39 protein-coding genes and 2 tRNA genes are annotated in these 44,977 nt (G+C 46.4%); 23 read left to right on the top strand and 18 right to left on the bottom strand.

Features of this window, described 5'->3' with window-relative positions; all coding sequences use genetic code 11:
- Positions 1–2 precede the first annotated feature (2 nt).
- The 14 genes from rpmG to bamA all read left to right on the top strand — a co-directional run bounded on the left by rpmG (position 3) and on the right by bamA (position 20,789).
- Entirely contained in the window at positions 3–155 is a 153-nt protein-coding gene (rpmG, locus tag ACYQZ0_RS07835; RefSeq protein WP_010881260.1) for a 50S ribosomal protein L33, read from the top strand.
- Positions 156–168: 13 nt separating this feature from the next.
- Positions 169–244, top strand: a tRNA-Trp gene (locus ACYQZ0_RS07840).
- A gap of 29 nt (positions 245–273) precedes the next feature.
- Entirely contained in the window at positions 274–471 is a 198-nt protein-coding gene (gene secE, locus ACYQZ0_RS07845; RefSeq protein WP_459776041.1) for a preprotein translocase subunit SecE, read from the top strand.
- Positions 468–1,217 carry a transcription termination/antitermination protein NusG gene (gene nusG, locus ACYQZ0_RS07850; RefSeq protein WP_459776042.1) on the top strand — a complete coding sequence of 250 codons (750 nt, stop codon included), beginning with the start codon at positions 468–470 and terminating at the stop codon, positions 1,215–1,217. The genes secE and nusG overlap by 4 nt, the downstream gene beginning before the upstream one ends.
- A 12-nt stretch (positions 1,218–1,229) precedes the next feature.
- The gene (gene rplK, locus ACYQZ0_RS07855) at positions 1,230–1,667 is read left to right on the top strand and encodes a 50S ribosomal protein L11 (RefSeq protein ID WP_010881263.1); all 438 of its coding nucleotides are present in this window, start codon (positions 1,230–1,232) and stop codon (positions 1,665–1,667) included.
- A 4-nt stretch (positions 1,668–1,671) separates the two neighbouring features.
- Complete coding sequence (gene rplA / locus ACYQZ0_RS07860; RefSeq protein WP_459776043.1) at positions 1,672–2,400, top strand: 50S ribosomal protein L1; 729 nt, start codon at positions 1,672–1,674, stop codon at positions 2,398–2,400.
- A gap of 14 nt (positions 2,401–2,414) precedes the next feature.
- Positions 2,415–3,014, top strand: a complete 600-nt coding sequence (gene rplJ, locus ACYQZ0_RS07865; RefSeq protein ID WP_459776044.1) for a 50S ribosomal protein L10 — start codon at positions 2,415–2,417, stop codon at positions 3,012–3,014.
- A gap of 1 nt (position 3,015) precedes the next feature.
- Complete coding sequence (gene rplL / locus ACYQZ0_RS07870) at positions 3,016–3,402, top strand: 50S ribosomal protein L7/L12 (protein WP_010881266.1); 387 nt, start codon at positions 3,016–3,018, stop codon at positions 3,400–3,402.
- Between the two features lie 200 nt (positions 3,403–3,602).
- Complete coding sequence (gene rpoB, locus ACYQZ0_RS07875) at positions 3,603–8,012, top strand: DNA-directed RNA polymerase subunit beta (RefSeq protein ID WP_459776045.1); 4,410 nt, start codon at positions 3,603–3,605, stop codon at positions 8,010–8,012.
- The gene (gene rpoC / locus ACYQZ0_RS07880) at positions 8,009–12,739 is read left to right on the top strand and encodes a DNA-directed RNA polymerase subunit beta' (protein WP_459776046.1); all 4,731 of its coding nucleotides are present in this window, start codon (positions 8,009–8,011) and stop codon (positions 12,737–12,739) included. Before rpoB ends, rpoC begins: the two co-directional genes overlap by 4 nt.
- 62 nt (positions 12,740–12,801) lie before the next feature.
- On the top strand, positions 12,802–15,417 hold the full coding sequence (gene alaS, locus ACYQZ0_RS07885) for an alanine--tRNA ligase (protein ID WP_459776047.1): 2,616 nt from the start codon (positions 12,802–12,804) through the stop codon (positions 15,415–15,417).
- A complete protein-coding gene (locus tag ACYQZ0_RS07890; RefSeq protein WP_459776048.1) occupies positions 15,414–15,881 on the top strand; it encodes a hypothetical protein in 468 nt (155 codons plus the stop codon). The genes alaS and ACYQZ0_RS07890 overlap by 4 nt, the downstream gene beginning before the upstream one ends.
- Before the next feature lie 103 nt (positions 15,882–15,984).
- Positions 15,985–18,417, top strand: coding sequence for an ATP-dependent Clp protease ATP-binding subunit (locus tag ACYQZ0_RS07895; protein WP_459776049.1), 2,433 nt, complete (start codon positions 15,985–15,987; stop codon positions 18,415–18,417).
- Between the two features lie 35 nt (positions 18,418–18,452).
- On the top strand, positions 18,453–20,789 hold the full coding sequence (gene bamA, locus ACYQZ0_RS07900; RefSeq protein ID WP_459776050.1) for an outer membrane protein assembly factor BamA: 2,337 nt from the start codon (positions 18,453–18,455) through the stop codon (positions 20,787–20,789).
- Here the strand turns inward: bamA and trpB are convergent.
- From trpB to ACYQZ0_RS07920, 4 genes are read right to left on the bottom strand one after another with little or no spacing between them, the layout of a single operon-like run.
- Complete coding sequence (gene trpB / locus ACYQZ0_RS07905) at positions 20,772–21,965, bottom strand: tryptophan synthase subunit beta (RefSeq protein ID WP_459776051.1); 1,194 nt, start codon at positions 21,963–21,965, stop codon at positions 20,772–20,774. The two genes, bamA and trpB, sit on opposite strands and share 18 nt — an antisense overlap.
- A gap of 5 nt (positions 21,966–21,970) precedes the next feature.
- Positions 21,971–22,450: a DUF2227 family putative metal-binding protein gene (locus tag ACYQZ0_RS07910; RefSeq protein WP_459776052.1), complete on the bottom strand. Its 480-nt coding sequence runs from the start codon at positions 22,448–22,450 to the stop codon at positions 21,971–21,973.
- The gene (recJ, locus tag ACYQZ0_RS07915; RefSeq protein WP_459776053.1) at positions 22,437–24,050 is read right to left on the bottom strand and encodes a single-stranded-DNA-specific exonuclease RecJ; all 1,614 of its coding nucleotides are present in this window, start codon (positions 24,048–24,050) and stop codon (positions 22,437–22,439) included. The genes ACYQZ0_RS07910 and recJ overlap by 14 nt, the downstream gene beginning before the upstream one ends.
- Positions 24,051–24,062: 12 nt before the next feature.
- Positions 24,063–24,938: a hypothetical protein gene (locus ACYQZ0_RS07920; protein WP_459776054.1), complete on the bottom strand. Its 876-nt coding sequence runs from the start codon at positions 24,936–24,938 to the stop codon at positions 24,063–24,065.
- Between the two features lie 40 nt (positions 24,939–24,978).
- Here ACYQZ0_RS07920 and bioA point away from each other — a divergent pair, with 40 nt between their 5' ends.
- Genes bioA through ACYQZ0_RS07935 form a run of 3 tightly spaced genes read left to right on the top strand, consistent with a single transcriptional unit; the run spans position 24,979 to position 28,183 of the window.
- On the top strand, positions 24,979–26,343 hold the full coding sequence (gene bioA / locus ACYQZ0_RS07925) for an adenosylmethionine--8-amino-7-oxononanoate transaminase (RefSeq protein ID WP_459776055.1): 1,365 nt from the start codon (positions 24,979–24,981) through the stop codon (positions 26,341–26,343).
- Complete coding sequence (gene rsgA / locus ACYQZ0_RS07930) at positions 26,343–27,248, top strand: ribosome small subunit-dependent GTPase A (protein WP_459776056.1); 906 nt, start codon at positions 26,343–26,345, stop codon at positions 27,246–27,248. Before bioA ends, rsgA begins: the two co-directional genes overlap by 1 nt.
- A 2-nt stretch (positions 27,249–27,250) precedes the next feature.
- Positions 27,251–28,183: a Ppx/GppA phosphatase family protein gene (locus tag ACYQZ0_RS07935; RefSeq protein ID WP_459776057.1), complete on the top strand. Its 933-nt coding sequence runs from the start codon at positions 27,251–27,253 to the stop codon at positions 28,181–28,183.
- On the opposite strand, the gene amrB is transcribed toward ACYQZ0_RS07935, so the two are convergent.
- From amrB to ACYQZ0_RS08000, 13 genes are all read right to left on the bottom strand, one after another.
- Complete coding sequence (gene amrB / locus ACYQZ0_RS07940) at positions 28,145–28,948, bottom strand: AmmeMemoRadiSam system protein B (protein ID WP_459776058.1); 804 nt, start codon at positions 28,946–28,948, stop codon at positions 28,145–28,147. The two genes, ACYQZ0_RS07935 and amrB, sit on opposite strands and share 39 nt — an antisense overlap.
- Before the next feature lie 31 nt (positions 28,949–28,979).
- Positions 28,980–29,417: a DUF2267 domain-containing protein gene (locus tag ACYQZ0_RS07945; protein ID WP_459776059.1), complete on the bottom strand. Its 438-nt coding sequence runs from the start codon at positions 29,415–29,417 to the stop codon at positions 28,980–28,982.
- A 69-nt stretch (positions 29,418–29,486) separates the two neighbouring features.
- Positions 29,487–31,583, bottom strand: a complete 2,097-nt coding sequence (locus tag ACYQZ0_RS07950; RefSeq protein ID WP_459776060.1) for a xanthine dehydrogenase family protein molybdopterin-binding subunit — start codon at positions 31,581–31,583, stop codon at positions 29,487–29,489.
- On the bottom strand, positions 31,580–32,035 hold the full coding sequence (locus ACYQZ0_RS07955; RefSeq protein WP_459776061.1) for a (2Fe-2S)-binding protein: 456 nt from the start codon (positions 32,033–32,035) through the stop codon (positions 31,580–31,582). The genes ACYQZ0_RS07950 and ACYQZ0_RS07955 overlap by 4 nt, the downstream gene beginning before the upstream one ends.
- Positions 32,036–32,062: 27 nt before the next feature.
- Positions 32,063–33,040: an MBL fold metallo-hydrolase gene (locus tag ACYQZ0_RS07960; RefSeq protein ID WP_459776062.1), complete on the bottom strand. Its 978-nt coding sequence runs from the start codon at positions 33,038–33,040 to the stop codon at positions 32,063–32,065.
- A complete protein-coding gene (locus ACYQZ0_RS07965) occupies positions 33,037–33,474 on the bottom strand; it encodes a DUF302 domain-containing protein (protein WP_459776063.1) in 438 nt (145 codons plus the stop codon). Before ACYQZ0_RS07965 ends, ACYQZ0_RS07960 begins: the two co-directional genes overlap by 4 nt.
- A complete protein-coding gene (locus ACYQZ0_RS07970) occupies positions 33,471–33,959 on the bottom strand; it encodes a DUF302 domain-containing protein (RefSeq protein WP_459776064.1) in 489 nt (162 codons plus the stop codon). Before ACYQZ0_RS07970 ends, ACYQZ0_RS07965 begins: the two co-directional genes overlap by 4 nt.
- Positions 33,956–35,734, bottom strand: a complete 1,779-nt coding sequence (gene soxB / locus ACYQZ0_RS07975) for a thiosulfohydrolase SoxB (protein ID WP_459776065.1) — start codon at positions 35,732–35,734, stop codon at positions 33,956–33,958. Before soxB ends, ACYQZ0_RS07970 begins: the two co-directional genes overlap by 4 nt.
- A 43-nt stretch (positions 35,735–35,777) precedes the next feature.
- Positions 35,778–36,401 carry a sulfur oxidation c-type cytochrome SoxX gene (soxX, locus tag ACYQZ0_RS07980; protein WP_459776066.1) on the bottom strand — a complete coding sequence of 208 codons (624 nt, stop codon included), beginning with the start codon at positions 36,399–36,401 and terminating at the stop codon, positions 35,778–35,780.
- Between the two features lie 14 nt (positions 36,402–36,415).
- A complete protein-coding gene (soxA, locus tag ACYQZ0_RS07985) occupies positions 36,416–37,216 on the bottom strand; it encodes a sulfur oxidation c-type cytochrome SoxA (RefSeq protein ID WP_459776067.1) in 801 nt (266 codons plus the stop codon).
- A gap of 2 nt (positions 37,217–37,218) precedes the next feature.
- A complete protein-coding gene (gene soxZ / locus ACYQZ0_RS07990; RefSeq protein WP_459776068.1) occupies positions 37,219–37,554 on the bottom strand; it encodes a thiosulfate oxidation carrier complex protein SoxZ in 336 nt (111 codons plus the stop codon).
- 21 nt (positions 37,555–37,575) lie between these two features.
- Positions 37,576–38,028 carry a thiosulfate oxidation carrier protein SoxY gene (gene soxY, locus ACYQZ0_RS07995; protein WP_459776069.1) on the bottom strand — a complete coding sequence of 151 codons (453 nt, stop codon included), beginning with the start codon at positions 38,026–38,028 and terminating at the stop codon, positions 37,576–37,578.
- Between the two features lie 2 nt (positions 38,029–38,030).
- Positions 38,031–38,438 carry a thioredoxin family protein gene (locus tag ACYQZ0_RS08000; RefSeq protein ID WP_459776070.1) on the bottom strand — a complete coding sequence of 136 codons (408 nt, stop codon included), beginning with the start codon at positions 38,436–38,438 and terminating at the stop codon, positions 38,031–38,033.
- A gap of 145 nt (positions 38,439–38,583) precedes the next feature.
- Here ACYQZ0_RS08000 and trpE point away from each other — a divergent pair, with 145 nt between their 5' ends.
- From trpE to ACYQZ0_RS08015, 3 genes are all read left to right on the top strand, one after another.
- Positions 38,584–40,071 carry an anthranilate synthase component I gene (gene trpE / locus ACYQZ0_RS08005; protein ID WP_459776071.1) on the top strand — a complete coding sequence of 496 codons (1,488 nt, stop codon included), beginning with the start codon at positions 38,584–38,586 and terminating at the stop codon, positions 40,069–40,071.
- Positions 40,072–40,113: 42 nt separating this feature from the next.
- Positions 40,114–40,189: transfer RNA gene (locus ACYQZ0_RS08010), tRNA-Gln, on the top strand.
- Positions 40,190–40,199: 10 nt separating this feature from the next.
- Complete coding sequence (locus ACYQZ0_RS08015; protein ID WP_459776072.1) at positions 40,200–41,135, top strand: ribose-phosphate diphosphokinase; 936 nt, start codon at positions 40,200–40,202, stop codon at positions 41,133–41,135.
- Positions 41,136–41,264: 129 nt separating this feature from the next.
- Here ACYQZ0_RS08015 and ACYQZ0_RS08020 read toward each other — a convergent pair whose 3' ends face one another.
- A complete protein-coding gene (locus ACYQZ0_RS08020) occupies positions 41,265–42,230 on the bottom strand; it encodes an NAD(P)H-dependent glycerol-3-phosphate dehydrogenase (protein WP_459776073.1) in 966 nt (321 codons plus the stop codon).
- Between the two features lie 122 nt (positions 42,231–42,352).
- Between ACYQZ0_RS08020 and ACYQZ0_RS08025 the strand changes: the two genes are divergently transcribed.
- From ACYQZ0_RS08025 to ACYQZ0_RS08035, 3 genes are all read left to right on the top strand, one after another.
- Positions 42,353–43,477 (top strand): KamA family radical SAM protein, encoded by a 1,125-nt coding sequence (locus ACYQZ0_RS08025; protein ID WP_459776074.1) that lies wholly within the window; start codon positions 42,353–42,355, stop codon positions 43,475–43,477.
- 49 nt (positions 43,478–43,526) lie between these two features.
- Positions 43,527–44,018 carry a hypothetical protein gene (locus ACYQZ0_RS08030; protein WP_459776075.1) on the top strand — a complete coding sequence of 164 codons (492 nt, stop codon included), beginning with the start codon at positions 43,527–43,529 and terminating at the stop codon, positions 44,016–44,018.
- A 71-nt stretch (positions 44,019–44,089) separates the two neighbouring features.
- Positions 44,090–44,977 (top strand): DHH family phosphoesterase (locus ACYQZ0_RS08035; protein WP_459776076.1); only part of this gene is annotated, 888 nt, incomplete at its 3' end.

Below are 44,977 nucleotides of genomic sequence, written 5' to 3' on the forward strand. Positions count from 1 at the left end.
AGATGGCAAGGGAAATAATAACGCTCGCTTGCACGGAGTGCAAAAGAAGGAACTACACAACTACGAAGAATAAACAGAAACACCCCGAGAGGCTTGAGCTCAGGAAGTACTGCAAGTGGTGCAGGAAACACACCATCCACAGGGAAGTGAAATAAATTTTTCCTCTGTGGGGCTGTAGCTCAATTGGCAGAGCGCGGGACTCCAAATCCCGTGGGTGGGGGTTCGAGTCCTCCCAGCCCCGCCACTTACTTAACTTTTCCGGGGTAAAAGAAAATGGATAAACTCAGGGAGTTCCTGACGGGAGTAAGGGAAGAACTAAAAAGGGTTGTATGGCCGAAAAGGGAAACGGTTATAAAGGCAACAATAAGTGTTATAATATTCTCCCTTGTGGTGGGAGTTTACCTTTGGATTTTAGACCTCGGCTTTACTAAAATTATATCCTTCATACTTTCCTTGAGAGGGAGCCTATGAACGCGGAGAAGCAGGAACAGCAGCTTGAGAAGAAGTGGTATGCCCTTCAGGTTGAACCCGGAAAGGAAAACGAGGCAAAGGAGAACCTCCTTAAGGTTCTTGAGATTGAGGGTTTAAGGGACCTCGTTGATGAAGTTATAGTCCCGGCTGAAGAGAAGGTGGTTATAAGAGCCCAGGGAAAGGAGAAGTACAGGCTCTCTCTCAAGGGAAATGCGAGGGATATTCCCGTTCTCGGGAAAAAGGGAGTAACGACCTTCAGGATAGAGAACGGGGAGGTTAGGGTTGTTGAGAGCGTTGACGGGGATACCTGCGTAAACGCACCTCCCATATCAAAGCCGGGCCAAAAGATAACCTGTAAGGAAAACAAAACGGAGGCAAAGATAGTTCTTGATAACAAGATATTTCCCGGATACATACTCGTAAAAGCCCACATGAACGATAAACTCTTAATGGCCATAGAGAAGACGCCTCACGTTTTCAGACCGGTAATGGTAGGAGGAAAACCCGTTCCCCTCAAGGACGAAGAAGTTGAAAGAATACTTAATCAGATAAGGAAGGGTGCTAAGCCCACTAAAGTTGAGTTTGAAAAGGGAGACCAGGTAAGGGTTATAGAAGGTCCCTTTATGAACTTTACGGGAACCGTTGAGGAAGTTCATCCCGAAAAGCGGAAACTTACTGTTATGATAAGTATATTCGGAAGGATGACACCCGTAGAGCTTGACTTTGACCAGGTGGAAAAGATTTGAAGGAGGATTGAAATGGCTAAGAAGGTGGTAGCCACTATAGAGCTTATGCTTCCGGCTCAACAGGCGTCCCCGGCACCACCCGTAGGACCTGCGTTAGGTCAGCACGGCGTAAACATAATGGAGTTCGTTAAGCAGTTCAACGCGGCAAGCAGGGACTACGAACCGGGAACAATACTTCCCGTAGTTATAACCGTATATCAGGACAGAAGCTTCACATTCATAATGAAAACGCCCCCCGTATCCTACCTCCTTAAGAAGGCTGCGGGGGTGGAAAAAGGTTCTTCGGATCCAAAAAGGGTAAAGGTTGGAAAGATAACGGTGAAACAGCTTGAAGAGATAGCGAAGATGAAGATGAAGGATATGAACACGAGAGACCTGAAGGCTGCAATGAGAACCGTTGCGGGAACCGCAAAAAGCATGGGCATTGAGATAGAAGGTTGGAAGGAGTAGTGCCATGGCGAGAAGGGGTAAAAAATACATAGAGGCTGCAAAGCTCGTTGATAAAAACAAGAGATACACCGTAGAGGAAGCGGTTGACCTGCTCAAGAAGATGGAAGAGGTTCTCCAGAGAAGGTTTAACGAAACCGTTGAACTCGCTATGAGACTAAACGTTGACCCCCGTTATGCGGACCAGATGGTAAGGGGTTCGGTGGTACTTCCTCACGGACTCGGAAAACCCATAAAGGTTCTCGTATTCGCGGAAGGTGAGGACGCAAAGAGGGCGGAAGAAGCAGGAGCGGACTACGTAGGAGGGGATGAACTCATAAATAAGATTCTCAAGGAGGAGTGGACAGACTTTGACGTCGCGATAGCAACTCCCGAGATGATGCCAAAGGTGGCTAAACTCGGTAGAATTCTCGGCCCCAGAGGTCTCATGCCCTCACCGAAGACGGGAACCGTTACGAAGAACGTTGAGCAGGCTATAAAGGACGCAAAGAGGGGAAGGGTTGAGTTTAAGGTTGATAAGGCGGGAAACATACACATGCCCGTTGGTAAGGTTTCCTTTGATAAGGCAAAGCTCCTTGATAACATCTACGCTGCTATAGATGCGGTGGTGAGGGCTAAGCCGCCCGGAGCGAAGGGGCAGTATGTGAAGAATATAGCCCTTTCCCTAACGATGAGTCCGAGCGTGAAGATTGATATAAACGAGACCTTAAGAAAGCTTCAAGAGAGGGCTGCTTAACGGAGGTTTGAGTTATGGCTGAGTTTAACAGGGAAGCTTATTCCGAGAGGGAAAGAAGCGCGGCAAGCAGGAAAACCCTTTTGAGGAAGCAGGAGCTCGTAAACTCCTACAAGGAGAGACTCCAGAGGTCAAACGGTTTTGTTGTATTCTTCAACTTCCAAGGAATAGACGCCTATCCCCTAACCCTCCTCAGGCTTGATATTAAGGACCTGAAGGGCGAGATAGTCGTCGGTAAGAACACGCTCTTTTACAGGGCTTTCTCGGACACAGCTCTTTCGGACCACAGGGATATATTTATAGGTCCTACCGCGGCACTTTTCGCATATGAGGACCCTGTAGCTGTTACAAAGAAGCTTGTAGAGTTTCTCAAGGAGACCTTTGACAAGGAGTGGGAAGGAAGGATAAAGGGGGGACTCCTTGACTACAAGTACATCTCCCCCGAGCAGGTGAAGGAGCTCGCGGAACTCCCGAGCAAGGAGGAACTCATAGCGAAGCTCCTCGGTGTTATGATGGCACCCGTTACGCAGCTCGCCATGACCTTGAAGGCGGTTCCTCAAAAGCTTGTTTTAGTTCTTAAGGCTATTGAAGAAGAAAAATCTAAAGGAGGTCAGTAAGATGGCTACGTTAACCATTGATGAAATCGTAGAAGCTATCAAGAACATGTCCGTTTTAGAGGTTGCTGAACTCGTTAAGAGACTTGAAGAGGAGTTCGGCGTTTCCGCAGCCGCTATGGTTGCAGCCGCACCAGCAGCAGGAGCAGCAGCCGGAGCACCCGCCCAGGCCGAGGAGAAGACGGAGTTTGACGTAATACTCAAGTCCCCCGGAAAGAACAAGATACAGGTTATCAAAGTTGTTAGGGAAATCACCGGACTCGGACTCAAGGAGGCTAAGGAGCTTGTTGATAACGCACCCAAGCCCATCAAGGAAGGTGTTCCCAAGGAAGAAGCCGAACAGATTAAGAAGAAGCTTGAAGAAGCAGGGGCAGAAGTTGAGCTCAAGTAATTCCCCGCCCCTTCCCCTCAATTTCTCTTTAGGAGGTAATACTCCCTGAAGGAATTTGAAAAATCAATGGTTTCTTACAGGTAGGGAATTGAAAAAGCAAATATTGACACCCAAAATTCTCGGTATAAATTTAAAATATTGTCCGATGGGTTCATATTGTCTTTTTACCACCATAAAAATAAAAGAGGTGAGGTAAAACCATGGCAAAAATTGCACTACCCCGTAAGTTTTTCGGTAGAAGAACCGAGATTTTAGAACCTCCCTACCTTCTAAGTATACCCAAGAACTCCTTTGAAAACTTCGTTCAGTTAAAGGTTAACCCCTACAAGAGAAAAAATGTAGGACTTGAACACATATTCAGAACTTCCTTCCCCTTTAAGGACCCCGATGAAAACTTCATCCTTGAGTATCTCGGCTACGAAATTGGAGATTGGGAATGTAATAGATGCGGTTATAAGCCAAAGGATGACCTTCTCGGTGGTTGGGACGTTGATTGTCCCGAGTGCGGTGCGAAGCTCGTTTACAAAGAAAAGTTCACGCCCGAGGAGTGCAAACTGAAGGGGCTTACCTACTCCGCACCCCTCAGGGTTATGCTCCAGCTCAAGGCAAAAACGAAGAACGGATACAGAACATTCCCTCCCAGGAAGGTTTACTTCGGTGAAGTTCCCCTTATGACCGATAACGGCTCATTCATTATAAACGGAACGGAAAGGATAATAATTAACCAGCTCATACGTTCAAGCGGTGTGTTCTTTGACGAGAAAGAGGAAAAGCAGAAAGATGCAACGATAACGAGAATTCTCTACAGGGCTAGCATAATACCCGACAAGGGTTCAAGGGTTGAGTTTGAGCTATCTGGTGCCACGGACCTCATATCCGCACGTATAGACAGGAAGAAGCTGAGTGCCATATCCGTTTTAAGGGCTTTCGGGCTTGAGACTGCCTACGATATACTCAAACCCTTTTACGAAGGGGTAAGAAAATACATCGTAAAGGACAAGTATCTATACGATGCGGAAACGGGAGAAGAGTTCACTCCAGAAGACCTTGAACACCACTATATATTCGCGATACTGAAGTTCAAGGCAAAGATTGCGGGATTCGGAACCTCAAAGGAAAGGGAGATAATTGAGGAAAGGTATATAGAGGAGTGGGAGGAGCTCGTAAGGATACTTGATGACGAGAGAATAGAAGTTCTAAGCGTAACCTCCGTTCCCCGTGAAAACGTCATAAAGAGTCCCTACGGAAAGAGCCTTGTTGATACCCTCGCAACGGATACATCTCCGAGGGATGCGGACAGGAGAAGCCCTGTAAAGGTTCCCGCGGAATACACTCTAAGGGATTACGGCCTTATGGAGATGTATAAAAAACTCAGACACATTGAAGCCCTCACTATGGAAATAGACTCAATAATTGAGAGGGCGAGGGTTTACTTCAACGTATTTTTCAGGGACCTCAAGAGGTATGACCTCTCAAGGGTAGGTAGGGTAAAGATAAACGCAAAGGTTCACAACATACCGAAGGTATTAAAACCGACTGACATAGACCTTCTTGATAACCTTCCTCCCCTTGCACTTGCGGAGGACTACGGAGAGTATAAGGCGGGAACGAGGATAACGAAGGAGCTCCTGAAGGAGCTCTTTAAAAATTACAAGGAGATAAAAGTAAAGGATTACACCGAAGACGAAGCGAGATTTTTACTCCCAATAGACCTAATTAACATACTCAAGTACTTAATAGACCTCAGGCACGGAAGGGTCAAAAAAGACGATATAGCACACCTCGGAAACAGAAGGGTAAGGTCCGTAGGAGAGCTTCTCGAGAACCAGGCAAGACTCGGAATAGCGAAGATGGAGAAGGTATTCAGAGACCGCTCCGCAACGATACACCCCGAACAGCCCGACCTAAAACCCCAGGACTTTATAAACCCCCGTTACGTTACTAATGCTATAGCGGACTTCTTGAAAACGGGACAGCTCTCCCAATACCTTGATAACACCAATCCCCTCTCCGAGCTCACCCACAAGAGAAGGCTTTCAGCTTTAGGACCGGGAGGGCTTACGAGGGAAAGCGCAAAGTTTGAGATAAGGGACGTTCACCCCTCCCACTACGGAAGGATATGTCCAATAGAAACGCCCGAAGGTCAGAATATAGGTCTCGTCACATCACCCACCGTTTACGCAAGGGTGAACGAATACGGATTCCTGATAACCCCTTACAGGAAGGTTGAAAACGGAAGGGTTACGGACAAGATAGAGTGGCTCGCGGCATACGAGGAAGAGAACTACGTAATAGCTCAAAGCACACCCACGGACGAGGAAGGAAGGATAAAGGCTGAGTTCGTTCTTGCAAGACACAAAAACGACATAAGGCTCGTAAAACCCGAGCAGGTTGATTACATAGACGTATCCCCCAGACAGGTAATATCACCATCCTCCTCCCTAATTCCCTTCCTTGAACACGACGACGCGAACAGGGCACTCATGGGTTCAAACATGCAGAGGCAGGCGGTTCCACTCATATTCACCCAGGCACCCCTCGTGGGAACAGGAATGGAAAAGAAGATAGCGAGGGACTCCCACGCGGTGGTAGTTGCGAAAAGGGGCGGAGTGGTTGAAGAAGTTGACGGTTCAAAGATTATCGTAAGGGTCAACCCAGAAGAGATTAACCTTGAGGACCCCCTCGATATAGGAATAGACATATACGAGCTCAGGAAGTTTGAGAGGACGAACCAGAAAACCTGTGTTAACCAAAGGCCCATAGTTAAGAAAGGGGAAAGGGTAGAAAAGGGACAAATCATAGCGGACGGACACTCAACGGACAGGGGAGAGCTCGCACTCGGAAAGGACGTTCTCGTTGCCTTTATGCCCTGGAGGGGATACAACTTTGAGGACGCTATAGTAATTTCGGAAAGACTCGTAAAGGAAGACGTTTACACCTCCATACACATAGAGGAGCTTGAGGTTGAAGCAAGAGAAACGAAGGTTGGAGACGAGGAGATAACGAGGCAGATTCCCGGCGTTCCCGAGAGGGCCCTTGCACACCTTGACGAACACGGAATTGTTAGGGTGGGAACATACGTAAAGCCCGGGGACATACTCGTAGGAAAGGTAACGCCCAAAGGGGAAACAAGGCTAACACCTGAAGAAAAACTCCTCCAAGCTATATTCGGTGAGAAGACGAAGGACGTCAAAGACGCATCCCTAAGGTGTCCCCCCGGTGTTGAGGGAATAGTGATAGACGTTCAGGTATTCACGAGAAAAGGAGGAAAAGCCGCTAAGGATATGCTCGCTCAGAAGGTTGAAAGGGAAGAGCTCGAAGCTCTCGAAAGGGAGCTTGAGAAGAAGAAAAACCTCCTAATGAGCGGAGTTGAGAAGGTTCTCAAGGGCCTTATCCTCGGAAAGAAGACGGACAAGGATGTAAAGATAGGCAAAAAAGAGATAAAGAAGGGAACGGAGATAACCGAGGAAATTTTCAAGGAGTATTCCCAATACATACTCGCAAGACCCGAAAACTTCTTTACAGACGAGGAGCTTATAAAGAAGATTAGGGAGATATACACCCGTTCAAGAACCCAGATAGATATGCTCCAGAAGGTTTACCAGGAGAAGAAGGAAACTCTTCTCAAGAGAAGGGACCTTCCGCCCGGAGTTATAACCCTCGTTAAGGTGTTCATAGCGAACAAGAGGAAGATAAAGGTCGGTGATAAGATGGCGGGAAGGCACGGAAACAAGGGTGTTATATCCGTGGTCCTTCCCGTTGAGGATATGCCCTTCCTTCCCGACGGAACGCCCGTTGATATCGTTCTCAACCCCTTGGGTGTTCCCTCACGTATGAACGTCGGTCAAATACTTGAAACCCACCTCGGCTGGGCTGCAAAGGAGCTCGGAAAGAAGATAGGTGAGATGATAGAAAAGGGAAGGGACAGGAAGGCCATCACCGAATACCTGAAGGAAATTTACGCGGTGGGAGACGAAAACGGGGAAAACGCTAAGTTTATAGAGGAGTTCCTAAACTCCCTCTCGGAGGAAGAGTTCTGGAGCGTTGTGAGGGATTACGCTCAGAGGGGAATACCGATGGCAACCCCCGCCTTTGAGGGTGCTGACGAGAAGGCGGTTAAGGAGCTTCTGAAGAAAGCGGGGCTTCCTGAGAGCGGAAAGACAACTCTTTACGACGGAAGAACGGGTGAGCCCTTTGACTTTGAGGTTACGGTCGGATACATGCATATGCTTAAGCTCATACACATGGTTGACGACAAGATACACGCGAGGGCAACGGGTCCCTACTCCCTCGTTACGCAACAACCCCTCGGGGGTAGGGCTCAGTTCGGTGGTCAAAGGCTCGGTGAGATGGAAGTATGGGCCCTTGAGGCCCACGGAGCGGCCTACACGCTACAGGAAATGCTCACCGTTAAGTCCGACGACGTAGAGGGTAGGAGCAAGGTTTACGAGGCAATCGTTAAAGGAAAGTACACCTACACCCCCGGCATACCCGAATCCTTCAAGGTTCTCGTTAGGGAGCTCAAAGGTCTCAGCCTTAACGTTAAGTGTATGAACGGTGAGGAGAAGCCCTGTGACCAAGTTGAGATTAAAGAGGAGGAAGAAAAATGAGCACAAAAGGTAGGGGTATCTTTCCTTTCTCAAAAATTAAGCTTATGCTCGCTTCTCCCGACGATATCAGAAGCTGGTCTCACGGGGAGGTAAAAAGACCCGAAACCTTAAACTACAGAACCCTCAAGCCCGAAAAGGATGGTCTCTTCTGTGCGAAGATATTTGGTCCCACAAAAGACTACGAGTGTCTCTGCGGAAAATATAGGGGAAAGAGGTATGAAGGAAAGATATGTGAGAAGTGTGGTGTTGAGGTTACGAGCTCATACGTAAGAAGGGAGAGGTTCGGACACATAGAGCTCGCCGCTCCCGTAGTTCACATATGGTTCTTAAAGAGCACGCCCTCAAAGATAGGAACGCTCCTTAATCTTACCTCCCGTGACGTTGAAAGGGTCGCATACTTTGAGTCTTACCTCGTGATAGAGTATCCGAACGAGGAGGAAGAGGAGAAGTTTGAGAAGGAAGAGGGAACCATACCCCTTAACGACGGCATATCAACCAAGTGGGTGAAGCTCCACGTTGTTAACGAAGAGGAGTTTGAAGAGAAATACGCCTTCTCCATTGATGAGAAATACGAATACGGAATGGGAGCGGAGATACTCAAGGAGGTCCTCTCAAAGATAGACCTTGAAGCTTACTCAAAGAAACTGAAGGAACTCGTAAAGCCATACAGCCTTGGCTTTGAGGACCTCGGAAGGGAGGTAGCGGAAAAGTATAAGAACCTATACCAGAAGCTCGTAAAGGTAATAGCGGACGACTTCAGGGCTTACGGCGTTGAGCTGAAAGGCCTTGAGGATAAAGGACTCACCTTAGAGCAGGCGATACACAGGATAATAACCGAAGAACTTTATCTCAACGTTGAAACGGGAGAGGTAGAGTTTGAAGACTGCGGAGATAATTGCCTCACGGGAAGGGAAGCCTTAAGGGTTTACTACGAAAAGGTAAGGGAACACAAGAGGGATATACCCATATTTGAAAAGATAAAAGAAGACGTAAGAACCGCTGTTCTCAGGGAGGTATCCGAGGCGAGAATCAGGAAGGCCCTAAGAATTCTCCAGCTCGTTGAGGGATTCAAGAAGAGCGGAAACAGACCCGAATGGATGATTCTTGAGGTGCTCCCCGTTATACCTCCAGAACTCAGACCCCTCGTTGCCCTTGACGGGGGAAGGTTTGCAACCTCGGACCTCAACGACTTATACAGAAGGGTTATAAACAGGAACAACAGACTCAAGAGACTCATAGAGCTGAGCGCCCCCGACATAATCATTAGGAACGAAAAGAGAATGCTCCAAGAGGCTGTAGATGCCCTGATAGATAACGGAAAGAGAGGAAACCCCGTAAAGCAGAACGGAAGACCCCTCAAATCCCTTGCGGATTACCTGAAAGGAAAGCAGGGAAGGTTCAGGCAGAACCTCCTCGGTAAGAGGGTTGACTACTCGGGACGTTCCGTTATAGTTGTGGGTCCCGAGCTCCAGATGCACCAGTGCGGGCTCCCCAAGATAATGGCCCTTGAGCTCTTCAAGCCCTTCGTTTACAGAAGACTTGAGGAAAAGGGATACGCGACATCCATAAAGCATGCAAAGAAACTCGTTGAACAAAAGACTCCCGAGGTATGGGAATGTCTTGAGGAAGTCGTAAAGCAACACCCCGTCCTTCTCAACAGGGCTCCTACACTTCACAGACCTTCAATCCAGGCCTTTGAGCCCGTTCTAGTTGAAGGAAAAGCTATACAGCTACACCCCTTGGTATGTCCCCCCTTCAACGCGGACTTTGACGGGGACCAGATGGCGGTCCACGTTCCCCTCGGAATAGAAGCTCAGCTTGAATCCTACATACTTATGCTCTCTACTCAGAACATACTCTCCCCCGCACACGGAAAACCCCTCACTATGCCCTCCCAAGATATGGTTCTCGGAACCTACTACATGACCCACGACCCCATACCCGGAAGGAAGGGAGAAGGAAAGGCTTTCACCTCCTATGAGGAAGTTATAAAGGCCCTTGAGCTCGGGCACGTTGATATACACGCAAAGATTAAGTTCAAGGTAGGAAAGGAGTGGATAGAAACCACACCCGGAAGGGTTCTCTTCAACTCCATAATGCCCGAAGGACAGCCCTTCGTTAACGAAACCCTTGATAAGAAAAGACTCTCCAAGCTCATAACGAACCTATACATAGCTGTAGGAAACGAAGAAACGGTCAAGTTCCTGGACAGGGTTAAGGAGCTCGGATTCCTCAGGTCAACCCTTGCGGGTATATCCATAGGAATAGACGACCTCCAGGTTCCGAAGGTTAAGGAAAAGATAATAAAGGAAGCCCTCAAGAAGACCGAGGAGATATGGAACCAGTACGTTCAGGGAATAATAACCAACAAGGAAAGGTACAACAGGATAATAGACGTCTGGTCCGAAGCGACGAACGCGGTTTCTAAAGCCATGTTTGAGGAGATAGAGCACTCAACGAGAATAGAAAACGGAAAAGAGTATCCCGGAACCTTTAACCCCATATACATGATGGCTGTATCGGGAGCAAGGGGTAACAGGGACCAGATTAGACAGCTCGCGGGAATGAGAGGTCTAATGGCTAAGCACTCCGGTGAGTTCATAGAAACCCCCATTATCTCTAACTTCAGAGAAGGGCTATCCGTTCTTGAATACTTCATATCAACCTACGGTGCGAGAAAGGGACTTGCGGACACCGCGCTCAAGACCGCATTTGCGGGATACCTCACGAGAAGACTCGTTGACGTTGCACAGGACATAACGATAACCGAGAAGGACTGCGGAACGGTTAAGGGCTTTGAGATGGAGCCCATAGTTGAGGCTGGAGAGGAGAGGGTTCCTCTAAAAGATAGGATATTCGGAAGGGTTCTCGCGGAAGACGTAAAGGACCCATACACCGGTGAGGTTATAGCCAAGAGAAACGAGGTCGTTGACGAGAAGCTCGCCGAAAGGATAGCGAGGGCCGGAATAGAGAAGGTTAAGGTTAGGTCTCCCCTCACGTGTGAGGCTAAGCACGGCGTATGTGCTATGTGCTACGGATGGGACCTCTCCCAGAGGAAGATAGTATCCGTTGGAGAGGCGGTAGGTATAATAGCCGCCCAGTCCATAGGTGAACCCGGAACACAGCTCACGATGAGAACCTTCCATATAGGTGGAGCTGCTACCGCTCAGAAGGTTCAGAGCTTCGTAAAGACGGAAAGCGAGGGAACGGTCAAGTTCTACAACGTTAAGTTCATAGTAAACAGGAAAGGTGAGAAGATTAACGTATCAAAGGACGCCGCAATAGGTGTGCTGGACGAAAAGGGAAGACTCCTTGAGAGACACACGATACCTTACGGTGCGAGACTCCTCGTGGACGAAGGACAGAAGGTAAAAGCGGGAACTAAGCTCGCTGACTGGGACCCCTTCAACACTTACATAATTGCGGAAGTGGGCGGTAAGATTGAACTCAGGGACATAATCCTTGACGTTACCGTAAGGGAAGAAAGGGACGTCATAACGGGTAAGACCGCAACCGTCGTATCCTTTATGAGGCCGAAGGACGCAATGCTCCACACACCGAGGATAGCGGTAATAACCGAGGACGGAAAGGAATACGTTTACGACCTTCCCGTGAACGCAATTCTCAACATACCCGCCGATAAGCTCACCCTTGAGTGGAGAATATGCCCCACCTGTTCCGAGTCCGAAGAGACGACGATTCAGCACCAGTATTACGTAGTCAAAGAACTTGAGGTTCAGCCCGGAGATATCCTTGCGAGAATACCCAAGGAAACCGCTAAGGTCAGGGATATCGTCGGTGGTCTCCCGAGGGTTGAGGAGCTCTTTGAAGCAAGGAAACCCAAGAACCCCGCTATACTCAGCGAGATTGACGGATACGTAAAGATTTACGAAGATGCGGACGAGGTAATAGTCTTTAACCCCAGAACGGGAGAGACGAAGAAGTATGCGATAAAGAAGGATGAGCTCATCCTCGTAAGGCACGGACAATACATAAAGAAAGGACAGAAGATTACGGAAACGAAGGTTGCGGAAATAGACGGACAGGTAAGGATAAAGGGAAGGGGCTTTAAGGTAATCGTTTACAACCCCGAAACGGGACTCCAGAGGGAATACTTCGTTCCCAAGGGTAAGTTCCTCCTCGTTAAGGAAGGAGACTATGTGAAGGCGGGGGACCCCCTCACCGACGGAACCCCCGTTCCCGAAGAGATACTCAGGATTAAGGGAATAGAGGAGCTTGAGAAGTTCCTCCTGAAAGAGGTTCAAATGGTTTACAAGCTCCAGGGTGTTGATATAAACGATAAACACTTTGAGATAATCATCAGGCAGATGCTCAAGAAGGTAAGAATCATAGACCCCGGAGACAGCAGATTCCTCGTAGGTGAAGAGGTTGACAAGGAGGAGCTTGAAGAGGAAATTCAAAGAATTAAGCTTGAGGGTGGAAAGCTACCCAAGGCTGAACCCGTTCTCGTAGGTATAACGAGGGCTGCACTCTCAACAAGGAGCTGGATATCCGCCGCGTCCTTCCAGGAAACCACGAGGGTTCTCACGGACGCTTCCGTTGAAGGAAAGATTGACGAGCTGAGAGGTCTTAAGGAAAACGTCATTATCGGAAACCTCATACCCGCAGGAACGGGTGTTGACGAATACAAGGAAGTTGACGTAATTCCCGCGGAAGAAAAGGTTCTTGAGGAAAAACCCCAGTCCTCGGAAGAGGAAACCTCCTGAGCTTTCCCCCTTCCCCGTCACATTTTCTTCTTTAAGAAAAAACTATAATTTAAACTTTAGCTATGGGTTTTAGCGCGCACGAGATTAGGGAACTCTTTCTGAGCTTCTTTGAGAAAAAGGGACACACGAGGGTAAAGTCTGCCCCACTGGTTCCCGAAAACGACCCCACCCTCCTTTTCGTAAACGCGGGAATGGTTCCCTTCAAGAACGTCTTTCTCGGTCTTGAAAAGAGACCCTATAAAAGGGCAACCTCCTGCCAGAAGTGTCTCAGAGTATCGGGAAAGCACAACGACCTTGAGCAGGTGGGATACACATCAAGACACCATACATTCTTTGAGATGCTCGGAAACTTCTCCTTCGGTGATTACTTCAAGAAAGAAGCCATAGAATACGCCTGGGAGTTCGTCACGGAAGTTCTGAAACTTCCCAAGGAGAGGCTCTACGTTTCCGTTTACAAGGACGACGAGGAGGCATACCGCATCTGGAACGAACACATAGGCATTCCCTCCGAAAGGATATGGAGACTGGGGGAGGAAGATAACTTCTGGCAGATGGGAGATACGGGCCCCTGCGGACCTTCCTCCGAGATATACGTTGACAGAGGGGAGGAATACGAAGGAGAGGAGAGATACCTTGAGATATGGAACCTCGTTTTTATGCAGTACAACAGGGATGAAAACGGGGTTCTCACACCCCTTCCCCACCCGAACATAGACACGGGAATGGGTCTTGAGCGTATAGCTTCCGTTCTGCAAGGTAAAAACTCAAACTTTGAGATAGACATAATATACCCACTCATAGAGTTCGGGGAAGAAGTATCGGGAAAGAAATACGGGGAGAAGTTTGAAACAGATGTTGCCCTCAGGGTGATAGCGGACCACTTAAGGGCAATAACCTTTGCCATATCCGACGGAGTTATTCCCTCAAACGAGGGAAGGGGATACGTTATAAGGAGGATTCTCAGAAGGGCTATGCGTTTCGGATACAAGCTCGGCATAACTGAACCCTTCCTATACAAAGGCATAGACCTCGTAGTTGATATAATGAAGGAGCCTTACCCCGAGCTTGAGCTTTCCCGCGATTTCGTAAAGGGAATAGTAAAGGGAGAAGAGGAAAGGTTTATAAGAACCCTCAGGTCCGGAATGGAATACATACAGGAGGTAATTGAGAAAGCCTTATCGGAGGGAAGGAAGACCCTAACGGGTAAGGAGGTGTTTACCGCCTACGACACTTACGGATTTCCCGTTGACCTCATTCAGGAGATAGCAAAGGAAAAGGGGCTTGAGATAGACCTTGAAGGCTTTCAGTGCGAGCTTGAGGAACAAAGGGAGAGGGCGAGAAAGAGCTTTAAGATAGAAACGAAGGAAGTAAAGCCCGTTTACGCACACCTTAAGGAGCTCGGGATTACCTCAAGGTTCGTGGGATACGAACACCTTGAGTATGAGACGGAAGTTCTCGGCATAATAGTGGGGGACGAGATTGTGAGCGAGATTAAAGAGGGAGAGGAAGGGGAGATAATACTCAGAGAGACTCCCTTTTACCCCGAAGGAGGCGGTCAGATAGGGGATAGCGGAATAATAGAGACGGACAAGGGAATATTCAAGGTTGAGGACACCCAGAGACCAACCGAGGGGATAATTGTCCACATAGGTAAGCTCCTCAAAGGAAAGATAAGCGTAAAAGACATAGTTCACGCAAGGGTTGATAAGGAAAGAAGATGGGACATAATGAGAAACCACACCGCCACCCACCTTCTTCACGCAGCACTCAGAAACCTGCTCGGTGAACACGTAAGGCAGGCGGGCTCGCTCGTTGCGGATAAATACTTAAGGTTTGACTTCACCCACTTTTCCCCCCTCACTGAGGAAGAGATAAAGAGGATAGAAGAGCTCGTGAACGAGAAGATTAGGGAAAACCTTCCCGTAAGCGTTATGGAGATGGCTTATCAGGAAGCCCTCCAGACGGGTGCCATAGCGATATTTGAGGAGAAATACGGAGAGAGGGTGAGGGTAATCTCCTGCGGGGAGTTCTCAAAGGAGCTTTGCGGGGGAACCCACGTTTCCGCAACGGGAGATATAGGCTACTTCAAGATAATATCCGAAAGCTCCGTAGGGGCGGGAGTGAGGAGGATAGTGGCCCAGACGGGAAGGTGGGCTGTAAACACCGCCTTTGAGGAGCATACAACCCTGAAAAAGGTTTCAAATGCACTGGGCGTTAAGGAAGATGAGGTAGTTCAAAAAGTTGAGGAATTAAAAGAAGAGATAAAGGAAAAGGAAAAGGAGATACAGAAATTAAGGCAGGAGATACTTAAGCTCCAGATAAGGGAAAAGGTGAAGGAAGAGAGAATAGGGGAGCTTACCCTCTACTACGGAGTTTTTGAAGACGTTGAACCGGAAGAGCTCAGGAACCTTGCGGATATACTCAGACAGCGAACGGGTAAGGACGTTGTATTTATAGCTTCAAAAAAAGAAGGAAAGATAAACTTCGTTATAGCGAGCTCAAAGGGCATATCAAAAGAGGTAAGGGCAAACGAGCTCATAAGACAGGTTGGAAAGGTTCTTAAAGGAGGAGGAGGAGGAAGGGAGGACCTCGCTCAGGGAGGAGGAAAGGCCCCTGACAAGTTTGATGAATCTGTTAAATTACTAAAGGAACTCTTATCGGGAGTAAGCGTGGGATGAAGGAGTTTACCCGAACGGGCATAGGTTTAAAGGATATAAGCATAAGGCTCCTCAGCGACTCCCCCATACTCCTCACGGGGGGATTCGTTTACTGCGAGCTCGGCATACCTGTCAGGTATCTAAAGGTTGACGAGAAAGAGGCTAAACTTGAGATATCTCTTGAGAAGATGAGGAACCTCGCGAGGGCGTGTAAGGATTTGGAGACCTTTGTTGATAAGGTTCTCCAAGAGGTGAGCTCAGCCCTACCCGAGGGTATATTCACCGTTGTTAGGGTTTACGCTGACGGCGTAAAAGTAAGAGAGCTTTCCTACCTTGAGGAACAAACACCTATAGGAAGGGGAATTGTGATAGATGAAGAGAGGGAACCAGAAGAAGATATCCCCCCCTACGCAAAGGAAAACAGGGAAAAACTTTTTAAAACGCTTAAGGAGATAATTTTACTTGAGGTTGCATACTCCCTTTAAGGATTTAATTATATTCCTATAAGATTACATAATAAGGGCTGTGTCATACTCTTGAAAAAGTAAGGGATATTTTTATCTTATAAAAAACGGTGAGGTAGGAAACATGTTTGAGAAGTTTACGGAAAGAGCAAGGCAAGTTATCTTAAGGGCGAGGGAAGAAGCCCTTGAACTCGGACACAGTTATCTCGGGAGTGAGCATATATTACTCGCACTTATAAAAGAGGAGGATATACCTACCCTCGTTCTCGCTAAGTTCGGACTCACTCCCGACAAGATAAGAAAGGCGGTAATGGGTCAGGTGACCCGCGGAAGCCACTCGGGAGAGGTTTTATTTGCTCCCGATGCAAAGAGAGTTATAGAATTTGCCGTTGAAGAGGCGAGGATACTTCACCACCAGTTTGTAGGACCCGAACACCTCCTTATCGGAGTAGTAAGGGAAAAGACGGGACTGGGAGGAAGAATTTTAAGGAGCTTCGGTCTTGACGAATACTCCGTAAGGAGAGAGGTTCTCCAGCTTCTCGGAGAACTGCCTCCTCAGGAAAGTCAGAGGTACGTATCAACACCGAACCTTGACAGGTTCTCAAGGGACCTCACCCAGATGGCCAGGGAAGGAAAGCTTGACCCCGTCATAGGAAGGGAAAAGGAAATTGAAAGGGTTATCCAGATTCTCGTAAGGAGGAGGAAGAACAATCCCGTTCTTCTCGGAGACCCCGGAGTAGGTAAGACCGCAATAGTTGAAGGACTTGCTCAAAGAATAGCCAATAGGGAGGTTCCCGAACCACTGCTGAACAAGAGAGTTGTAGCCCTTGACCTCGCAGCACTCGTGGCGGGAACGAAATACAGGGGACAGTTTGAAGAAAGGCTCAAGAACATACTGAAGGAACTTGAGAAGGCAAACAACGTAATACTCTTCATAGACGAGCTTCACACCCTCGTGGGAGCGGGTTCAGCGGAAGGTTCAATAGATGCATCCAATATGCTAAAACCAGCGCTCGCAAGGGGTGAGATACAGGTAATCGGAGCAACCACGGTTGACGAATACAGGAAGTATATAGAGAAGGACGGAGCTCTTGAAAGGAGATTCCAGCCCGTATACGTTGAACAGCCCTCCCCTGAGGACACGATACAGATTCTTTACGGGCTCAAGCCCAAGTTTGAAGAGTTTCACAAGGTTGAGTATACACCCGAGTCAATAGAGAAGGCTGTTGAACTATCTGTCAAGTACATAACCGATAGAAACCTTCCCGACAAGGCGATAGACGTAATGGACGAAGCGGGAGCACTCGTAAAGCTGAAGGCTTCACAACTTCCCCCGGAACTCAAGGAGCTTGAGGAGAAGATTAAGGAATACGAGAAGGAAAAGGAAAAGGCTGTAAAAGAGCAGGACTACGAAAAGGCGGCTAAGATAAGGGACGAGGAGCTAAGGCTCAGAGCGAAGTTTGAAACAATGAAGGCAAAGTGGAAGGAAGAAATGGAAAAGAACAGGCCCAAGGTAACCGAGGAGGACGTTGCGGAAGTCGTTGCAAGGTGGACCGGCATTCCCGTCAAGAGAGTCCACGAAAGCGATGCGGAAAAGCTACTCCACATAGAGGAAGAACTTAAGAAGAGAGTAATAGGACAGGATGAGGCTATAAAGGCTGTAGCTAAGGCTATAAGAAGGTCAAGGGTGGGACTGAAAGGTAAGCACAGGCCCATAGGAGTATTTATGTTCCTCGGACCTACTGGTGTAGGAAAGACGGAAACCGCTAAGGCACTTGCGGAATACCTGTTCGGAACGGAGGACGCTTTAATCAGGTTTGATATGTCCGAATATATGGAAAAACACACCGTTTCCAGACTCATAGGTGCACCTCCCGGATACGTTGGATACGAGGAAGGTGGACAGCTAACCGAAGCGGTAAGGAGAAGACCCTACAGCGTTCTACTCTTTGACGAGATAGAGAAGGCACACCCCGATGTGTTTAACGTATTCCTCCAGATATTTGACGACGGAAGACTTACGGATGGACTTGGAAGAACCGTTGACTTTTCAAACACGATTATCATCATGACCTCAAACCTCGGAGCGAGACTCATAACGGGCGGAACGATGGGATTTGAGAAGAAACAGGGACTCCTTGACTTTGAAGAGATGAAAAAGAATGTCCTTGACCAGGTGAAGAAAACCTTCAGCCCCGAATTCCTGAACAGGCTTGACGACATAATCGTGTTCAGACCTCTTGAGAAGAAGGATATTGAGCAAATCCTTGAGCTCCAGCTCAAAGAGATTAACGAAAAGCTCAAGGACTGGAACATTAAGGTTAAGCTACACAAGTCCTTCGTTAACTGGATTATTGAGCAGGAGTACAGGCCCGAATACGGAGCGAGAAGCCTCAAGAGGGCACTCCAGAGACACGTTGAGGACCTTCTCGCTGAAGAGCTAATCAAGGGAACGCTCAAGGATGTTGAAGAGATAGAGATAAGGGTAAGAAACAACAAGCCCTATCTAAAGCCCGTAAAGAAGAAAGAAAAACTGGAAGCACTTCTCGAAAAGTAATCCTTCCCCTTTTCCTTCCTTTATAATACTTCTTTGTGAAACGCTTAATCCTTGTTATCTATTTCTTAAGTTCCTTTATTTATGGTGTTGAAGTAGAAAAGATAATAATTAAAGGGAACAAATTCATTCCAGAAGACGTTATAAAGGGCATATTAAAAACGAGAGAGGGAGCGGAGTTCTCCTTAGAAAGGATAAGGGAAGATATAAGAAGGCTTTTCAGAACTGGACTCTTTAAAAGGATAGAGGTTTATTCGGAGGACGGAAATAAAAACGGAAAACCCGAAGTAATATTTGTGGTTGAAGACCTACCCGTAATATACAAGGTTGAGTTTAAGGGAAATGATGAGATAAGCGATGACGAGCTAAAGGAGATTTTAGGTATAGAAACGGAGCTGGGAGAGGTTGACGTTGAAGAGGCAATAACCGGATACACCTCAAGCCCAGCAATTGAGGAAAGGGTCGGAATTCTAAAAACCCTAAAACTGGGGAGGATACTCACATACAGGGAGATAGAGAACTTAAAAAAGAGAATCCTTGAGTATTATGAAAAAGAAGGATTTGTTGGAACAAAAGTTGATTATAAACTCATACCAAAAAAAGGAGCTTCAAAGCTCGTATTCATAATAAAAGAGGGAGAAAAGGTATATGTAAAGAACATAGAAATAAAAGGAAATAAGAGCTTCAGCGCCAGGAAGATAAAGGGACTCCTTACGCTTAAAGAGCCTAATATATTCCTCTTCAGGCTTCATCCCGCTTACAGCGAGGAAATACTTAAGGAAGATGTCGAGAAAGTTAAGGAGTTTTACAAGAGTGAGGGATTCCTTGAGGCGGAGGTTTCTTATTCCGTAAAGAGAGAGGGAGCGGCAAGGTATATAACCATAGAGATAAAAGAAGGACCGAGGTATGAACTCGAAAAGTTAATAATAGAGGGTAATAAGCTTTACGCATACTCGGAGCTCGTTGGCAATATTCTCAAGAAAAACAAAAGGAAGGGAGGTTATTTCAGAAGGGAGATAATAGAGAAGGTAAAGAAAAATATAAGGGATAAATACGGGGAAATAGGCTTTCTAAACGTGAGAATTGAGGAAAAGGTAAAGGTTGATACAAATAAAAAAGAGGTAATCGTAGTTCTTAAAGTTTACGAAGGTAGCCCCGTTTACGTTAACAGAATAAGGATAAAGGGAAATTACGAAACGAGAGATTACGTAATCAGGAGGGAGATGAGGGTTCAGGAAAACGAGCTCGCTGTGAAAAAGGGAATAGAACGTTCTCGTTCAAGGATTATGAATCTCGGCTACTACGAAGAGGTTCAGATAGAACCTTTCCCAAAGGGAGGGGCAAAATGGGACCTTCTCGTAAAGATAAGGGAGAGATTCACGGGCCAGTTTTCCGTAGGACTATCCTATAACGAAATAACGGGACTCTCCGGATTTATCCAGCTCAGGAAGGGAAACTTCAGGGGAACGGGTGATATAGCTGGGATAAGCATAAGCTACGGTTCACAATACCGGAACAACTCTATTTCCTACACGAGAAAGTGGTTCCTGAAAAAGCCTATGGACTTGGACCTTTCCGCCTTTGACAGGAGAATTGAGTATACAACCTATACAGTTCAGAGAACGGGATTCTCGGTAGCTTTATCGAGAGAGTTTTGGGAGTACTGGAGAGCTTCTATAGGAACTTCATTCCAGAAGATTAAATATAGCGATATATCGGAAGATGCGGTTTCCTACATAAAGGAGCAGGCAGGAGAGAGGGATTCAAGAAAGATATTCTTTAGCTTAAGGAGGGATACGAGGGACTTCTATCTCATTCCCACAAAGGGTTCTCTCTTCAGTTTGAAGAATACCCTCGGCGTCGGATTACTCGGTGGCGATGAGAAGTTTTACAAGTTTGAGCTTGAAGGTGCAAAGTTCTTCAGCGATACTTACTTTGACACGGGCTTAATTCTGGGTTTGAGGGGAGAAATTGGATTTGTTGAAGCGTACGGAGGGAAAAAGGTTCCTATAGATGAGCGATTCTTCGTAGGTGGTGATTTCTCGGTAAGGGGATACGAATACGGTTATGCGGGTCCCTTAGACCCAAAAACTTTAGACCCTATAGGTGCAAAGAAGAAAGTTTTGGCGAGTGTGGAGCTTACATATCCGATTTTTAAAAAGATGCTTTACCTTGCCGCCTTTTTCGATTACGGACTCGGTGCGGACAGATGGAAAGATTTCAAACCTTCAAACTTCAGGGGAGGCTACGGAGTTGGTATAAGATTTATAACACCCTTTGCACCCATTCGTGTTGACTGGGCCTTCAAGACTAAAAAAGTTCCGGGAGACACAAGCACCTCGAGGATTCACTTCGTCTTAGGAACATTCTTCTAAGTGCCTCATGACATGCTCCATATCCTTATCCCCCCTTCCCGATAGATTTATAACGACTATTCCTTCCCTTCCGAGTTCTTTTGCAATCTCAACCGCTTTTATAACAGCGTGTGCACTCTCAAGGGCGGGAATTATTCCCTCGGTTTTCGCAAGGAGTTTAAATCCCTCAAGGGCTTCCTCATCGGTTACGCTCGTGTACTCGGCCCTCTTTATCTCGTGGAGGAGAGCGTGCTCTGGTCCTACGCCGGGGTAATCGAGTCCGGCGGATATGGAATGGGTGGAGAGTATCTGACCCTCTTCATCCTGAAGGAAGTAGCTCTTCATCCCGTGTAAAACGCCTACGCTCCCCCCGCATATGGAAGCTGCGTGTTTTCCCGTTTCAAGCCCGTATCCCCCCGCCTCAACACCTATAAGTCTTACCTCTTTGTCTTCAACGAATGGGTAAAAAATTCCCATAGCGTTGGAACCGCCACCTACACACGCAACGATTGCATCGGGAAGCCTTCCTTCCTTTTTTAGTATCTGTTCCTTTGTTTCCCTTCCTATTACACTCTGAAAATCCCTCACAATCATCGGAAAGGGGTGGGGACCCACCACCGAGCCTATCACGTAATGGGTGTTCTCAACGTTTGTTACCCAATCCCTCAGAGCCTCGTTTATGGCATCCTTTAGGGTTCTGCTTCCGCTTTTTACAATTCTCACTTCCGCTCCCAAGAGCTTCATCCTGAATACGTTAAGGGCTTGCCTTTCCGCATCTTCCTCACCCATGTAAACTACACATTCAAGCCCCAACAATGCGGAAGCTGTAGCGGTTGCAACCCCGTGCTGACCAGCTCCCGTTTCCGCTATAACCCTTTTCTTACCCATACGCTTTGTGAGAAGACACTGACCTATCGTGTTATTTATCTTATGGGCACCCGTGTGGAGCAAATCCTCTCTCTTCAGGTATATCTTTGCTCCTCCTACGTGTTTTGTTAGTTTCTCCGCGTAGTATAAAGGGGTTGGTCTCCCTGCATACTCCCTGAGGTAGTAATCAAACTCCTTTTTAAACCCTTCGTCTTCTTTTAAGGATTTATACTTTTCTTCAAGCTCTTCAAGGGCGTACATTAAGGTTTCGGGAACGAACTTTCCCCCGAACTCTCCGAAATAGCCTTTTTCATCAGGATATTTATACATAAAGGTTATTTTATCCTTACCTTGCTCGTTATCCAATCAAGAGTTATGTGAAATAAATCCGCCAATAATAAACCACCTACAAAGTAAAGGGTTTCTGTTCTTCTTATTAGGTTTTCTAAAAACTCAAAGGGGTTTAATTTATAAATCTCTGTCTTTACATCAAGCAGGCTAAGTATTCCGAGGATTACGAAAAATAAGAAGAGAGAAATGAATATGAGATAAAAAAGTTTAACGAAGGTCCCGAGGAAAGGCTTATGGGTTATACCCCTGTGTTTTGAGAAAAACCAAAAGGGAAACCATATTGCTTTTAGAAATTTTAATCTTTGCGAAGGTTTAGAATGACTCAGGTCTATGTCGGGGGAAAGGAGAAAAGTTCCGAGGAAGTATCCCGTTCCGAAGTAAATTAAATAATCCTTTGGAATTACGAAAACAAAAGGGGTAAACATAACGACGTTAAAGGCTTCATGCCCCTTATAGGATGCCATTCTCTATATCCTCCAGAACGGGCATCCCGTTCTGTAACTTGTATAGAATTCTCTTACCTTTTTTCAAATAAGGAAGTAATTCTTTTTCATGGAAGGAAAAACGAACTCCGTTTATCAATAAACCCTTAGGGGATAATTCTACTTTTTTCACAGTTGTTATAAATATGGGCTCGGGATTACCCTCACCAAAGGGTTCAAGCTTTCTTATTGCTTTCAGGGTTTCCTCATTAATCTTCTCAGGGCTAAGCTCCATATCAACGGGAGTTATAAGCTGAGCTCTCTCAACCTCTCTAAAGAGTGCGTTTACCTTTTCCCTGAACTCCTCAAGCCTTTGGGTTGGGAGAGTAAGTCCCATGGCCTTATCGTGTCCCCCCCACTTTAAAAACATATGGGAGAGAGTCTTCACCCTATCGTAAACCTCTATTTCCTCGGTGCTCCTTATAGAACCGACGGATTTATTTCTTCCCTTTGAAAACACCGCAACAGGTTTTCCGAAGTGGTGGGATAACCTCCCCGCAACTATACCTAGTATACCGGGATGCCAATTCTCATCCCATACTACGATAAAGGAATCTTCCTTATGCTTCTCCGCCTTTTCGAGGGCTTCTGCATAGGTTATGCGTGTAAGGTATTGTCTTTTTTTATTTATCTGGTCAAGCTGAAGGGCTAAGCTTCTTGCCTTTCTTTCATCTTCTTCAACGAGTAAGTTAAGGGCAATATCGGGTTTTGATATTCTTCCGGCAGCGTTCAATCGGGGAGCGAGGGAGAAGTAAACGTCCTTAGAGCTTATGTTCTCTCTACCCCGAAGTGCTATCTCAAGAAGTGCCCTCACACCTGCCTTATTAACCTTCCCCCGCGCTACGAACTCGAGAAGTTTAAGACCTTTATAGGAAAGTATCCTGTTTACCCTTTTGAGGGGCATGTAGTCCGCAAGCAGTCCAAGGGCTACGAGGTCAAGGAAGCTTCTCGGGTCCTCATCTATATTAAGCTCCCTTATAAGCCCTGCTGCAAGGAAAAAGACTACCGCGGAAGAGGAAAGATATTTCAATCCCTCAGAAGCTCCGAGTTTTGGATTTATAAGTATGGCCTTCTTAGGTATTTCATCGGGAATGTTGTGGTGATCCACAACTATTGTGTCTATTGAGGACCTGTCTATCTCCCTCACCGCGGAAGTTCCGTTATCAACGGTTATGAGAAGGTTTCCGTATCTCTCAAATACTTTCATTAAATTCTCGTTAAGACCGTATCCCGTATTCCTGTCGGGAAGGACAGGAATTACCTTTGCACCTACCTTTTTGAGAATTTTATAAAGAATAGCGGTTCCCGTTATCCCGTCAACGTCGTAATCCCCGTAAATTATTATTCTCTCTTTCTTCTTAACCGCCCTTAGTATTCTCTCAACCGCTTCCTCCACTCCCCCGAGTTCCTTTAACGATGGAATGCTTGAAAGCTTAGGTTCAAGGATGAGTTCCGCTTCCTTCTCAAATCCTCTGTTTGCTAAAAGCTGTGCGAGAATCTTCCCGTATTTTCTTTCAAGCTCTTCGGGGGGTTTTACGTGTTCGTATAGTAATTCCCACTTTCTTCCGCTTACACCCCGCATTCAAGTTCTATTTTAGGTCAGCCCTATCTCCCTTTCTATTCTCTGGATTCTTCTTTTATACTCCTCGTATGTAATCTTCCCGTTTATCAACATATCTGGAAGCCTGTTTATCTCCTGCTCAAGCTCCTTCAGTTTTCTATCTTCCGACGCCTTTATAAATACCCTGTAGAGTTTAAAGAAATTAACCTCAAAGGGTGTGAAAATTGTTCTCAGCTTATTAAACTCCCCCTTCTTAAGTATCTCTTTTACGTTTTCAAGGAGCCTTAACATATCGTAAGGCTCTCTATCCCTCTTCTTTGACTTTATTATGGGCTCGGATGTTCCCTCCTCTCTGCATACAAAGGTATAACTCTCTCCTTCAGTAAATACCTCAAGCAGGAGCTTATGCCCGTTTATCTCAAGCTTCTCGTAAAAGAGCTTTTCCCCGTAAAAGGGGAGGCTTGATTTTTCTCTCTCAAGAAACTCTTTAAAGGAAAGCCCTCCGAAGACCGCTATTATCTCCTTCCCGTATTCGTTTGCGAGATTTCCTATATTGAGAACGAGGAACTTTAAAAACTCCCTTGATATGTCCCTGTATCTTACCTTTATGCCGAGGATTATATCCATAAATCCCTTCTCAAACTCCGTGAAGAAGGAGGCTGACTTTAGGTTTGCGTTTTCAGAAAGGAGGAATCTCATCAAATCCTTTGAGGGCTTTACGTTAAGGGCAACAGGAGAGTTTATATCAAGGATTATCTCCTCACCTTCTTCAAATACGGATATGTTTATTACTGTAAAGCCCCATGGTATAAGGAAGTTGTTTTCTTCCCTGTATACCCTTATCCTCCCGAATATATCGGAGAGGTAGAGCTCAACGACGGAGCATACCCTTTTGAGCTTTTCCCTCATTTGTATTGAGATATTCTATCAACTTTACGAGAATATTAGTATGCGGGATATAGACCCAAAGACCTTGGAGAAGTGGGATAAGGAGTATTTCTGGCATCCCTTTACCCAGATGAAGGTTTACAGGGAGGAGGAGAACCTCATATTTGAGAGAGGAGAAGGTGTTTACCTATGGGATATATACGGAAGGAAGTATATAGACGCTATATCTTCGCTGTGGTGCAACGTCCACGGGCACAACCACCCGAAGCTCAACAACGCGGTTATGAAACAGCTTTGTAAGGTCGCTCACACAACAACCCTCGGGAGCTCAAACGTTCCGGCCATTTTGCTCGCAAAGAGGCTCGTTGAGATATCCCCCGAAGGGCTGAATAAGGTGTTTTACTCCGAGGACGGAGCGGAAGCGGTTGAGATAGCCATAAAGATGGCTTACCACTACTGGAGAAACAAAGGGATTAAGAATAAAAACGTATTTATAACCCTTTCCGAGGCTTACCACGGGGATACGGTTGGAGCGGTAAGCGTGGGGGGTATAGAGCTTTTCCACGGCACTTATAAGGACCTCCTCTTTAAAACGATAAAGCTTCCCTCTCCCTATCTTTTCTGTAAGGAAAACTACGGAGGGCTTAAACCCGAGTGTAGTTCCGAGCTCCTCAAGATGCTCGAGGATATTCTGAAGGAGAGGGACGATATAGTCGCGATAATCCTTGAGGCGGGGATACAGGCTGCCGCGGGAATGCTTCCTTTCCCGAAGGGCTTTTTAAAAGGAGTGAGGGAACTTACCAAGAAGTACGATGTTCTCATGATTGTTGACGAGGTTGCGACGGGATTCGGCAGAACGGGAACTATGTTTTACTGTGAGCAGGAAGGCGTAACACCCGATTTTATGTGTCTCGGAAAGGGAATAACGGGGGGATACCTCCCCCTTGCTGCAACGCTTACAACCGATGAGGTTTTTAACGCTTTTCTCGGAGAGTTCGGGGAGGCGAAGCACTTTTACCACGGGCATACATACACGGGAAATAACCTTGCCTGTTCTGTAGCACTCGCAAACTTGGAAGTTTTTGAGGAGGAGAAAACCCTTGAGAAGCTCCAGCCGAAGATAAAGCTACTCACCGAGAGGTTAAAGGAGTTCTGGGAGCTGAAGCACGTGGGAGATGTGAGACAGCTCGGCTTTATGGCCGGGATAGAGCTCGTTAAGGACAAAGAAAAAGGAGAGCCCTTCCCATATGGAGAGAGAACCGGGTTTAAAGTTGCCTACAAGTGCAGGGAAAAGGGTGTTTTCCTCAGACCCCTGGGGGACGTTATGGTTCTCATGATGCCCCTCGTTATAAAGGAGGATGAGATGAACTACGTAATTGATACGCTAAAATGGGCTATAGGGGAGCTTGAGAAAGAGGTAAAGTAATGGGAAAAAAGAAGGAGTTAAAAAGGGCGATAGTTATAGACAGGGAAGCCCAACTCATACAGGTTTACACCCTTGATGAGGAAAAGACTTACAGGGGAATACCGAGGGGAAAGGTTCTCAAAAAAACGAAGATTTACGCAGGTGATTACGTTCGGGGTGAGGTTGTTGACCCAAATACCTTTGCCATTGAAGAAGTAGAGGAGAGAAAGAACCTCCTCATAAGGCCAAGAGTCGCAAACGTAGACAGGGTTATTATCGTCCAGACCCTTAAGATGCCCGAGTTTAATAACTACCTCCTTGATAACCTCCTCGTCGTTTACGAGTATTTCGGCGTTGAGCCCGTAATAGTCTTTAACAAGATAGACCTCCTGAACGAAGAAGAAAAAAAGGAGCTTGATTACTGGGTAGATATATACACAAAAGCGGGATACGACGTTCTTAAGGTGAGTGCGAAAACGGGAGAGGGAATACAGGAACTCATTAACTATCTTGAAGGCTTTATATGTATTCTTGCTGGACCATCGGGTGTGGGAAAGAGCTCCATTCTTTCAAGGCTAACGGGAATTGAGCTGAGAACTCAGGAGGTGAGCGAGAAAACGGAAAGGGGAAGGCACACGACCACGGGTGTGAGGTTAATACCCTTCGGTAAAAACTCCTTTATAGGTGATACACCCGGTTTCTCAAAGGTAGAAGCAACCATGTTTGTAGAACCGAGGGAAATAAGAAAATACTTCAGGGAGTTTCTCTCTTACACCTGTAAGTATCCAGACTGCACCCACACGAATGAGCCTGGGTGTGCGGTAAAGGAGGCGGTAAAAAAGGGCGAGATATCCTGCGAGAGGTATAAAAGCTACCTCAAGATGTTAAAGGTATACCTCGAAGAAATAAAGGAGCTTTGTGGTTAGAAATGAGAATAGCGTCAATAGATATAGGCTCTTACTCCGTTAGGCTTACTATCGCGGAGATAAAGGAAAAGGATATAAAAATCCTTCTTGAGAAGGGAAGGATAACCGCTCTCGGGACGAAAGTTAAGGAAACGGGATACCTACAGGAGGACAGGATAAGGGAGACCCTGGAAGTTTTAAAGGAGTATAAAGAAGAAATAGAGAAGTATAAAGTTGATAGGATTGTTGCCGTTGCAACGGAAGCCCTAAGGCGGGCAAAAAACGGGAATGAATTTATAGAGAGGGTAAAAAGGGAAACGGGAATAGAGGTGAAGATTATAACCCCTGAGGAAGAGGGAAGATACGCTTACCTTGCGGTTGCATACTCCCTTAATCTGAAAGGGGAGCTATGCGTTATCGACCAGGGAGGCGGTTCAACGGAATACATATTCGGAAGGGATTTCTCAATAGAGAATATAATCTCACTGCCCTTCGGGATAGTTAACCTTACGGAAACCTTCTTCAAGCATGACCCCCCGAAGGAAGAAGAGATAAAGGAGTTCTTCGCATTCCTTGAGAGGGAAATATCAAAAGTAAAGAGGGATTGCGATTATCTCGTAGGGCTTGGCGGGACCATTACAACCCTCGTAGCTCTTGAGTATAACGTGTACCCTTACGACCCGAAAAAGGTTCACGGCAAAAGACTCAGCTACGAGCAGATAAAGAAGTGGTTTGATACCTTGAAAGAACTTCCTTCAAAGGAACGGAGCAGGAGGTTTAAACAGGTTGAGGACAAGAGGGCGGAAGTAATACTTGCGGGAATAGGCATATTCTTAAAGACCCTTGAGATTTTCGGGAAAGATGAGCTTTACGTAAGCGACTGGGGACTCAGGGAAGGCGTTATAGTTTCAGAAGCGTTAAAGGAACACCATTCCGAGGTAAGCGACAACTTGTGAGTAATCCCCCGTAACCACACCCGAATTAGTGTAATCTATTACCACTCCCTTTGTAGCTCCCAGAACCTTTGCCGCTTCTATACCCACAACCGCGGGAACAACTCCGCACATCGTTATGTTATACTGAACCGCCTTAAAGTATAGCTCCTCTGTATTTAGCCTCTCCATAGCGGATATGAGAATCTCGTCCTTCTTCCTCGCCTCATCCGCAGGAATGTAATGGCTCATATCCGAGCTAATTACTATTAAGGCATCTTTCCCCTTTAGAACCTCACCGAGGAATCTCCCGAAGCTCTTTGCGACTTCGTAGTCTATAAAGGCAAGGACTATCGGAAGAATCTTAAACTCTCTTTTTGCGTATCTCTGAAGGAAAGGGAGCTGAACCTCTAAGGAGTGCTCGTAAAGGTGTGCGTATTCATCCTGTTTAGCGTAGGGAAATTTTAAAACCTCTTCCCTTAAGGATTTGTCTATTTCCACATAACCAAAGGGGGTTTCCCAGGCGTCTCCGCTGTAAACGGATATGGGCTCTCCGTATCCCGTATGATTTGGACCCAAGAGAACAACGTGTTCGGGTATCTCAACACTTTTGTAAACCTCACAGGCGGTTCTACCGCTGTATATGTATCCCGCGTGGGGAACGAGTACCGCCTTTGCCTTTATCTTTTCTTTCGGTTCTTCACCGCATAAAAGGTTTATTAATTTCTCAAGCTCTTCCCTTCTTGATGGGTAAAAAGTTCCTGCAACCGCAGGTGTTCTTACCACCATCTCTTAAAAGTTAAAGAAAGAGGAAGAGGAATCAAGCCTCCTCAAGCATCTTCCTTATGTCTTCGGGAAGCTCTCCGAGAACGTCTTTCACTTCACCCCAAGATACGTGACGTTTCAGAACCCTGAATACCGCCTTCGTAACTTTTTCCGCCTCTTCCAAGCTGCTGATATCAGCGGGTCTCCTTAGACCCGGGTGATTCATGACCCTTTCAAGGAAGTCCTGCTTGTGCTTTATGCTTTTGTCGGGAACCTTTGTGGGGTCCCATCCGTCACACCATACAGCTTTCAGAACCATGGGAAGCTGAGCTGCGAAATCCTTTCCTTCGCTTGCGGGAAGCCTATCCCTTAAAGTTTGAAGAACTGCTTTTAAAAGTCTGAAAGCTTTTTGCTCGTATTGAATCCCAAGCTCCTCCATAACTTCATGGACTATGGTATGTCCCTTGTGATACCATTCGTCAAAAAGTGCCATCTTTCCCACCTCCTTTCGGTTTAGTTTCCTTTTTTAAGATTTCTTTAGCTTTACATATATAAATTTACTTCATGCCTCAAAGTTTTGCAATAGGGGAAGTTTATTTACCCTCATGCCGTATCCCCATAAGAGGGCGTTCGCAACCGCTGGTGCTACGGGTGGAAGTCCAGGCTCACCCACTCCTCCCATGTGGGCGTCCGAGTTGAGTATATGAACCTCTATCTCGGGAATCTCATCCATTCTCAAAAGGGGATAGGTGTCAAAGTTTGTGTTCTTCACTCTCCCTTTTTCAAAGCTTACCTTTTCTTTGAGAAATGCGCTGAGACCCATTATTATAGCGCTCTCCATTTGGGATACAACGAGGTCTGGATTTACCGTTATGGGTCCTATATCTATGACACATACGACCCTATTTACCTTTATTTTTCCATCTTCGTAGGTTACTTCCGCGACCTGTGCAACATGGCTCCCGAAGGAGTAATGGTAGGCTATCCCCATAGCTTCTCCGAGCTTTGGTCTTCCCCATCCCGATACTTCCGCAACATGTTCAACAACCCTGTAAGCCCTTTCGTTTAGTTCAAGGAGCTTTAACCTCAGTTCAACGGGGTCCTTCTTTACCTCGTAAGCGAGCCTGTCTATGAAAGTTTCAACGGTGAAGGCGTTATGGGTGCTTCCCACGGACCTCCAAAACCATACGGGAACGGGCAGGTTTACCTCAACCCACTCAACTTTTACGTTCGGTATCTCGTAAAACATGTTATAAGCACCTTCAACCGCCGCGGGGTCTATTTTCACTTTTCTACCCGATGCTTTAAAAACGGAAGGAACGGCAATCTTGAATATGAAGGAATCAATGTTTCCTTCTTCCGTTATGCTTCCCCTTATGTTTGTCGCGTTCATGGGTCTGTACCACCCGGAGTTTATATCGTCTTCCCTCGTGTATATAAGCTTTACCGGTCTTTTAAGCTTCTTTGAAAGGATTAAGGCCTCCTCTATAAACTCGGGATTTGATTTCCTTCCGAAACCACCGCCAAGGTATGTCGTATAAACCTTTATCTTTTCTTCCGGAAGTCCCGTTATTCTCTTTGCGGTCATGAGGGCTGCGGTCTGTCCCTGCGTCGGTGCGTAAACTATACACTCGTCCTCCTTTACCCATGCGGTGCAGTTCATGGGTTCCATGGTTGCGTGATATAGGTAGGGAAGTATATAGGTCTCCTCAAGCTTAATCTTTGCCTTTCTGTAAACCTCTTCCGGTTTCCCGTCGTGTCGTGCAACGATACCTTTTTCCTTTAACTTCTTTGAAAAGAATCTTTCAAAATCCTCGTCGTTCCAACCTTCAATAGGGCTTTTACTCCACTCTACTTCAAGCTTTTCTCTTGCTTTCAAACATGTGTAAAAAGACTCACCGCATACCGCTACACCCGTTCTTATGGGAATTACGTCAATAATTCCCTTTTCCCTTTTTACACTTTCCTTATTCTTCACCTTCAGGGGCCTTGAACCGAAGGGTGCCCTCTCTATCACCGCATATACGCACCCCTCAATCTCCGCGTCTATGCCGAAAACCGCCCTTCCGTTTACCTTATCGGGAACATCAAGTCTCGGCATTGATTTCCCTATATACTTAAACTCGCTTTCATCCTTCAATCTCGGATTTTCGGGAACGGGAAGGCTCATAGCCTTTTTTGCAAATTTCCCGTAGGGATATTTCTCTTTCCCTGCGTATATGTATCCGTTTTCCGCCCTCAGTTGTGAGAGGGGAACGCCCAGTTCTTCCGAAGCGGCCTTCAGGAGCATCTCCCTCATGGAAGCCCCTACGTATCTGAGGAAGTCATACATATGCCTTACGCTCGTGCTTCCTCCCGTAAGTTGGACGCCCCACTTTGGGTCCACATACTTTTTTCCCGCGGGTGCGGCCTCGGGCCTAATCCGGTCCCAAGGAAAGTCAAGCTCTTCCGCAACAATCTGGGGAAGACCCGTGTAAACACCCTGCCCCATCTCCGATTTATTAACGAGAACCGTTAAGATGTTGTCCTCCGAAAGGTTAAGCCATATCTCCGGTGCGTAAGGAGGCCTTACCTCATCCGCTTTGAGGAGTTTATATCCACCTTGTGTTAGAACAATCGCAAGCGTTAAACCTTTTAAAAAGTCCCTTCTTGTTATCATTTTTCCACCCCCATTAACTCTGAAGCCTTGAGTATAGCCTTAAGTATCCTTGGATAGGTTCCGCACCTGCAGAGATGAGTTGACATTACGGAAAGGATTTCCTCCCTTGAGGGGGAAGGATTTCTATTTAGAAGAGCGTAAGCCTCCATTATCTTACCGGGCTGGCAGTATCCGCACTGGGGAACCTGGAGCTCTATCCACGCCCTTTTTATCGGGTGGCTTTCGGGAATACCTTCAATGGTTAAGATGTCTTTTCCATTTACCGCTTTAACGGGTGTTATACAGGACCTTACCGCCTCCCCGTTCACCACAACCGTGCAGGAACCGCATATCCCCTTACCGCATCCGAACTTTGTGCCTTTAAGTTTTAAGTCCTCCCTGAGAACCCAAAGAAGGGGTTTATCCTCATCAACTTTAATTGAGTAGACTTTCCCATTTACTTTTAATCGCATATTAAATCCTCCGAAAAATTTTTCTTTTTACTCTTCAAGAAGCATCTCGTTCTCTATTTCAAAGTAAACGTAATAGGCGTTTACAGGATTTACTCTGAAAAATACGGGAACCTGTGCGTAAGAGGGGTCTATCTTTAAAAGCTCTTCGTTTATCCTTTCCCTCACGCAATCAACGTCGCAACCCTCTTCTATTAAACGCCTTATGGTTTTCCTGAGGTCAAGTATATACTTCCTTGTCCAGCTCACCGCTTCCTTTATCTTTTCTTTCCCTATTAAAGGATTTCCGTGTCCCGGAAGGAGAATTTTGGGTTCCATTTTTAAGATTTCGTCAAGGCATTTCACCCAGCTCTTTGAGTTTCCCGAACCGAGAAAGGGAAGCCTGCCGTCAAAGACTATATCCCCGCTGAAGAGTATTTTCTCGTCGGGAATATATATAACTATATCCCCGTTCGTATGTGCCCTGCAGAGGTGCTTTACTTCAAACTTTCTGTAATCTTCATCAACCCTCAGGTAAATGTTTAAAGATTTAGTTATGGATATGCTTGGAGGAAGCAGTTCCGTTCCCTCAAGGTGCTCTTTTAAAAGCTTCTTCCTTGATAAAAAGAAGTTATAGCTTGATGGGTTAGAGAGATACTCAAAGGCGTGTTCGTGGGCTATCGTTTCCGCTCCGATTTCCCTGAAGGCCTTAATTCCATAAAAGTGGTCCGTGTGGTAATGGGTTATTACCAAGAACCTTATAGGTTTATCCGTTACGCTTCTTATAGTCTCAACGAGTTCCCTTCCCAGCTTGTAGGTGCTGAGAGCGTCAACAACCAATACGCCGTCGTTCGCCACGTAAAAGTAAGCGTTTGAGATAAATCCCCTGTTTTCGTAAGATACCTGTTCAAGGACACCAAAGACTCCGTAAACCCTGTCGGTAATCTTCCTTAAAGTCTCCTTAACGTGCTTCGGATACTCCTCTCCAAAGGCAAAAATAATGAGAAAGAGAAACAATATTGCCCTCATATTCCCCCCTTCACCTCTTTTATAGCCTCTTTTATGTCCTTATCCGCCTGCAGGAAAACTTTTACCTGCTCAGGGGTGAGGTATTTTCTAAAACCCTTTACGAGGTTCTGTATGTTTATGTATCCGACCTCAACGCTTCCGTCTTCCCTCTCAAGTATGTATATCCTGCAGGGTGCGAGTGCTCCGAACTGGGGAAATCCCCTTAAGATTTTCTCCCCGTAGGATAGATTACAGACGTAAAATACGCTCATTCTCGGTTTTTCGGAAACATCCTGAACGAGTAAGACGTTCATATTCTTCCCGTCAAGGGCGGTTTTTAAAAGAATTTTTACGTCTTCAAAGGAAAATCCCTCTATCACCTCCCTGTAAAGGAGCTTGCTTTCCTGAGCGAAAATGATTAAGGGAATTATCAAGAAAAGGAAAAACTTCCTCATCTGCTCACCTCTTCAAGGGTTTTTCTGAGGGTTCTGTAAGTGTTTATAACGAGCTGGGTTTCCTCCTCACTCATATTCTTGCTCTCTTCTGCAAGAAATACGATTTCCTTCATAGTTGTAAGCTTCACTCCTTCATTATCCTCATAAACCGCTATGCTGCAGGGAATTAAGTTCGTGAGGGAAGGAACCTTTACAAGGAGCTTTTCCTTTCCGGGGACGTCGCATGCGAGTATTATGGAGTACTTCATAAAGTCTTTAATACCTCTCCCTTCAAGGGCTTTAGATAGGGGGAGAACCCTTATAACTTTGAGCCCGTTCGCGTTGAGTTTTTCTTCAAGGGCTTTAACGGTTTCCTCAAAACTCTTGTTTTTCACCTCAACGGTGTAAAAGAGAAGTCTGAAGGGGTTCCCGAAGTAATACCTTATGAAGTAAAAAAGGGAAAGGGCGATAACAACCCCGATGAGGAAGGCTATTAACGCTCTCACTTACCACCTCCGTAGCACTCGTCGTATGTGTGATACTCCGCATCAAGAACCTTAACGTTTGGCTGAGTCCTCACCTTTATGTTCCCCTTCTTCTTAATGTAGTCTATCAGTATTTCGTAAACGGGAACGGGCTTGTATCCCGGCTCTATCGCTTCGGGTGGTGGTGGCGGTCCTCCGTAAACCGCAACGAGGTATTCCTTCTTCGGCTTTAGTTCTTTTCCACCAATCCTTATGTTTCTTAGTCTGTTGTATTGGGGACCGTTTATCTCTATCTCATACTCAACGTTCCAGAGTCTTGACATGTCTCCGCCCTGCTGGTAGAAGGGGTCGGGGTTAAAGACGTTATCCGCAACGTCCTCCCATACGGTTTTTAGCTGTTCTCCCGTTCTCTTTAGAACGTAAACGTTCGGATATGTTATCGCGGTATAGGCATAAACGTGGTCAACGGTTATCTTCTGCCCCGGAAGAACTACCGTCCCCCACCTGTATCCAGGAGAGGTCACGACATCAAGCTCTCCTCCGTAGTAGTCGTTGATAGCTTCTCCCACGAGCCAATCCCAGGTGCTGAAAAAGGTGTCCCTCTTGTAAAGCATTACCTCCGCGGTTCCTATCTCCTTTGATAGACCAAGTTTCTTATCAAGTTCTGCGTAATACTTGTCAACGAGTTTCTGGGCTTCCCTGTCCGCGGGTATGAGGTTGGAAGCAACGGGGTAAAGCTTATACCTAAGGTCCCTGATTCTTCCGTTTCTTATATCAAGGTCAAGCCTTCCCACAAACTTACCGTGGGAGCCCGCTATAACTACGTAGGTATTAGTTCCGGGAACCTTGTAAGCCTTCGGAACTACGTCGTGGGTGTGTCCCGAGATAATTATGTCAATTCCCTGAACCTTCTTTGCGAGAGCTATATCAAGGAGCAGTCCGTCGTGGGAGAGCAGGATTACCGCGTCAACCTTGTGTTTCTCCCTCAGCTCGTTAACGTATTCCTGCATCGTATCTTCTCTTATGCCGAAGCTCCATCCCTCTACGAACTGCCTGGGATTTGCTATAGGCGTGAAGGGGAAGGAGTTTCCTATAATTCCGAGCTTTACTCCTCCGACTTCCTTTATCGCGTAAGGTTTGAATACGAGGTCCCCCTCAAATCCGAACTCGTCAACTTCCCTTATGTTTTGGGAGATAAACTCACATCCCGCCTCTTCAAGCTCCTTTATTCTCTTAAGAACTATATCCTTACCGAAGGTGAACTCCCAGTGTCCCACCATAAGGTCGTATCCCGTAAGCTTCATCCAGTCAACTACCGATTTCCCTTCCGTGAATGTTCCTACCGCGGTCGTTATCCATGTATCTCCTCCGTCAAGGACGAGAACCTTATCCCTTCCCCTTTCCGCGATTATGTGCTTTATGAGCCACGTTATATGGGCTGCTCCCCCCATCTTCCCGAACTTTTCCGCAAGAACGGGAAAGTCCACACAGCTCATAAAGTAGGCTTCAAGGGTTCCGGGGGATATCTTGTAAAGCTTTAAAAAGTCTTTTCCCGTTATCGTTCCGGGAAGCCCTTTTAGGTTCTTGGGAGCTACGAGGTTCATGGGTTCGGAAAAGTAGTGGGGCTTCAGGTGTGCGTGCAAATCCGTTGTGAAGAGTAGCGTTACGTTCCCAACGGGCTTGAAGGAAAGTATGTCGTCAAGGGTCATCTTCGCGAGTGCGGAAACGGGATTTGAGGCGAGATAAGCTCCCGTAACTATCGCAAGCTCTAAAAAGTCCCTGCGGGTCAGATGCATACATTTACCTCCTTAAAGAAAAGTATAAAAAGAAAAAAGGGGATTACTTATTAATGGGGCTTTCGGGGTCGTGGAGGTAGGCGACGATGTCAGCAATCTCCCCAGGTGTGAGGAGGCCGTGGTATCCGAACCTGAACATTGTTGAACAGGGAACTTGGGACCAGGGGTTGTATATCCTATCGTAAGTCATCTTGGGGTCTATTCCCTTATTCGCGTATCCCCTTAGGGAAGGTCCGATATTACCGCACGCTATTATTCTGGGGTCTCCGCAGTGGCAAGCGTAACAGTTCCCCTTCTTGCTTCCTCCCTTCTTTCCGTAGAGAGCCTTATACTCTTTAGGAAGAAGTGCAAGAGATTCACCTTTCTTCCAGTCTCCTACGAGTTTTCCGTCCTCGGGATACTTAATGGTTGCCTTCATATCCTTAATGAACTGAACTACGTCTATACCTTCCGGAGCAATTTGTGCGGGATTTGAACAGGCCTTTTGCCACTTGTCCTGAGCTGCAAGTGCCCTTCTGAACTTAGCGGCTTTATCCCCTTTCTTCTTTTTCTCGGTCTTTGCTTTTGCCACCGTCATGGGCTTTTCTTCTTTAGCCGCCTGGGATGCGGGCTGACAGGCTATAACACCTGCACTCAAAAACATTACAAAGAGAACTTTACCCTTCATATCTTAACCCCTCCTTATCTCAAGAGACCGGGAACTTCTATGGTTGCACCGTTTGCAGCTTTCTTCATAAAGAGCTCAAGGGCTATAACTTCCTCTATGTAGAAGGGAGGCTTCTTAACCCAGTTTTTCTTAAAGTCAAACTTTCCTTTCTCGGGGTCAAATAGGAAGAAGCTCTTGTAACATCCCCTTATTCTGTCTTCCATGGTCCAGAGCTTGTCCTTTGATATTCTGTATGCGGGCCAGTGGGCGTATAGCTTGTCCCTTACGGGAGCACCGAGCTTTTGGAGTCTTATCCTTTTACCTGCGAGAACTTCGTGACATATGGCGCACGAGAAGTCTCTCGCACCTACCCTCTTATACCAGAGTTCCTTACCGAGCTCGTAAAGTCTCTTCTCCTCGGGGTGCTTTAACTCTATCTGTATGGGCATTCCATTACTGAGAGTTGCAACGTATCCCGCAAGGGGAACAATATACTTTCTTCCCTTCTTTCCTTTTGCGTTAAAGCCCACGTACTTCTCAAGGCACGCCTTTATCCTTAGGTCCACATCCGCAACCTTTCCTATGTCGTTGTAGTATCTTGGCATCTTTGCGTAAGCACCTACGAGGTTAGCCCCGTCCTGTCCGTGGCAGGATGCACAGGTTTTTCCCGTCTTTCCCTTCAGGTTGTGGTAGTAATCTCTTCCCTCTTCAACTATGACGTCCGCGGGAGAAACTCCAAGCTCCTTTAAAATCTTGAGCTGCTCCGGTGTGGGAGCCTCAGCCTTAGCTAAAAAGAGAGCCCCACCGAGGAGTGAGGCAAATACAACCTTTCTCATGCTTAACCCTCCACCATAAGTTTTACGCTCTTTTCCCACTTACCACCTTTGTTATCTTCGTAGACTATCTTTAGCGTTCCGGACTCAACAGCCTTCATCTTAACCGCAAAGTAGGGATTTTTGCTTATACCAGCGGACGTGTTAATCTTCGTAACGAGCTTACCGTTCAGGTAGATATCAACGTGGGTTATGTAGTGAGCGGGTATTTTTTTACCGGTTTTGGGGTCCTTTCTAAGCCCCGTTTCCATGGGGTGGATGATAACCATCTGGAGCTTAAACACTTGTCCCTTTTTTAATCTTTTGGGAACTCTTACTATAGCCCTTCCTATTGAAGCCATACCACACCTCCGTAGTTTTTATTAACCGCAACCACCTACCGTGACCTTAACTTCCTTGTAAGCCATAAGATAAGAGCCGTCCTTGAGCTTAAGTATTGCCCTCACGGGAGACGTAGCTCCCATCTTTATTCTCGTTGCAAAGAATACCTCACCATTCAGGGGAGTGAACTCAACGTGAGCTATATAAGGGTTGGGATTCTTATCAACGAATATGTAAAGGGCTTCCACCTTTTCTATGGGAACCGTTGCGCTTACTTGTATGGGAACGTTTGCTCCGGATTCCGCTATGGATGGAGCCTTAATCTTTATCTGGTTTGATTCCTTTATTGCGGATAGTCCCACTCCCAGGTGTTTCTTGAGTGCATCCTCAAGGCTTACCTTTGCGTGAGCTGGGGAAATCACCGGCGAGATTCCAAGCATAAGGCCAGCTGCTGCCACACCGGCGAGCTTAAAGAAATCCCTTCTCGTCTTCATGACTAACACCTCCTTAAACTTGATTTATTACAAACCTTTATTAACATGGAAAGAAAAGTTTCCGCATCAAGGCTTCCGAAGAGTTTTGCAAGAACTTTTCCCTTAAAGGGGTCGTAGATTACAAAGGTCGGCGTTCCAATGGGGTCAAACTTCTCTGCCTCATCTTCGGAAATGTTTAAGGAAACAACTATAAAATCCCTTTTTAAAACTTTTTCGACCTCTTCATCTCCGAAAACGAACTCTTCAACCTGATGACAGTAAGGACAGTGCTCACTGTATATATAAACGAGGATTAACTTCCTTTCCTTTTTGGCAACCTCTACCGCCTTCTCAAAGTCTGTGAGCCAAGTTTGGGAAAAGGATAAAACCGTAAGAAGTATGAATATGAGTGAAAACTTTACCAAGCGCATGCCTGTAAAGAATATACGGCATTTGAAAACCTTGAGTTATAAGAAGTTCTTATAATCCCATTTCCCCCTTCTAATTTAAGCTTTTTCTGATATCGTGTTATCATTAAATCCCAAATATATACTTTAACGTTTTAAAATCTTCCTTATGAAACTGAACCTTTCCGAGGAGGAGGTTTTAAAGCTTTCCGAAGAATACAACGTCATTCCCGTATATACGGAAGTTCTGCTGGATACGGAAACGCCCCTCTCAATATTTCTTAAGTTAAAGGAGAAGGGGAATTTCAACATTCTTCTTGAGAGTGCTGAGGGGGGAGAAAAGTGGGGAAGGTATTCCTTTGTAATCCTCGGTTCTTCCTTTTATCTGAGGACAAGGAAAGAGCTCGGAGAGCTTTACGACAGGGGAAAGGTTGAGTTCTTCAAAACCGAGGACCCCCTCGGAAAGATAAAGGAGATAGTGAAGGAATTTAAGCCATACAACGATGGCGGACTTCCGAGGTTCTGGGGAGGGCTCGTTGGTTATTTTGCCTACGATATCGTTAAGTTTTACGAGCCCGTTCCCGATGAAAATCCCGACCCTGTGGGAACTTACGATATATACCTCGTTCTTACGGACGTGGTCGTAATTCACGACAACCTCACGGGAAAGATAAAGATTGTTGTTCCCGTCTTTAAAAGGGAAGATATAAGGAGAGAATACAGGAGGGCTGTTGAGCTTATAAACTCCGTTTTGAGAAAACTGAAGGAGGGTAAAACCACATTCCTTGACGTAGTTGAGAAGGAGCCTGAACTTTCAAACTGGCGTTCAAACTTCAAAAAGGAAGAGTTTGAAGGGATAGTTAAGAGGGCTAAGGAGTATATAAGGCAGGGGGACGTAATACAGGTCGTCCTCTCTCAGAGGTTCAGAAAACACTTTTACGGAAATCCGGACAGCATATACAGGATACTAAGGTTCATGAATCCCTCTCCCTATATGTATTACTTAGATTTCGGGGACCTGAAGGTGATAGGCTCCTCTCCGGAGATTCTTGTAAGGCTTGAGGGAAAAAGGATAGAAACGAGGCCCATAGCGGGGACAAGAAGGAGGGGAAGGAATGAGGAGGAGGATTTAGCCCTTGAGAGGGAGCTCCTTTCCGACGAGAAGGAAAGGGCGGAACACCTCATGCTCGTTGACCTTGCGAGAAACGACGTGGGAAGGGTTGCAAAAACGGGAAGCGTAAAGGTTGAAAACTTTATGCGAATAGAGAGGTATTCCCACGTTATGCATATAGTGAGCGATGTTGTGGGAGAACTGAAGGAGGGATACGACGCCCTTGACGTTCTCAAGGCAACGTTCCCGGCCGGAACGGTCTCGGGAGCACCTAAGGTAAGGGCCATGCAGATAATAGAGGAGCTTGAAAACGAGAGGAGGGGTATATACGCGGGAAGCGTTGGATACATATCCTTTCAGGGAAATATGGATATGGCCATAGCAATAAGAACCGCGGTCCTGAGGGACAGGGAGATATTCGTTCAGGCTGGTGCGGGAATAGTTGCGGACTCGGTTCCCGAAAGGGAGTGGGAGGAGACCGTAAATAAGGCAAAAGCCCTTATGAAAGCCATAGAGATGGCGGAGGTGAGCGGGGAGTTCACTTGAAAAGAGAACACGAAAGTGTAAAATATTATTTTCGGAAGGGCTTGGGGCGTAGCTCAACTGGCAGAGCACCGGACTTTGGATCCGGGGGTTCCAGGTTCGAGTCCTGGCGCCCCAGCCATTAAAATCCCATGAACGGAGTTAAACTGATTTCCTGCAACGCAAACAAAAGACTCGCGGAAGAAATCTCGGGTTATCTCGGTCTCAGGCTCACGGATACATTAATAACAACCTTCTCGGACGGAGAGATAAGGGTTCAGATAAACGAAAGCGTGAGAGGTTATCACGTATACGTAATAGCTTCCCTCTCAAATCCCGTGAATCACAACATAATGGAACTTCTCCTCACCCTTGACGCGGTAAGACGCTCCTCTCCTAGGGAGATAACCGTAGTAATACCTTATTACGCATACGGGAGACAGGACCGCCAGGACAAACCGAGAACTCCCGTAAGCGCGAAGGTTGTTGCTGACCTTCTTGAAACCGTCGGTGCGGACAGGGTTATAGTCGTTGACCTTCATTCTCCCCAGATACAGGGCTTTTTTGATATTCCCGTGGAACACCTTACCGCAATCCCCGTTCTTTACGACTACATAAGGAAGAACCTGATACTTGAGAATCCCGTTGTGGTTTCTCCCGATGCGGGAGGTGTGAAAAGGGCAAGGGATTTGGCCAATAAGCTCGGTTGTGGTGTTGCGGTAATCCTGAAGAGAAGGCCAGAACCCAATAAAGCGGAGGTTATGGAAGTTGTTGGAGACCTTGAGGGCAAGGAAGCCATAATCATAGACGATATCATAGACACCGCGGGAACGCTTACCGCTGCTGCAAACGCACTCGTAAGCAAAGGTGTTAAAAAGGTTTATGCCTGCGCTACCCACGGTATATTTTCCGGTCCTGCGGTTGAGAGGATAATGAACTCCCCCATAGAAAAGGTAATAGTGACGAATACCCTACCCGTTTACGAAAAAGAGTTCGGAAAGCTTGAGGTGGTCTCCATAGCTCCTCTCATAGGAGAGGCAATCAGGAGGGTTCACGAGGGAAGCTCCGTAAGCTCCCTCTTTTCCTGAGGATGAGTGAGAACTGTCCTAAATGCGGAGCTCTTCTTATTATAGTTGAGTGTTGCGGTGGGGGAATATGGTACTGTGAGAAGTGTAATGAGTATTACTACTACGGGGAGTTAATAGACGCGGAAAACGCTACTCAAATTCCTCCCGAGGAGGATTCTCAAGAAGGCGGTCCGCAACCCTCTTAGGTTCTTCCCCCTTAACTATCTCGTAAACCGCGGTGCATACGGGAGCGTATATATTTTTTTCCTTTACGATTTTATAAACCGCCTCCGCGGTCTTTATGCCCTCAACGGTCTGACCTATTTCCTTTAAGGCCTCTTCAACACTTAGCCCCTTACCCACAAGCTTTCCGAAGGTTCTGTTCCTTGAGAGGTCCGAGGTTGCGGTAAGTATAAGGTCCCCGGCACCCGAAAGACCGAAGAAGGTCTCCCTCCTCGCACCGAAGGCTTCTCCTATGCGGGCCATCTCGTGAATTCCCCTCGTTATGAGCGCGCTCCTTGCGTTGTAGCCATATCCGAGCCCGTCCGAAACACCTACCGCTATCGCTATCACGTTCTTGAGAGCCCCTCCGAGCTCAACTCCTGTGATGTCCGAGTTTAGGTAAACCCTGAAGTTCTTTGAGTTTATAGCTTTCTGAAGCTCAAGGGCTATCTCTTTATTCTCGTATCCCAGAACTACCGCGGTGGGAAGCCCCTTTGATACCTCTTCTGCAAAGGAGGGACCGGATAGAACGAAGAAGTTAACGTTGTGAATTTCCTTAACTATCTCGGAAATTCTCTTCAGTTTTTTTAAATGAATGCCCTTTGATGCGGATATAAAGTTTTTACCATTTAGCTCAATATCCTTTATAACGTCCTCTATAACCTGCGTTGGAATTGCACAAATTACATTTTTAAATTCAGAAATTTTGGAAATTTCCGTAGTTCCTTTTACGTTATTGAAATTAATTCCATCTATATACGGATGTTTCCCCTCGTTGATTTTATTTATTACTTCCTCGTTTATATCGTAAACTAAAACTTCGTGTCCGAGCCTGTCGAGGTGTGTTGCGAGTGCTACACCCCATCTTCCGCCGCCGAGTATGAAAAATCTCATAACTCGTTTATATTATAAGGGTTGAAAAGAGGGATTCTATCCCTTAAATTATAAGAAGCACTTTTTAACAAATCCTTAAAAATATTTCCTCATTTTTAAAAATCCCTTAAAAGGAGGTGCGTATGGGTAGAAAGGTTAAGTATATAATTGACCTGAAGTTTATAGAACAGCTCTCCGAGGAGGAAAAAAGAGAGCTCCAAAAGGTCACCGAGAAGTTCGCATTCAGAACGAACAACTACTACAACTCCCTCATAAACTGGGACGACCCCGACGACCCCATAAGGAGGATAGTAATCCCCACTACGGAAGAGCTTGAGGTTTGGGGAAAGCTGGACGCCTCAAACGAGAGCAAGTATATGAAGGTTCACGGTCTTGAACATAAGTATCCCGATACAGCCCTTCTTCTCGTTACCGACGTTTGCGGTATATACTGCAGGTTCTGTTTCAGGAAGAGGCTCTTTATGAACGACAACGACGAGGTTGCGAGGGACGTCTCGGAAGGACTTGAGTATATAAGGAATCACCCGGAGATTAACAACGTTCTACTCACAGGCGGAGACCCCTTAGTTTTAGCAACCTTTAAGCTTGAGAAAATCCTGAAGGCTCTTGCGGAAATTCCCCACGTGAGAATAGTAAGGATAGGTTCTAAGATGCTCGCTGTTAACCCCTTCAGAGTTTTAGACGACAAATCCCTACTTGAGCTTTTTGAGTGGTTCAACACAGAGACGGGTAAGAAGCTATACCTTATGAATCACTTCAACCACCCGAGGGAGCTTACGGACGAGGCAAAGAAGGCGGTTGAGCTCGTTCAGAAGACGGGAACGACCCTCACAAACCAGACACCTATACTCAAGGGCATAAACGACGACTTTGAAACCTTAAAGACGCTTCTTGAGGAGTTATCCTTCATAGGAGTTCCCCCCTATTACGTATTCCAGTGCAGACCAACCGCGGGAAATAAAGCATACTCAACACCCATAGAGGAGACTATTGACCTCGTTGAAGCAGTGAGGGCTGAAGTTTCTGGACTTGCTGCAAGGGTGAGATACGTTATGTCTCACGAAACGGGCAAGATAGAAATTCTCGGAAAAACGGAGGAACACGTCTTCTTCAGATATCACAGGGCTGCTGACACCGAAAACAGGGGTAAGTTTATGGTGTTCAAGAGAAATCCCGAAGCTCACTGGTTTGACGATTACACGGAACTCGTTGACGAGTATAAGGTTTCCTTATCCGAGGTTTCCTGAGCTCTCTTCTTTCTCCCTTTCTTTTTCGGGAATATAATTTAAATCCATTATGGAAATTTATCCCATGCACCTTCTCCTATCGCGTCTGGAGGAAGAGATAGAATACCAACAAAAGATTGCAACAACTTACCTTACGGGAACGCCGAGGTATTCCCCCGAAGTCGTTGAGAACGTATATGAGACGCTCAGAAGGGTGAGTGCAAACCTGAAGCTCGTCTCCCTCATACTGGGAGAGCTTGAAGAAATCCAGGAAAAGGAGCTGAGGGAGGAGGCCCTAATCCTGTCTTCCGAAAGCCTATCCCTTATATCCCTTCTGCTTCCCGCTGTTGAGAAGTTCTCCCCTTTCTTCCTTCAGGAGATAAGGGTTGAGAACAAACCCATACTTGAGAGGCTTGAAGAGGTAATAGCGGAAATAGAAAACGCTATAGAAAAGCTGGAGCTTTCCTCCTCGGTAAGCCTTACGAGAACACTTGAGAACCTCGCAAGCTCCTTGGAGATACATCTCCAGAAGGGGAAGAAAATTGCGGAAAGTGAAATTTAGACCTGAATGTAAAAAATCATATTATCTGATAAAAATTCTCATTAATTTAAATCCCTTGGAGGGATTAAGCAATGGTTAAGGAAAACATTCCCATTGTGGACTTTCTTAAAGAGTTCAAGGGCTCAATAATCATACTTACTCATGAGAGTCCTGACGGCGATTCCTTGGGGAGTGGTCTGGCACTTTACAAGTTCTTAAAGAAGAAAGGGAAGGAGGTTTACATAGGTTCTAAGGATAACGTTCCCCATTTTCTTGACTTTCTTCCGGGTGTTGAGGAGGTTATAAAGCCTGATGGTCGTTATTACGATGTCGGAATAGTCGTTGACGCCTCGGGATTTTACAGGGTAGGAACGGAGGTTAAGGTAGGCAAGAGAATAAGGATAGACCATCACGTAGGAGGTGAGTTTTACGGACCTTACGACTACATAGACCCCAACGCTCCAGCAACCGCGGCCCTCGTTTACGAGATTATAAAAGCCTGGGACGAGACAGCGATAGATAAGGATATAGCGACGTGCATATACACGGGTCTTGCTACGGATACGGGATTCTTCAGGTATTCAAACACGGACGAGAGAACCTTTGAGCTTGCAAGGGAGCTCGTTTATTACGGGGCGGACCCCTACTACGTTTACACGATGTTCTCGGAAAGGGAAAGCTTTAACAAGATGAAGCTCATATCAAAGGTTCTTGATACCCTTGAGCTTCACGAAGGAGGACTCGTTGCGGGAATAACCATTTTCAAACGCTTTCTTGACGAGACGGGAACGAAATACGAAGACACGGAAGGGCTTGTTAACTACCCCCGTTCAATAGAAGGCGTTAGGGTGGCTTACGCACTCATAGAAAGACCCGACGAAGGTGCATGGAAAGTTTCCCTGAGGGCAAAGGGAGACGTAAACGTCGGTAAGATGGCGGAAAGACTTGGAGGAGGAGGACATAAATACGCCTCGGGTGCT

The organism is Aquifex pyrophilus, from assembly GCF_054656935.1.

What these genes read in the sequence shown, in the direction of transcription:
- rpmG (WP_010881260.1), top strand. Translation starts at nt 3, where the DNA reads ATGGCAAGGGAAATAATAACGCTCGCTTGCACGGAGTGCAAAAGAAGG.
- secE (WP_459776041.1), top strand. Translation starts at nt 274, where the DNA reads ATGGATAAACTCAGGGAGTTCCTGACGGGAGTAAGGGAAGAACTAAAA.
- nusG (WP_459776042.1), top strand. Translation starts at nt 468, where the DNA reads ATGAACGCGGAGAAGCAGGAACAGCAGCTTGAGAAGAAGTGGTATGCC.
- rplK (WP_010881263.1), top strand. Translation starts at nt 1,230, where the DNA reads ATGGCTAAGAAGGTGGTAGCCACTATAGAGCTTATGCTTCCGGCTCAA.
- rplA (WP_459776043.1), top strand. Translation starts at nt 1,672, where the DNA reads ATGGCGAGAAGGGGTAAAAAATACATAGAGGCTGCAAAGCTCGTTGAT.
- rplJ (WP_459776044.1), top strand. Translation starts at nt 2,415, where the DNA reads ATGGCTGAGTTTAACAGGGAAGCTTATTCCGAGAGGGAAAGAAGCGCG.
- rplL (WP_010881266.1), top strand. Translation starts at nt 3,016, where the DNA reads ATGGCTACGTTAACCATTGATGAAATCGTAGAAGCTATCAAGAACATG.
- rpoB (WP_459776045.1), top strand. Translation starts at nt 3,603, where the DNA reads ATGGCAAAAATTGCACTACCCCGTAAGTTTTTCGGTAGAAGAACCGAG.
- rpoC (WP_459776046.1), top strand. Translation starts at nt 8,009, where the DNA reads ATGAGCACAAAAGGTAGGGGTATCTTTCCTTTCTCAAAAATTAAGCTT.
- alaS (WP_459776047.1), top strand. Translation starts at nt 12,802, where the DNA reads ATGGGTTTTAGCGCGCACGAGATTAGGGAACTCTTTCTGAGCTTCTTT.
- ACYQZ0_RS07890 (WP_459776048.1), top strand. Translation starts at nt 15,414, where the DNA reads ATGAAGGAGTTTACCCGAACGGGCATAGGTTTAAAGGATATAAGCATA.
- ACYQZ0_RS07895 (WP_459776049.1), top strand. Translation starts at nt 15,985, where the DNA reads ATGTTTGAGAAGTTTACGGAAAGAGCAAGGCAAGTTATCTTAAGGGCG.
- trpB (WP_459776051.1), bottom strand. Translation starts at nt 21,965, where the DNA reads ATGTATAAATATCCTGATGAAAAAGGCTATTTCGGAGAGTTCGGGGGA.
- ACYQZ0_RS07910 (WP_459776052.1), bottom strand. Translation starts at nt 22,450, where the DNA reads ATGGCATCCTATAAGGGGCATGAAGCCTTTAACGTCGTTATGTTTACC.
- recJ (WP_459776053.1), bottom strand. Translation starts at nt 24,050, where the DNA reads ATGCGGGGTGTAAGCGGAAGAAAGTGGGAATTACTATACGAACACGTA.
- ACYQZ0_RS07920 (WP_459776054.1), bottom strand. Translation starts at nt 24,938, where the DNA reads ATGAGGGAAAAGCTCAAAAGGGTATGCTCCGTCGTTGAGCTCTACCTC.
- bioA (WP_459776055.1), top strand. Translation starts at nt 24,979, where the DNA reads ATGCGGGATATAGACCCAAAGACCTTGGAGAAGTGGGATAAGGAGTAT.
- rsgA (WP_459776056.1), top strand. Translation starts at nt 26,343, where the DNA reads ATGGGAAAAAAGAAGGAGTTAAAAAGGGCGATAGTTATAGACAGGGAA.
- ACYQZ0_RS07935 (WP_459776057.1), top strand. Translation starts at nt 27,251, where the DNA reads ATGAGAATAGCGTCAATAGATATAGGCTCTTACTCCGTTAGGCTTACT.
- amrB (WP_459776058.1), bottom strand. Translation starts at nt 28,948, where the DNA reads ATGGTGGTAAGAACACCTGCGGTTGCAGGAACTTTTTACCCATCAAGA.
- ACYQZ0_RS07945 (WP_459776059.1), bottom strand. Translation starts at nt 29,417, where the DNA reads ATGGCACTTTTTGACGAATGGTATCACAAGGGACATACCATAGTCCAT.
- ACYQZ0_RS07950 (WP_459776060.1), bottom strand. Translation starts at nt 31,583, where the DNA reads ATGATAACAAGAAGGGACTTTTTAAAAGGTTTAACGCTTGCGATTGTT.
- ACYQZ0_RS07955 (WP_459776061.1), bottom strand. Translation starts at nt 32,035, where the DNA reads ATGCGATTAAAAGTAAATGGGAAAGTCTACTCAATTAAAGTTGATGAG.
- ACYQZ0_RS07960 (WP_459776062.1), bottom strand. Translation starts at nt 33,040, where the DNA reads ATGAGGGCAATATTGTTTCTCTTTCTCATTATTTTTGCCTTTGGAGAG.
- ACYQZ0_RS07965 (WP_459776063.1), bottom strand. Translation starts at nt 33,474, where the DNA reads ATGAGGAAGTTTTTCCTTTTCTTGATAATTCCCTTAATCATTTTCGCT.
- soxB (WP_459776065.1), bottom strand. Translation starts at nt 35,734, where the DNA reads ATGCATCTGACCCGCAGGGACTTTTTAGAGCTTGCGATAGTTACGGGA.
- soxX (WP_459776066.1), bottom strand. Translation starts at nt 36,401, where the DNA reads ATGAAGGGTAAAGTTCTCTTTGTAATGTTTTTGAGTGCAGGTGTTATA.
- soxA (WP_459776067.1), bottom strand. Translation starts at nt 37,216, where the DNA reads ATGAGAAAGGTTGTATTTGCCTCACTCCTCGGTGGGGCTCTCTTTTTA.
- soxZ (WP_459776068.1), bottom strand. Translation starts at nt 37,554, where the DNA reads ATGGCTTCAATAGGAAGGGCTATAGTAAGAGTTCCCAAAAGATTAAAA.
- soxY (WP_459776069.1), bottom strand. Translation starts at nt 38,028, where the DNA reads ATGAAGACGAGAAGGGATTTCTTTAAGCTCGCCGGTGTGGCAGCAGCT.
- ACYQZ0_RS08000 (WP_459776070.1), bottom strand. Translation starts at nt 38,438, where the DNA reads ATGCGCTTGGTAAAGTTTTCACTCATATTCATACTTCTTACGGTTTTA.
- trpE (WP_459776071.1), top strand. Translation starts at nt 38,584, where the DNA reads ATGAAACTGAACCTTTCCGAGGAGGAGGTTTTAAAGCTTTCCGAAGAA.
- ACYQZ0_RS08015 (WP_459776072.1), top strand. Translation starts at nt 40,200, where the DNA reads ATGAACGGAGTTAAACTGATTTCCTGCAACGCAAACAAAAGACTCGCG.
- ACYQZ0_RS08020 (WP_459776073.1), bottom strand. Translation starts at nt 42,230, where the DNA reads ATGAGATTTTTCATACTCGGCGGCGGAAGATGGGGTGTAGCACTCGCA.
- ACYQZ0_RS08025 (WP_459776074.1), top strand. Translation starts at nt 42,353, where the DNA reads ATGGGTAGAAAGGTTAAGTATATAATTGACCTGAAGTTTATAGAACAG.
- ACYQZ0_RS08030 (WP_459776075.1), top strand. Translation starts at nt 43,527, where the DNA reads ATGGAAATTTATCCCATGCACCTTCTCCTATCGCGTCTGGAGGAAGAG.